Origin of the sequence: Pontibacillus salicampi (assembly GCF_042434395.1) — a bacterium.
Lineage (GTDB): Bacteria > Bacillota > Bacilli > Bacillales > BH030062 > Pontibacillus > Pontibacillus salicampi.
In genome coordinates this window covers 229,575-287,245 of the sequence record NZ_JBHLTP010000011.1, presented here as the reverse complement: position 1 = coordinate 287,245, position 57,671 = coordinate 229,575, and the positions used below count along the sequence as shown (strand labels likewise).

Genomic DNA, 57,671 nt, shown 5'->3' with positions numbered 1-57,671 from the left:
TGAGACCATGTATGGATTAGAGGAAAAACGTAAGCAAATTCTACAATTTGTCGACAGCATTTCTGATGAGACAGCAACGAGAAAGCCAGCTGAGGATAGATGGTCTGTATTGGAACTGTTAGAGCATCTTTACTTAATGGAGAAATTAGTAAATAATCAAATTATGCATACGTTAGAGCATGGTTATGAAAAAGACACAGAGGAGAAACCGATACATCTTACAACAAATCGGACATCTAAAGTAGATGCACCTGAAAGAGTTAGACCACAAGGGCAGTTTACATCCATTGAGCAAGCCAAAGATGCACTTGAGCATTCTAGAGAAGAAACGTTATTCTTAATTCATAATAAAGGTGTGGAGTTACTTCAATCTCGTGCATTTCCTCATCCTTCGTTTGGGGAGATGAATTTAGAGCAGTGGATAGAGTTTATAGGCTGGCACGAACTTCGACACTTGGAGCAAATGCAAGAGGTAGTAGAGCAAGTGAGCAGATATTAACAGAGTCTGAAAATCCAGGCTCTGCTCCTTATGACTAGTGTAGAAATGCGTGCTTAATAATAAGACGCGGAGGAAGTTGACAAGGGAAGCCATGATATCTATACTCAATATAAAACGGAATGAATATTCATTCCGATATAGGTGTAGGTAACGGAGGTCACAGTAGATGGAAACTACCACAAGCAAAAAAGAAGACATCCTACAAGCAGCACTCCTCCTGTTTGCAAAAAGAGGATTTGATGCAACAACCATTCCCATGATTGCTAAGGAAGCAAGCGTTGGTGCAGGAACCATATATCGGTATTTTGAAAACAAGGACACTTTAGTAAATGAGTTATTTCGATTTTATGTCGAGCGTTACATCATCGTGCTAAAGGAAGAATATGCTCTTAGAGAAGGTACCATCCGGCAGCGATTTCATCATTTGTTCCATGGAATGGTACGTTTTTCGAGTGAAAATGAGCACGCTTTATATTTCATTAAAACTCATAGTCATTCCCATGTCCTTTCCCAAGAAAGCAAGAATACGTTCGAGGAGCTCATTCAATTAATTAGAGAATTTATTGAACAGGGACAGGTGCAAGGAATTATACGACAGCTCCCTGTGAATGCCCTTATTGCCATCGTACTAGGGGCGTTTATGGAGCTTCATCAGCTCGTACGGGTTGGGGATATAGAATATTCTTCTGATTTGCTGGAGGGTGTAGAAAGTAGTTGTTGGGATGCAATAAGAGCGCAGTGAGCTTGCGCTTTTCTTTTTGCCTGCTGCGGAATGAATATTCATTCCGTTTTCGGAGCTTCCGATAATATTATCTTAAAAAGGATGGTAGAAGATGACTCAAACGAAAACAGTGCCATTGACGAAAGCATATGGGCCTTTAGGCAGTCTCCCATTAATGGATAAAGGTAAACCGATTCAATCCTTTATGAAGCTTGCTGAAGAACACGGACCCATCTTTCAGTTTCAGTTTCCTAAACATAAGGCTACGTTTGTTTCTGGTCACGAGTTGGTAAAGGAGCTATGTGATGAGTCTCGATTTGACAAGTATGTCCATCCTTCCCTTCAGAGAATAAGAGCATTTACTGGGGATGGTTTATTTACAGGTGAAACGCAAGAGCTCAATTGGAAGAAGGCTCACAACATACTGCTCCCTAGCTTTAGCCAAAAAGCTATGAAAGGGTACCATGAGAAAATGGTTGACATTGCTGTTCAATTAGTACAGAAATGGTCCAGATTAAATCAGAAGGAGGAAGTACACGTATCTGATGATATGACAAGACTAACCTTGGATACTATTGGTCTATGTGGGTTTCATTATCGTTTTAACAGCTTTTACCGTGAAGAAGCACATCCTTTTATCCAAAGCATGGTTCGTGCCTTAGATGAAGCGATGAATCAAAGTCAGCGCCTTGGTATCCAAAATAAACTTAGTGTGAAAGCTAAACGTCAGTTTCAACAGGATGCAGAGGATATGTTTAAGCTCGTGGATGAACTCATCAAAGAACGAAAGACAAGAGGAAATCAAGGGGAAGACGATTTACTCTCTCATATGCTAGAGGGGTTAGACCCTCAGACAGGGGAGCAATTAAGTGATGAGAATATTCGTTTTCAGATTATCACCTTTTTAATAGCTGGCCACGAAACAACGAGTGGGTTGCTATCCTTTGCCATATATTACTTACTAAAGCATTCTGACATCAGAGAGAAGGCTTATCAAGAAGTAGATGAGGTTTTAGGTGAGGGAGCACCAACCTATAAACAGGTTAAGCAATTGAAATATATTCGTCATATTCTTAATGAGACTCTACGTCTATGGCCTACTGCCCCTGTTTTTGCACTATACGCGAAGGAGGATACAACGATAGGGAGCGGAATTCGCTTTCAGAAAGGGGAAGCCGCGTCAGTACTGTTGCCTCAATTGCACAGAGATAAAGAGGCATGGGGAGATGATGCGCATGAATTTCGACCGGAGCGCTTTGAAGACGAGAAATCAATTCCACACCATGCATTTAAACCTTTTGGAAATGGTCAGCGTGCCTGCATTGGTCAGCAGTTTGCTATGCATGAAGCCACGCTAGTATTAGCGATGCTACTACAGCATTTTGAGTTTAAGGACCATCGGGATTATCAATTAGATGTTAAAGAAACGCTTACCCTCAAGCCAGAAGGTCTTACGATGCAGGTGCGTAATCGACACCAGCATATGGGTTTCGCAATAAGCTCCAGTTCTTCTCCGCAAAGAGAAACAGAGAACGACCAGGCATCTGCCACTGCTCCTAAGCATGGTACACCGCTGTTAGTATTATATGGATCTAATTTAGGAACAGCGAAAGGAGTTGCGGAGGATTTGGCGCATACAGGAGATGCGAAAGGGTTCACCACTGCGATTGGTACGCTAGATGAATATGCTGGCCTTCTTCCAAAGGAGGGTGCTGTACTCGTTGTATCTGCTTCCTATAACGGCTATCCACCAGACAATGCTGCTGATTTTATGGAATGGCTTGACCATATTCCAGATGGGGAACTTGCTGGTGTACATTATAGTGTGTTTGGGTGTGGTGATCGAAATTGGGCAGCGACCTACCAGCGTATTCCACAGCTCATTGATGAAAAAATGTCAGCAAAAGGCGCGGCCCCTATGTTTAATCGCGGGGAGGGAGATGCGAGCGATGACTTTGAAGGACAATATGAATATTGGGAGCAATCTCTGTGGAGTGAGATGGAAAATTTATTCGATATACATCTGGAAGAGGGAGAATCAGAACATAGTTTGACAGTAGATTTTGTTAGTGGTGTGACAGAGACGACACTTGCTAAAAACCATCATGCATTTACCGCTGCGATAAGGGAAAACCGTGAGCTTCAATCGACCTATAGTCCCCGAAGTACGAGACATTTAGAGTTGGAGCTTCCATATGGTGTGTCCTATCAGGAAGGGGACCATATCGGGATTATTCCAAAGAATAATGAAGCCCTTGTTTCTCGAGTGCTGTACCAATTCCAGATCCCAATGGATCAACACATTGTCATTACAGCTAACGCAGGCAAGAACGCACACCTTCCGCTGAATCAGACCATTCAGATTGCCGATATACTGAAGGATTATGTAGAGCTACAGGAGCCTGTTAGCCGTGCGCAGCTTAGGGAGTTAGCCTCCTTTACTACATGTCCTCCTCACAAAGTAGAATTGGAGCAATTGCTTGAGGAGGAGTCGTATAAGGAGGAAGTACTGAAGAAGAGGATAACCATGCTGGAGCTATTAGAGCAATATCCGGCCTGTGAACTTCCCTTTGAACGGTTTATGACGCTGCTCCCACCATTAAAGGCAAGGTACTATTCTATTTCTAGCTCCCCGAGCGTGCAAGCAAATAGAGCTAGTATTACAGTAAGTGTGGTAGAGGATACTGCCTGGAGTGGAAAAGGAGAATACCGTGGGGTAGCCTCCACTTATCTAAAGGATCTCAAAGAAGGAGATCAAGTTGCCTGCTTTATTCATCCACAGCAAGCTAGCTTCCGATTACCGGACGATCCAACAAGACCGATTGTATTAATTGGACCAGGAACAGGTGTGGCACCCCTTAGAGGCTTTCTGCAGGCAAGAAAAACGATGCAGCAGAATGGAATTGAAATAGGAGAAGCCTACTTGTACTTTGGATGTCGTCACCCGGAAGAGGATTATTTGTATAAGGAAGAATTGGCTTCCTTCGAAAAGAAAGGGATTGTCACTTTACGAACGGCATTTTCCCGCATACAGGATAAGAAGAAGTACGTTCAGCATGTTATGGAAGAGGATGGAAAACACCTCATAGAGCTGCTCGAAAAAGGTGCCTATTTATATGTTTGTGGAGATGGGAGTGCCATGGCCCCTGCAGTGGAATCAACGCTTAAAGAGCTGTATGCAGGTCATTATCAAGCATCCTTGGATGAAGCGGACAGGTGGCTGCTAGGGTTACAGAAAAAAGGGTATTATGCCAAAGATGTATGGGCGGGTTAATATAGAAGAGGATGGCTTTCTTAACGGAAGCTGTCCTTTTTCATTATTTGGATAAACTTAACATTAACGCTGATGTTTAACAGAGGTTCCCTTCCGTTGCTGTCTATTCTTCTGAGTTATGAGTAAAGTGAATAAAAACTACATAAGCTAACGGTATCCCATAAAGGAGGAATAGATATGAGTGCACCGTATTTATGTCCTGGCTGTAAAACCAATAGAACTCGTTTTAACATTATTGAGCAGGTAGCAAAATCAGTGAAGAAAAATCCTCAAACAGGTGAAGTTTTAGAGGAGTATGCAGAAGAGATTATCTCGCCCATGCATTTACAGTATAAAGGTCCAGATGTTCGGATTCAATGTGCTGCATGCGGTATTATCGAGGATGAAATATCGTTTATTAAGCGAGCTGAGTATAATAAGTCTTCATAGAAGGAAGCGTAACAAAAACACGAATGAATAATTAGTCATTCGTGTTTTTTCATGAACTATTATTTCGCTTATCTCTGAATATGCCAATGACAATACTGACGAGGACAATCACATAAATAGAAAAGGAGTATAGTGTCCAATTTTTCGCAGTGAAATCTGCATTTTCAATGACGTTCTCATGGGTTTGATTTGTAAGGGTCCATACACCAATGGAGATGGGAAGGATATAAGCATTATAGCTATGGGAGCGGCCAATATGCTGAATGCCAAGTAATATTATGATAAAAAGCGTCGTCATTTTAGCAAATAGAACAAAAATCCATACGATACCAATAATGATTTCCACTCGTTGAAATACAACCGTTGCGTGTATGTCTCTCATCAGCGCATAGGTGGGATACGTTTCTCTTTGTACCATAAATGCACCTTCTACACCTATAGCAGCAGCAACAAATATAAACAGGATAGCTCCTCCAAATAGAAGACCATTGAGGAAGAAGGCTTTTACCTTTTGTTTGTCCACCACAAATGTGAGAACTGCTGTGAGAAGGGTTAACTCTAGAAAAGGCACTCCAAGAGAGTTATAACCACCTTGAAGAACTGGCATCCAGCCTCGATATAGGGTAGGCTTATAGTTTTGAAATTCCACATTTGGAACTAATAATAGGAAGGATAAGACGAATACGAAATAAAATAAAACGCTCATCGTTTCATTCGCCTTCCCAAAGGTTTGCAATCCACTAAAGGCTGTGTACATAGCTAGAGCAATCATTAAGATTTGATAGAAATATGGTGCCGTATCCGGCTTGATAACAATCATAAAATCGTCCGTATTACCAACTACTAAAGCACATAGGTGAAAAGCATACAGTATTACAATTAGATTGACAATGGTGCCTATCCATTTACCAAACGCAAGATCGGTTACTTCAAATATGGATATATAGTCTATCTTCTTCAATAGCAACAATAGAAACAGCTGTAATACAACTCCGACTATGATGGCTAGAATCATAGAAATCCAAGCATCCTCGTACGCTACTGCACCTGTAATGAGGGGAGCTAGTAGAAGAGAACTTCCAATTGTGAAGTTGGCAGTCATAAAGAACAGCTGTACATGAGTAATGGTATGATTCATGATCCATCACCAAACATTGCAATATGGAGGGGTTCAAAAATGGTCCGTACCCAATCTGTGATAGGCAATAAGTTATGCCCCATCCAGTACCCGATAAGGTAGGTGAGTGCTAATACCCATAATACTAATAGAAGCCATTTATTGTATTTGATCTGGTTCATGGGTACTTTTCCTCCTCGTGCCAACACCAGTGATATCAATATGAACATTAGGTGTAATCGTAGTACTATCTACATAAATACTATCCCAATTTTCTTCTATCTGCCGCCAGCCGTTTGGATTGTTGCGATACAAATATTGACCAAAGCCAAAGGAATCAACTTGGTTTTCCTTCGTCTTGACTACAGCTTGTCTCATATACATTTCCATTTGCTCATTAATCGCTTTTTTTAATTTGTTTAAATAGGCGGGGTCTTCTACCTTCCCGTCACATTTCAACTCACGCAGGATTCCTCTTCCTGTTACAGAAACAGCGATATCTACCTGATTTCCTTTAATAGTGGCTTCTTTCTTTGTTTTACTATCTTTGATTAAGAAACCAAATGTTGAATTGTTGTCCACTTCTGGGCAGGGAGCAGTGATAAGTAATGTTTTTTTGACACGGTCGTTAATAAGAGACCAGCCTTTGGACTCTTTAATACTTAACCAATCCAATAAATATTCTCCCTTGTATAAGGGAATGCCAGTTAAATCAAAGGCATTTTGATTGGCATAAATATTGTCTAGCGCACCTTTGTTACCTGATTCACTTTCGGGGTTCGATCGTTCAATCCCCATCGTTACTGGGTCACGGCGCTCACCGTATGTCCATTTAATAACCTCTTCTAGAAATATTCCATTCATTAATCCCATAGGACTAAAAGTATTATTCACCCGGTCTATAATTCCAACACTGGGATTTGCCGTCAAGGAGGTGTAGCTGGATAAAATATTTTCTGCGGTATCTTCTTTTGCAGTAAATACCATAATTTCATCTCTAATTTCATTATCCCGTTCCATGTAATCCACTAGGTAAGAGAACCCTACGTCACGAGCAAAATCTTCTCCGAAAATAATAATTTGAATGTGTGGGAAAAATAGCTTCCGCGGTAGTAGGTTTCGAGCCTTATCCACTGTTTCTAGCATAGAATCTGCTGCAATGGTGTACGTATAAACCGCGTTACCTTGACCTCCTATGGGAGCGCTCCCCTGTCTAGCTGTAGATCCACCTGGATACACGATTTGAAAGTGAGTGAGAATCTGATCATCCTCTCCCTTATCAAACCCTACTGCTGTAACAATAGCCTGTATATTAAGCTCCTCCGCCCCTGTACACCCTGTGAGGAGGAACAGAAAAAGGAGGTAAAGTATTACTTTTGATTTCTTTATCATGGACCTATCCTCCTATTTCGATATTTAAGGCTTTTCATTTTTTTATATAGATTCGTTTTATCCCACCATAATGGGAAGCGGAACAGTACATCCTTTAGACGGCTAATCTTTAATGGTGCAACAGGGGATAAATAAGAGTGACCAATGCTAGTAATGTTAGATAAATGAATGATTAGAGCGATGGTGAACACAACCATTCCAAAGAAACCACCTATCGTTGCGAAAAAGATAAGTAAAAAGCGAAGCAGACGAATCGTGCCACTAAATGCATAATAGGGTGATATAAAGCTTGATATAGCCGTAAGGGATACTACGATGACCATCGCAGCAGATATCAGTCCGGCCTGCACGGCTGCCTCCCCAATGACTAATGCCCCTACAATAGAGATGGCAGAGCCGATGGGGCGCGGCATACGAATACCAGCTTCTCGTAATAATTCAAAAATCACTTCCATAAGGAAAACTTCCATAAAAGCGGGAAAGGGGACACCCTCCCGCTGTGCCGCAAGGTTAATTAATATATTGGTCGGAAGCACCTCTGCATGGAAGGTAGTTACGGCTATATACGTAGCTGGAAAGGCAAGAGAAACCCAAAATGCCAGCAAACGGATTGACCTCATAAACGTTGCGAGCTCAAATTTCTCATAATAATCCTCTGCACTATGGAAGAACGATACAAAGGTAGCGGGGGCTAATAAAGCAAAGGGACTCCCATCTACCATTATGACTACTCTCCCATCTAAGATATCTCCAGCGGCAACATCCGGCCGCTCTGTAGCCTTAATCGTTGGAAAAGGAGTGTAGTTAGGATCCTCGATTAATTCCTCGAGCATGCCACTGTCTAATATTTTGTTTTTTTCTATGCTTTGTAAACGAGCTATTATCGTATTGAGTACTTCACGGTCTACAATATCATCTAAATACGAAACAATAACTTTCGTATGTGTTTCCTTCCCAACGTTCATTGGCTGAAAGCGAAGCATCGGATTTCTTAATCGTCGACGTAACAGACTCATATTTGTATCAATATCTTCTACAAACCCTTCTCGAGGGCCGCGTACAAGAGTTTGAATTTGTGCTTCATTTACCTGCCGGAAGCTTGAAGTTGGTTCCACTGGAATATTCAGTGCCATTTCTTGATCCTGAACAAATAAAATTACCTGTCCATCTAATAATCCATCTACTACTTGTTTATAGCTCGTTATCTTTGTAATTTCGGAGGATACATTAAGGTGTTTAATTAGTGATTCAATGGAAGAGACTGACTTAGAATGCTCCTCATCAGGTTTAGGTTTTGATTGCCATTCAGCTAGCGGCTCAGTAATATTCTCATCTACTCTACCTTCATTGGCGAGAGTCCGTAAGAAAGCAAAGGAATACGGAATAGGCGCATGCTGTACTATTTTTGTCACAAGTTCTGGACTTTTGACAAAAATGGATTCAATTTGCTTAATATTAGCCTCGATATCACTATACACAGACACGTTAGGTAAATCTAACGTATCTGCATCCTGCTGTATGTCAGTATTTTGTTTACCCTTTGATCTTCTTTTTATTGGACTCATCCGCATCACCTAGTCCTATTATGAGAAGGTGATTCGTAATTATGCATGAGTTGGCAGGATTACTAATAAAGAATATCAATTCCATAATTGTCCAATCGTGGTGAGTGCTCTCAAGGCTCTATTTGATAGCCTGAGAACGAGTTAGAAGTATATAACTCGAAATGTAACCGCTTTCTCTAACTATCTCGCTTAAATGCGCATGACTTATCTGAATACTCTTGCATAATTTGGTGGGTTTGTTACGATTATGTTCATTGAGAGATAACATCACATCATAATAATCATTAGGAGAGTGAACGAATAGTGGATCAAACCATTGCCTTTTTAGGCGCCGGGTCGATGGCTGAAGCAATGATTGCTGGAATAGTGCAATCTAAAAAGCTATCTCCCCACCAGATTATAGTAAGTAATCGCAGCAACCATAACCGTTTGCAGGAACTAAAGTACACGTATGGAATACGTCCAGTTCCAAGGAACAACTTAGATTTAAACGAAGTAGATACGATTATCTTAGCGATGAAACCAAAGGATATTGAAAGGGTTATGGAAGAGTTACAACAGGATCTAAAGGATCATCATACCCTTGTATCGATATTGGCGGGCATCCCAACGTCCGTTATAGAACAATACCTCCCGGCAGGCCAGCCAGTGGTTCGCGTCATGCCAAATACTTCAAGCACACTGCAAGCATCCGCAACCGCCATATCTTCAGGCACCTACACAACAACATCACACGTAGAATCCGTCCGATACTTGATGGATAGTATTGGCGCAACATTCCTTATTCCGGAGGAGCAGATGGATATTTTTACAGGCATAGCTGGCAGTGGTCCTGCTTATTTATATCATCTGATGGAACATATGGAACTGATTGGAGAAGAACAGGGATTGGACCGAGAAACAGCTAGAGAAATCGGTGCACAAACCATGCTAGGTGCAGCCAGGATGGTATTAGAATCTGATGTCTCCCCAACCCAATTACGGGAAAACGTCACTTCCCCAAACGGAACGACTGCAGCTGGACTTGATGCCCTCTACAGGCATCGAGGTGGCGAAGCCATGGCAGAAGCAGCTAGAAGTGCTGCCAAACGTTCTGAACAATTACGTACTAAAGCAATCCAACAGGCAGTAAGGGTATAACTGCCGACACAATAAGCAAAGAGTAGGAGTGACCATTCGTTGAACGATAATAACAACAAACGTATTGCTATAAAAATAGGAAGCAGCTCTCTAACGAGCGCGCACGGAGAAATTAGCCGCAGAAAACTAGAAAAGCTGGTTGATGAAATTGTTCGTTTGAAAGATGAGGGCCATGAGGTGCTACTAGTTTCCTCAGGAGCAGTTGCAGCAGGATACCGAAAGCTCGGCTGTCTGAAGAGACCAACTGCTTTACCAGAAAAACAGGCAGCTGCTTCCATCGGTCAAGGACTCTTAATTGAATCGTATTCTGAATTATTTGCCGCTCATGGCTATATAGCATCCCAAATCCTTATCACTAGAAGTGATTTCTCTGATGAGAATCGCTATAATAATGCTAGAAATACGATTAATGTGTTACTTGATAGAGGAATCATACCGATTGTTAACGAAAATGATACAATAACGATGGACTTTTTAAAATTTGGTGATAATGATACACTGTCTGCAAAAGTTGCAGGACTAGTAGAAGCAGACCAGCTACTCATCTTATCAGATATAGACGGCCTTTATAACGAGAATCCAAACGAAAATCCTAATGCTGCATTGATTGAGAAAGTAACAGAGATTACTCCTGACATTGAAGCGATGGCTGGTGGAGCAGGTAGTTCTGTTGGCACTGGCGGCATGACATCTAAGATTGATGCATTTAAGATCGCTATGGCCTCTGGGATTACTTCCTTTATCGGTAAAGCCACAGTAGAGAATATTGTTTATGATGCAGTTCACCATACTGCACAAGGAACCTACTTTGTACCGAATGAGGAAGGGGAGAATCTCGATCGTAAACAGCAATGGATTGCTTTCCACTCAGGACCTGAAGGAGAAATCGTAGTCAATGCTAGCACAGTAGAAGCATTTGTGGAGAAGCAGCAATGTCTCCTTCCAAACGGAGTGAGTAAAGTAGAAGGTGACTTTGAGAAAGGAGCCGTCGTACGAATTCTAGATGAAGATGGAAACCATGTAGGGCTCGGCATAGTTAATTACTCATCGGAAACGTTTCGTCAGTATAATAAAGTTGAAAAAGAAGTAGAAGGGATCGAGCAAGTAGTAATGGAACGAGAACACTTTGTTGGCAATCAGGAATTCTCATTCCAAACTAGTGTTTAATCTTAAAGGAGGAGCTCATGAGTACAGTAAATCAAGCATTTACCGTGAAAGAACAAGCGATGAAGGCGCAAAAAGCATCCAAATTGTTAGCTATCTTATCTACAGAAGAAAAAAACGCAGCATTAAATACGATAGCAGACCGACTGGAGCAGGAATATGCAATTATCCTAACGGCAAACGAAGTAGATTTAGACGCAGGTAGGAAACAAAACTTTGACGATGCCTTTATGGATCGCCTTGCTCTTACAAAGGAGCGTATCTTTGAGTTTGCACAGGGACTTCGGGATGTAGCAAACTTAGAAGACCCAACAGGGATTGTACAATCTGATTGGGAGCTTGAAAACGGGATTCAAGTAGAACAAGTAACCGTCCCATTAGGTGTCATTGGTATGATTTATGAAGCACGTCCTAATGTAACAGTTGACGCAACAGGGCTGGCATTAAAATCTGGTAATGCTGTGGTGCTGAAAGGTGGTTCTTCCGCGATTGCATCCAATAAAGCAATCGTCGATATTATGAGAACAGCTTTAGAGGATACTAGAATTCCTGTAGAAGCAGTTCAATTTATCGATAGCACGGACCGTGAAGCTACAAAGCAATTATTTACCATGAAACAGCATATTGATGTATTAATTCCGCGAGGCGGTGAATCATTGATTAATACGGTTGTAGAAAATGCAACTGTGCCTGTTCTAGAAACAGGAGTGGGCAACTGTCACTTGTATATTGACAAAGAAGCTAATGTGGATCAGGCGATTAACATTTTTATTAATGCTAAAACCGATCGCCCTGCTGTATGTAATGCAGTAGAAACGCTTATCGTTCACAAGGAGTGGCTCGATGCCAATCAGGATACGCTTGTAAAAGCAATGCTGGAACACGGTATTCATGCTCATGCAGATGAATATGCGCATTCTCTAATTCCAGGAGCAGATGAAGCAACGGAAGAGGATTGGGCCAACGAATATTTAAGTCGTGATGTTGCTGTCAAAACAGTAGAGGATGTCCTTGAGGCTATTGAGCACATTGAAATTTATGGCACGAAGCATTCAGAAGCAATTATTACGGAAAACGATAAGACAGCGAACACGTTTCTAAAGCTGATTGATGCTGCAGCTCTTTATCACAACGCTTCTACTCGCTTCACAGATGGAGGAGCAATGGGCTTTGGTGCTGAAATTGGCATTTCCACTCAGAAGCTCCACGCGCGCGGACCAATGGGATTACCAGCTCTAACCACTATTAAATATATAATGAAGGGTACTGGTCAAACTAGATAATCAGTACACGAATTACACATGGATTCTCCTGAACAAAAGGAGGGTCCATGTTTTTTTGTTATTCATCAATAAAGCCCCTTATGTGGAAGATGTTATTTCGGCATAACGTGGGTTCGTTAAGCGATAGTTTATGAATTTTTAAAGACGAGTTTATTGGCTGAAATCACTCCGCTAAAAGCTCTTATATGAAGTGAATTTCTCTCTAGTCCATTCCTGTTTTATGTAGTATGATATATAGTTACAACTATAGTCATATCCAAATGGTAAAAACGTACATTTAGTATGTATTGGTATGTGCACAAAGGAGTGAGTGGGTAATGCAGGAGGAATCGAAGAGAATTGTAGTCAAAATTGGCAGCAGCTCGTTGACTAGCACACAAGGGGAGCTTAGTCGCCGGAAGCTGGAGAAGCTTATACATGAAGTGGTTCTCTTAAAGGATGAAGGATACGAAGTATTACTCGTATCATCCGGTGCAGTGGCGGCAGGCTATCGTAGGTTAGGTTTCTTGTCAAGACCAGAATCCTTGCCAGAGCGTCAGGCTGCCGCTTCCGTTGGACAAGGTTTACTCATGGAAACCTATTCAGAATTATTTGTATCCCATGGATATGTTGCTTCTCAAATATTGTTAACTCGCAGTGATTTGGCGCACGAGGAGCGATATAATAATGCTAGAAACACCATTAATGTATTGCTGGAGCGTGGTATTATCCCCATTGTGAACGAGAATGATTCTGTAACGACGGATGAATTAAAATTTGGGGATAACGACACCTTATCGGCAAAGGTAGCAGCGCTTGTGGACGCAGACCAACTAATTGTGCTGTCTGATGTCGATGGTTTATATAACGGAAATCCTGCTACAACACCAGACGCTGAGTTAATAGAAGAGGTGTACCATATAACCGAGGATATTGTTAAGGTGGCCGGCGGTTCAGGGAGCAAGGTCGGCACTGGTGGTATGAAATCTAAGATAGATGCCTTTAAGATTGCCATGGCCGCTGGTGTTTCTTCCTTCCTAGGTCGATCTACTACGGCAAATATTATCTATGATGCTGTTCATGCACGCGCAATTGGTACGTACTTCATTGCAAATACAGAGGTAGAAAACTTAGATAAAAAACAACAGTGGATTGCCTTTAATTCTGGTCCAGAGGGGAACATTGTGTTAAAAAGAGATCGCGTTCAAGATATTGTTAATGGATTAGCAGGTATTGCTCCGGATGATATTGATGAAATAAGCGGCCATTTCGAAGGAAAGGCTGTTGTCCGTGTCCTTGATCATAAGGGTGTAGAGCTCGGACTTGGTGTGGTGAATTATGCTTCAGTAATGTTAAAGCAATGGGATGCTGTGGATCCTGGTTTAAAAACAGGAGAAGAGCTTGCCATTAATGTGGATCAGTTTGTGTCCCATCACTTTCACAATATTACAGTAAAATAATAAATTAAAGATATTAAGTATAGAAATATTATGCAAAACAGGGGCCCGGCCCCTGTTTTTTTGTTAGAACTTTCCTGTAAAACTACAATGAATTAATTGAATACACTAAAAAGAAAGGAAATCCCACTTTTCAGCTTATGATAGAGTAATACGCATTTTTTTAGTAGGAGAGTGGTTGCATTGTCAGTTTGGGATTTAGCAATTGATGTAGGTTTTATTTCTATGTTGTTATTAGTGGGTGTTGTATTAAGGGCAAAAGTGAGTGGAATTCAGAAATTATTTATACCTGCGAGTATTATAGCAGGAATTGGAGGTCTTACCTTTGGACCTAATGGCTTTGATATATTGCCCTTTTCGGAAATGATGAGTCATTATCCAACCGTGCTAATCGCAGTTATTTTTGGGGCCATTCCCATTGGAGCAGCAAGAGTGAATTGGAGGAAAACGTTTGGACGTATTCGAAACATGTGGGTTTATTCCATGATACTTACACTCCTTATGTGGGGCGGTGGAGCCTTAGCGACTTTAGCAGTCCTGAATCATATTTGGGATTTGCCAAAAGGATTCGGTCTTGTGCTTGGTGCAGGATTCCTTGGAGGACACGGTACCGCTGCAGCGGTTGGGGAAGCATTCTATGGATTAGGCTGGGAAGATGCTACACCGCTTGGCTATACCTCTGCCACTATTGGATTAGTGTGTGCTATTCTTGGGGGACTTTTTCTTATTAAGAAGAATGCACGTAATCAACAAACCAGCTTCATTTCAGATTTTAAAGATCTTCCAACTGAATTGCGTACTGGTTTAGTAAGGAAGGATAGTCGGGGATCTATTGGTGAGGATACCGTATCGAGTAATACGGTAGATCCATTGTTTTTTCATATTGCTATCATTGCCTTAGTCGTAATGGGAAGCTATTATTTAAAATTAGGTCTCGAGATTGTGTTTCCGAATATAAGCGTGCCGCTATTAAGCTTATCCTTTGTTGTCGGATTGCTGGCTCAATTGGTGCTTTCTATTACAAATGGAAGGGACTATGTGGACAAGCGAATTATTGATCGAATAAGTGGAACCGCAACTGATTTAATTGTAGCTTTTGGTATCGCATCAATTAATTTGTCCGTTGTCATGGCTTATGCTTGGCCTCTAGTAGCACTTTTCGTCTTCGGCACCATTTGGGCATACTGTATCTTTCGCTTTATTGCTCCACGAGTATTCCATAATCATTGGTTCGAGAATGGAATTTTCGGTTGGGGGTGGAGTACAGGTACTGTGGCGATGGGTATTGCTTTGCTGCGGATTGTCGATCCGAAAAATGAGAGCACCACCTTGGATGATTATGCCTTAGGATATATTGGAATGGTTCCTGTGGAGGTACTTATTATTTCTATTGGTCCCATTATGATGATGAGTGGCTTCAGTGCCTTATTTCCCATTATGCTCCTTGGTGGTAGTGCAATTCTACTCCTTATTGCAGCGAAGTCTGGATGGCTCGCTCCTAAGTATGGAAATGGTGAGAAGATGACCTTACCTTCTTCCAATCTAAATGAAGAAGGATAAATGCATGATCCTTTCCTTAAAGAGAGGAAATTCTTCCATTGTATCCAGGACAAGACACATTAGATTCATCGATATGTAACTGCTCAGAACTTGTTCTGAGCAGTTTTTTTGTTTTGGTTTCTTTTTTACTGGCTATCCGACCCTTCTATCCAAGACGGTGTAAAGGAAGTACTAAGAACTCGGAATAAATATTATAATTTTTAAAATAGTTTGACATTTATTTTTGAATGAATGTATCCTGTATACAGGATACTTATGCAGAATATTGGAATGGAGGACTGTTGAAATGTATCACGTAGCATCTGAATATGGAGTATTAAAAAAAGTACTATTAGCCAGGCCAGAATACCTCGATGTGTCCAATCCTATTAATGTCATTGCCGAGAAGCATAGCAAACACACACTGAATGTAGAACAAGCGTGTAAGGAGCATGCATTATTTGTGGAAGCGCTTGAGGAGCATGATGTGGAGGTGTATTTAGCTGAAACACATCCGAGATTCCCTTATGAAGTAAACACTAGAGATTTAGGAGTTTCAACCGAAAAGGGGATTGTATTTGGACGGTTTCAAAATCCATATAGATGGGGGGAGCACCGACTAGCAGAAAGAACATTGCATGAACACAAAATCCCTATTCATTATCAATTGACTGCTGGAAATTTAGAGGGTGGAGACGTCATGTATATAGATGAGAAGACAGTTGGAGTTGGAACAGGCATAAGGACAGATGAAACAGCTGTTAAAGCGTTGGAAACCTATTTGCATGAGCTCGGAAAGAATATCATACAAATCCCTTTCTCAGAGAAGTATCTACATTTGGATATGATAATGAATGTAATTGGTGAAAAGGTAGCTATTATTTGTGAGGAAGCTTTGCCACATACGTTGGTAAAATGGCTTGAAGAAGAATCCTTTCAACTAATTCGAGTCTCAGAGGAGGATGTTTTTCTGCATAAGTGCAATCTGTTGAATATAGGTAATCAGGTTATTATTTCTCATCATCAGGCAGCAAGTGTAAATACAGAGCTTAAAGAGCTAGGCTATACCGTCGTGGAGCTTGCGCTGGAAGAAATATTAAAAAGCGGTGGCGGACCAAGATGCATGAGTTTTCCGGTGGAAAGAGAATAAGGAGGGAAATATATTGAAGCCGAACATACAGCAGCAAGAAGAAATGTATGAAGATCGTCCCATAGACAAGAAAGGTTTGTTTACGTTTTTGTTTCCATCCTTGTTTGGGGTATTTGTTTTCTTATTTCCTATCATGGGTGGACAAGCCTTTAATATTCCGTTGGGAATTATGTCAGAATATCTCATTGAATTACTTCAGAACTATCTTGCGGAAATCGTTACAACGGTAATGGTCATTTCCATGGCATTAACCTTGTTCACTGTTACCATTAAACCAAAATTCGCTACGAAGAATTCGGAATGGCGTTCTCTGTTTGATGTTTCTATATTTTGGACCCTAACACGTGTATTCGGTGCGCTTTTTGCACTGATGACTCTATTTGGAATAGGAATTCAAGCCGTTTATTCGAGTGGGACAGGACAGGTTATGTTGAACGATCTATTATCCACTCTCATTGTATGGTTTTTTGTAGCTTCCTTTCTAATGCCCTACTTAATTAATTTCGGTGCTATGGAGTTTATTGGCACATTGTTAAGGAGTATTACAAAACCGTTATTTACTTTACCAGGAAGGTCAGCGGTAGATTTATTAGCCTCTTGGATTGGAAATGTGAACGTTGGTGTTGTAATTACGAGGGAACAGTATGAGACAGGTTTTTATACGAGTAGAGAAGCTGCCACCATTGCTACTTGTTTTTCAACTGTTTCCCTTCCTTTTTGTTTAGTAATTGCCGGCATGCTTCAGGTGGATCATGTATTCCCCGTTTTTTACTTAACCATTGTGTTAGCTGGACTAGCAAGTGCCATCATTATTCCTCGCATACCACCACTTTCTAAAATGGAAGACACATATTATACAGAAAGTACAATTCATGAAGATTTACCAGAAGGAAAATCTCGGTTGCGTTGGGCAGTTGAACAGGCTGTCGGAAGAGCGAAACAAGCAGGATCTTTCCGTGATCAATTAAAGCAAAGTACACAGATTTTCATGAATATTATTTTTGTCCTATTACCCCAGGCTATGGCTATTGGGACTGTTGCTCTTATAATTGCGGAGTTCACTCCCTTTTTTGATATTATTTCTAAACCGATGATTCCATTGCTACAGCTATTGCAAATACCGAGTGCAGCCGCTGCAGCTCCTGCTACCATTGTCGGGTTTATTGATATGTTTATTCCAGCCGTTCTAGCGTCTGGTATAGAGGAGGAAATGACTCGATTTTTTGTTGGAGCTTTATCTCTTGTGCAAATTATTTACCTAACGGAAATGGGTACCCTGCTTATAGTCTCAAAAATTCCCATTAACATTGGAAGGCTATTCATAGTATTTATGCAAAGAACGCTCATCTCCATCCCAATAATTGCTGTAATGGCTCATTTACTATATTAACTTAGTGAAACTACCTGTGACGTAATCATAGGTAGTTTTTTGTCGGAAAATTCACAGAAAAAAGTGAAAGAAATTTTATAATAGTTTGACAATTAAGGTTAAATTTCGTATTCTGTATACAGGATACAAAGTGGAAGTAACACGGGGTGAGAAGAATGGATAAAATCAAATCAAAATCGTTAACCGAGTTAGCCTACGATCAAATTAGCCAAGCTATATTGCAAAATGCGTTGAAGCCTGGTGACATGATTGTAGAAGAACAAATTGCTAATCAGTTAGGAATTAGTCGGACACCAATTAGGGAAGCACTGAAAAAATTGTCATTCGAAGGCATGATTGAACTTCGCTCAGGCAGAAGAGCCAGAGTAAGTGAAATATCTGAAAAAGACGCGATGAATTATCAAATTATCAGAGAATCACTTGAGGCTTTAGGGGCAAAAACCGCTGCTGAGCACATTACTAGCTCGGAATTGCAAGAACTGGAAGAAATATGCACCAAGCAAAAGGAAGCAATTCGAGAAGATGATTTGTTGGAGTTTCTTGATCTAGACTTTATGTTTCACTCCATCATTGTACGAGTCTCCCAAAATAGTAAGCTGGAGGAAATAGTAAATAACTTGAATTCTCAAATTAAACGCTTTCTAATCTTATCGAATACTCTTCATAGCAGTGCTGAAGGAGCAGTAGAAGAGCATTATACAATAATCGAATCCCTTCGTGAAAGAAATGGGGAGAGAACAGAAGAAATGATGAGAAATCATGTTCAGAATGTGACCAACCGCATTTTGAAGATAAACCACTTTTGAGGAGGAATTTAGTTGAAAAAGACAATAGGTGTATGGTGTTTGGCCTTATTATTGCTAGGTTTAGCTGCGTGCAGCAATGATTCATCCGGGGAGGCGAAAACCTCTAAGGACAGCTATGAAATTAGAGTAGCCCACCTTGTGAATGAGAAACAATCGACTCATGTAGCTTTAGAAGATTTCAAGAAGGCTGTAGAAGAAAGAACTGATGGCAAAGTCAGTGTTACGTTATATCCGAACGGTTCCTTGTATGCGTCTGATAGAGAGGCTATAGAGGCAGTACAATTGGGAAATTTGGAAATGACAGTACCCGCTGTAGCACCATTAGCTAATTTCAACAGTAAGTTTATGGTATTTGACTTACCATTTTTATTTGATTCAAGGGATGCTGCTCACTCCGCGCTGGATGGGGAGCTTGGCCAACAACTGCTTACGGAATTAGAACAGAACGATTTGAAAGGATTAGTATTTGGCGAGAATGGATTCCGCAACATGTCTAATAATGAAGCTCCGATTGAAGAACCTTCTGATTTAGATGGGCTGAAGTTCAGAACAATGTCGAATCCAGTTCATACTGCCTCTTTTAATGCATGGGGAGCAAACGCTTCACCACTTGCTTTTGGGGAGCTTTATACTGCATTACAGCAAGGTACATATGATGCAATGGAGTCTCCAATTTCTTTATATTACACTCAAAAATTCTATGAAGTACAAGATTATTTAACAAAAACAGGTCATTTTTATGCAGCTACGGTCATGTTAACCAATAACGATTATTTCAATAATCTACCTGAGGATATCCAATCTGTTATTCAGGAAGAGGCAGAAAATTGGAGGGCCAATCAACGAGAAATTGCTGCGAAACAAGATGCAGAATGGCTTAAATCCCTGCAAGACGAAGGGATGAAGGTAAATGAATTGTCTGATGAACAAAAGCAAGTATTCATGGAAGAATCTCAATCAGTTTATGATAAGTTTTCGGATGAGATTGGCCAAAACCTGATTGATATGGCGAAAGACGCAAATTAGTAGAGTAGAGAAGGAAGTAGAAGGGCAAGCTTTCTTCTCTTCCTTTTTCATAAGGAAGAATGGATACGTTTCTTTTCCATTTCACGATTGGAGGGAGAAAGGATGAAGGGGATTAAGCTTTTGGATCGACGTTTTGAGGAGGTGTTCCTCTTTCTATCAATGGTTGCTATTGTCGGGCTTATTTTTTATCAAGTGGTTTCCCGATATGTGTTTAATGATTCCATCACCTGGTCGGAGGAATTAGCAAGATATATACATATATGGCAAGTATGGCTTGGCGCAAGCTTCGCCATTCGAATGAATCAGCATATTAAAGTAGAGGTGTTTAGAGACCTATTTAATCGTACCATTCGAAAGGTAATAGATTGTATAGCGTTATTCCTTTGGTTCTTTCTAGCGGGCGTGCTGGCCTTTTATGGCACTCAATTAGTCCTTAATTTATTAGGAACGGGACAGCTTACACCTGCAATGCGAATACCTATTTGGATTGCTTATGCAGCTATACCGGTTGGTGGTATATTAATGTGCGTTAGATTAATTCAACAAATGATTCTTCTATTTCGACCAAATACTTTAGAAGAGGGTACGAGCTGATATGACAATATTACTACTATTTGGAACACTGCTCCTTTGTATTTTACTGGGTGTGCCGATTGCGATTTCACTCGGGTTATCAGCTATCTTTACTATTTTATTTGCAACTGATTTTTCATTAACTATTGTGGCTCAACGAGCATTTACTTCTCTAGACTCCTTTCCTTTATTAGCTATTCCTTTCTTTATGCTTGCTGGCATTCTAATGGGAAAAGGGGGAGTCTCGAAGAAACTGTTAGATCTTGCTTCTTCCCTTGTAGGGTTCTTAGTTGGTGGATTAGCAATGGTAACAGTTGTCTCTTGTATGTTCTTTTCAGCCATATCTGGTTCAGGTCCAGCCACTGTGGCAGCAATAGGCTCTTTTATGATCCCAGAAATGAAAGCAAGAAACTATGGAAAAGGATTTGCAGCAGCCATCACTGCCGCTTCTGGTTCTATTGGAGTTATCATTCCGCCAAGTATTCCGTTTGTTTTATACGGAGTAGTAGGTAGTGTGTCGGTAGGGAGTATGTTCCTGGCAGGCATTATCCCGGGTATCATTTTAGGGTTATCACTCATGATCGTATCGTTCGCTATCTCCAAAAAGCATAATTATGTTGCTGCTCAAGAGAAGGTTTCATTCTTGGAAGTGTTAAGAAAGGTTTGGGATGCCAAGTGGGCTTTGTTAATCCCTATCATTATTTTGGGCGGGATTTACGGGAGTATCTTTACCCCAACAGAGGCAGCTGTTGTAGCAGTTGTCTATGCGATAATAATCGGCGTATTTGTTCATAAGGAGCTCAAGTTGAAGGATTTATATCAATGCTTTGTGGAAGCATCGATTATTAATGGTGCCACGATGATTATTATTGGTCTGTCCATCTCGTTCGCTTATTTAATGACCCTGGAACAGGTTCCAATGAAGATGGCGGATTTCTTAACCGGTGTTTCCAGTAATCAGTTAATCATTTTGCTGATTATTAACATCTTTCTTCTCATTGTTGGTGCTTTTATAGACACTATTTCTGCCTTAGTGGTATTAACGCCAATATTGCTTCCTGTTGTGACGAATGTTGGGGTAGACCCGCTTCATTTTGGTGTCATCCTCGTAACTAATCTGGCTATTGGATTTGTGACACCGCCACTCGGTGTGAATTTATTTGTTGCATCCGGTATCAGTGGGGTCAGGATTGAAACCATTGCGAAGGCAATTGTGCCAATATTCATTATGTTAGTGTTCTCTTTACTGGTCATTACGTATGTTCCATCGTTTTCTACCTTTTTACCGGAATACTTTATGGGGGGATAGAGCAGTATGATTGTATCCAGTTCAAACGAAATAACGGAGTATCACTGTAATAGTATTTATCAACAAACGGGTGAAACCGTGCATGTATTTGCGAATATGGAGGAGATTCCTCTTGCCGTAAGAAGGGAAGCTACTATTCTCTTAACCTATGGAAACGATTTGACAGCTTCTACTCTGGATACCTTTAAAAATCTGCATTGGATACAAATGCTAAGTGTTGGTTTAGACGATCTTCCTTTTGAGCGTCTGCATAAACGAGGTATCTTAGTAACCCATGCGAAAGGAATCCATGTCGTTCCAATGAGTGAATATGTTCTTGGCACAATGCTTTACTTTGAAAAGCATTTTGATCGTTTTCTACTTAATCAGCGTAAAAGACAATGGGATAGGGATACATTAGTAGGAGAATTGCATCAGAACTCGGTACTAGTGTTTGGAACTGGGGTTATTGGTAAGGAAATCGCCAAAAAGTGTAAGCTGTTCGGCATGATGGTCGATGGAGTCAATACTAGCGGCAGGGAGGTAGAGCCGTTTGATAGTGTCTTTGCTTTGGATGTAGCGCAAAGCAAATTAAAGGATTATTCCTACATCGTAATTATTTTGCCGCTAACCTCAGATACCTATCATTTATTCTCCAAGGAAATGCTGCAACAACTGCATCCGAATGCTGTTTTAATCAATGTCGGCCGTGGTGGGATCATGGATGAGGAGGAGCTTTATAGGATTTTAGCTGATAAACGGATTAGGGGAGCTGCGCTAGATGTTTATAAACAAGAGCCGCTTCCAAAAGAGCATAAATTCTGGGAGTTAGATAATGTATTACTCACCCAGCATATGTCTGCTAAATCAAATCGGTATGTCGACCGTTGTGTGGATATATTTATTGAAAACATAAAGCAATATAAACATAAGCAGGATAGAAGGTTAGTAAACCTTGTTAATTTAGAAAAACAATACTAGAAAGGTGGTTGTTGTTTTGTACCAAAACCTTAAAGATTTAACGCTAGAACAACAACTGGAACAACTAACGAAGGAGCTAGTTTCCATTCCGAGTGTGAATGGAACCACGGGAGAGGTCACGATAGCAGATTACCTGCTGCAGGTACTACAATCCTATCCATATTTTCAAAGGAACCCGTCTCATGTTTGGAGCCAGGAGCTTCCGAATGATGCATTGGGCCGTAAGAATGTGTTTGCGTATGTAGAAGGAGAAGCGGATTCAACAAAGACGATCGTGTACCATTGTCACATGGATACAGTGGGGGTAGATGACTTTGGAGCGTGGAAATTAGAAGCCAACAACCCAGATAAGCTGCTTGAGCAATTTTCTGCGTATGAGTATGACCATGAACTGCAATCAGAAGCGAAGTCTGGGGAGTGGATGTTTGGCAGGGGAGCATTGGATATGAAAAGCGGAATCGCTGTCCATTTAATGAATCTTCTCTACTTTTCCGATCATGTAAAGGAATTAGATGGAAACATTCTGCTTACTATTAATCCTGTTGAGGAAAATGAGCATACCGGCATTGTAGCTGCTGTATCAGAATTGGAAAGATTAAAGCAAGAGCGTGAGTTGGAGTACGTCGTTGCCTTTAATTCTGATTTTATCAGTCCATTATATGAGGGGGATCAAACGAGGTATGTGTACACTGGAGCTGTCGGAAAGCTGCTACCATCTTTTTATATTCGAGGGAGGGAAGCCCATGTCGGGCAAACCTTAACAGGAGTGGACCCAACGCTCATTTCAAGCGAATTGAACCGCCGCATTAATAACAACATGGAGCTGGCGGAGGATATTCCCGGGGAAATTGTCCTGCCTCCTTCCTGCCTCCTGCAAAGAGATCAAAAAGACTTCTACAATGTACAAACCGCAGGTAAGAGTTATTTGTATTTTAATTATTTTATTTATCGATCTACCCCTAAGCAGGTTATGGACCGCTTAGTACAGGTCGCGGAAGAGGCGACACGCGATATAGAAGAACGATTAAAGCAAAACTATAAACTGTATCAATCTCGCACAAAGCTCCCAATGGAGAAGTTAGACTGGCATATCTCTGTAAGCACGTACTCGGAATATATTAAGGAGCTAGAGCAGAAAGGGGTAGATACAAAGGCAATTGCAAAGGAGATAGTGGATACATATCGTCATCATGAACCGAGAGAGCTGTGCTTTAAAGTGGTTGATGCTCTGCAGCATTATGACACAGAATCTACTCCGAGAGTAATCATCTTTTATGCACCTCCTTTTTGTCCACACAATTATTTAGACCAGCAGGATGTACTGCAATCTAAAAAGCTAGATGTGTTAAACAACGTGCTGCAGCATTATAAACAGACCACGGGTGAGTCCTTTGCAGTAAAGAACTTCTTCCCTTATTTATCTGATAGCAGTTATTTATCTTTACATGATACGGATGAGGATTTACACATTTTACAAGAGAACTTTCCAGAATGGGATGATATTTATCCAGTTCCAGTGAAAAGCATAAGGGAATTGGATATACCATCTGTCAATATAGGTGTCTATGGGAAAGATGCTCATCAATGGACAGAGCGACTATATAAACCGTATTCCTTTGGTGTTTTACCATATGTGTTACGGGATATGACGCAAGAGATGCTTCAATCCTTTGCTTGTGTGAAATCAGAGTCATCTAATCTACCAAATTAGGAGGAATAATCATGTCAAAAGCAACGTCTCAATCTTTGTACGAACGAGCTCAACGTGTAATTCCACCTGTCGCAGCGAGAGCAACAGAGCTAGGCATAGTGGAAGCGGAAGGTAGTTATGTAACAGCCGAAGATGGAAGAGAATACCTCGACTTCGCAAGCGGGGTAGCCGTTACGAATATCGGTCATAATCACCCAAAGGTTATGGAGGCAGCCAAACGTCAAATTGATCAATTGATTCATGGTGGACACAATGTTGTATATTACCCAAGCTATGTGGAGCTTGCCGAAAAGCTAAACGAGCTGGCAGGTGGAGATAATATGGTCTACTTCAGTAATAGTGGGGCAGAAGTGAATGAAGGGGCAATGAAGCTAGCCAAGAAGGTGACGAACCGCCCTGCCATTATTTCCTTCAAAAGGGGATTTCATGGACGTACATTAGGAACGACTTCTATCACAGCCTCTAATGCGGCCTATCGAAGGGACTATGAAGGATTACTTCCAAGTGTTTATTATGCGGATTATCCTTACCCTTTTCATCATGGCTTAACAGAGGAAGAGGAATCCGAACGTTGTCTCCGTCAGCTTCACGAGCTTTTTCAGCTCCAGGTCGCTCCTGATCAAGTAGCAGCGATGATTCTAGAACCGATACAAGGTGAGGGAGGATATATTGTACCTCCTGTCTCCTTTATAAGAGAGCTAAGAGAGCTTTGTGACGAGCATGGAATTATGTTGATTTTCGATGAGATTCAAACTGGCTTCGGAAGGACAGGTACTATGTTTGCTTATGAGCATTTCGGAGTGAAGCCGGATATGCTGACACTTGCCAAGGGCATAGCCTCAGGATTTCCAATCAGTGCTCTCATCGCTAAAAAGGAATATATGGAACAGTGGCCAGCAGGCACCCATGGAGGGACATTTGGCGGAAACCCTGTCTCATGTGCGGCTGCTCTAGCCACCATTGATGTGTTAGAGGAATCTGCTCTCTCGAATGCAAGGGAAAAAGGGTTTTACTTCAAGGAACGCTTGCTGGAGCTTAAGCACCAACATCCTAACATTGGAGAGGTTAGAGGTGTAGGACTAATGCTTGCATTAGAATTAATTGATTTGGAAGGTCAGCCGAACCCAGCTTTGTTATCTTTCATTAGATCAAAAGCTATAGAGCAAGGCATTATTTTATTAGGATGCGGCACCGAGAAGAATGTCCTACGGTTTATTCCAGCTGCAACAGTGAAGCAAGCTGAGATTGATAGAGTTGTTACATTTTTAGATCAAATTTTGCAAGAACAATAGGAGGAATGTAAGGTGTTGTATATTAATGGGGAATGGGTAAATGCCATCTCAGGTAAGACGATGGAGGTAACAAATCCCGCAACGGGGGATGTTATACAGGCAGTGGCGTCTGGTGATGCAGAGGATACGAAAACAGCCATTCAAGCAGCAAGTCAAGCCTTTCAAACGTGGAGAAAAGTTACAGCGAAAGATAAGTCCTCCTATTTAAGATCCATCGCAGAACGGCTGAGGGCTAGGAAAGAGGATTTAGCCAGAACCGTTACTGAGGAAATGGGTAAGCCCTACAAAGAATCATTAGGAGAAGTGAACCTCGCGATTGATTACGTTGATTGGTATGCCGAGGAAGCTAAGCGTATTTATGGAGATACAATCCCAGCTTCGCATGCAGACAAACGAATCATGGTGGTAAAGGAACCTGTTGGCGTGACAGCCGCTGTAACCCCTTGGAATTTCCCTGTCGCGATGATTACTAGGAAAATCGCCCCAGCTATAGCAGCTGGCTGTCCAGTCATATTAAAGCCGGCATCAGCTACACCGTTATCGGCCATAAAAGTGTTTGAAGCCATTCATGAAGCAGAATTACCAAAAGGAGTTGCTAACCTCGTCAGCGGATCTGCCTCAAAAGTGGTAGGAGAAATGACCTCAAATGAGCTCGTACGGAAAATTACCTTTACGGGATCTACGGAAGTAGGAAAGAAGCTTATGAGAGATTCTGCTGACACAGTGAAAAAGGTATCGATGGAGTTAGGAGGACATGCTCCTTTTGTCGTATTTAATGATGCAGATATCGAGGTTGCTGCAGAGGGTGCCGTTGCGAGTAAATTTCGAAATGCTGGTCAAACGTGTATATGTACGAATCGAATTTATGTCCAGGAAGACATTGCAGAACAATTTGGTAAGGTATTCGCCAGTAAAGTGGCCGAATTGAAGATGGGGAATGGCTTAGAAGAAGGAGTAGATATAGGCCCTCTAATTAATGAGGAAGCATTAGAAAAAGTGGAAGATCACATACAAAATGCTACCAGCTATGGAGGAACTATATTATGTGGTGGTAAGCGTGGAAACAATGAAGCAGGTGTTTTTTATCAGCCAACAGTTATTCAAGGTGCTACAGAAGAGATGAAGATAGCTACCGAAGAAACATTCGGTCCGGTCGCCCCGATTTTCACCTTTCAAACGGACGAGGAAGCGGTTAGAAAAGCGAACCATGCACAATATGGTTTGGCAGCTTATTGTTATACGAAAAATGTAAACAGGGCCTTCTATATGATGGAAGAGCTAGAATATGGTATTGTAGGAATTAATGATGCAGTTCCAACAACTGCACAGGCTCCTTTTGGAGGAGTGAAAGAAAGTGGGATTGGACGCGAAGGTGGAAAATATGGCATCGAAGAGTACTTAGAGGAAAAGTTCGTGTCCTTCAACTTAGGATAGCAAAAAACTGCCAGGTACTAGAAAATAAACATATAGTACCTGGCACTTGATTAAGGAGAGGGTAGGATGAATACGTGGTTGTCTGCTTTACAAGCTCAACTGCCAAGCGAGCAAGTATTAACCGAGCTTGCTGACAGGTATAGCTATAGCTTTGATGCTTCCTTCGGTGAATATCTCCCCGAGGTTGTCGTGCAAGTAAAGAATAAAGAGGAAGTTGTTCGTGTCGTAAAAATTGCTAATACATATGAAGTACCCATCTATCCAAGGGGGCAGGGGACATGTTTAAGCGGAGGACCATTGCCGGTGCATGGTGGTATCGTTCTGGATATGTCTCAGTGGCCAGAGCAGATCGAAATGCATGCAGAGGATTTAACGGTAACGGTATCACCTAGTGTTTTAACTGCTAATATTAATAAGGCCGCAGAGGAGCACGGGTTAATGTACGCCCCAGATCCAAGCAGTGCTCACGTTGCAACTATTGGAGGAAATTTAGCTGAGAACTCTGGTGGACCACGAGGCTTAAAATACGGAGTAACAAAAGACTTCGTATTAGGGTTAGAGGTAGTGACGCCAGAAGGAGAGGTCATTAAAACAGGTGGTCAAACTATTAAAAATGTTACTGGAATCGATTTGACCAAGCTTCTAGTCGGATCAGAAGGAACGCTGGGTGTTATCACTGAAGCAACTCTCAAGCTCGTTCCAAAACCTCCTGCCGTGCAAACCATCATGGCCGTATTTGACGATGTGCGTAAAGCAGGCACAGCAATTTCGAAAACGCTCACATCCGGTATATTGCCTTCCAAAATGGAGTTTATGGATCAGGCGTGTATAAAGGCTGTTGAAAATTTCCAGCCTGCAGGCCTCCCTATCGACGCTGCTGCGATTGTCATAATTGAGCTAGACGGTCACCCGGAAACATTGGCTATAGAGAAACAGCTTGTACAAAGTATTATGGAAGACATAGGAGCTAGAGAAACTGTACTGCCTGATTCGGAAGAAGCGGCAGCAAGGATTTGGCATGCACGCAAGCAAGTCTCACCTGCTATTGCGAAAATCAAGCCTACAAAGGTTTCTGAGGACGCTACGGTACCACGGAGTAAGATACCTGATATGATGGATCGACTTCATGACATCAAAGAGAAGTATAAGGTAGAAGTTGTTGTCTTTGGACACGCTGGGGACGGAAATCTCCACCCGAATGTACTTTGTGATAAACGAGATCAGGAGGAAATGAAACGGGTGGAGGACGCAGTAGAAGAAATATTTCAGGCTGCTATTGAATTAGGAGGCACCTTATCTGGAGAGCACGGAATCGGTACCATGAAGGCACCGTTCATGGAACAGGAGCTAGGAGAAGTTGGTTTGATGATGATGAAGCGCATTAAAGATGCCTGGGATCCAAAAGGGATAATGAACCCAGGGAAAATCTTCCCTGAGAAGGGACAAAAGCTGGTGTTACGTAATGAATAATTTGAAAGCGCTGCAAGAGAAAATCAGTTATGACAAGACTTTCGATTGTGTGCAATGCGGTTATTGTCTACCTGCTTGTCCAACTTATGAAACGATGGAGCGAGAAACTCACTCTCCCAGGGGCCGTATCAACCTTGTCAAGATGGTGGCAGAGGGAAAAGCGGCAGTAGAGGATTTACAGGAGCCAATTGAGAAATGTCTCGGATGTATGGCTTGTACTACTGTATGCCCTACAGATGTCCAATATGGAGAAATATTAGAAGGAGCAAAGGAAGTTCTAGAAGATAACGCTCAGAAATCCACTCTGCAGAAACAGACGGAAGATTTCCTATTCGGTAGCTTTTTTCCATCTCGAAGGTGGATGAACACACTTGGTAATGCTACGTGGCTCTATCAACGTAGCGGTCTGCAAAGGATAGCTCACATGATGAAGCTGACTAAGGCGGCCCCATTACATCTTGATGCATTCGAACGTGTTTTACCGAATTTGCCGACCCCTAAACAAAGAAAGCGCCGTGCTAAACGATATATAAGAAAACGCCCTTCCACAGCAAAAGTTGCTTTCTTTACTGGCTGTGTAATGGATAGTATGTTTTTCCATACAAATCAGAATACAATTGAATTATTGTTAAAAAGCGGAACAGAAGTAATTGTACCAGAGCGCCAAACGTGCTGCGGGGCGCTGCATGCCCATTCCGGCAAAATAGAACAGTCTCGGGAGGTTGCAAAAGACAATATTCGAGCATTTGAGGAGGAAGAAGTAGATTATATTATTAACAATGCAGGCGGATGTGGGGCAAGATTAATAGAGTATCACCACTTATTTGAAGAAGGAACCACCTGGCATGAACGAGCTAAACGTTTCGTTTCAAAGGTGAAGGACATTACAGAGGTGCTTGCAGAATTAGACCAAATTATGTACACCATTCCTATTGAAAGAACTGTGACTTATCAGCCTTCCTGTCATATGAGTAATGTACAGGGCGTTATTGAGCCGCCTAGGCAGCTTATGAATAAGATACCTAATCTAACAGTGAAAGAACAAAAAAGACCAGACTTTTGCTGTGGCTCAGCCGGTATCTACAATATAATAAATTATGAAGAGTCAATGGATATATTGGATGTGAAGATGGCAGATGTATGTGCAACCAAGGCTGAAGAAGTGGTGACGACCAATCCAGGCTGTTTATTGCAAATGAAGCTTGGCATCGAACGAGAGCATGCCAGTGGAGAAATGGAAGCCGTGCATTTAGTAGATTTGCTAGCTCAAGCAGGTCCAGTAGGAAAGTGGGAGTAGCTACCTATTATTAGAGATAAACAGACAGCCTTTAGCTTAACTATAAACCTAAACAATAACCCCCTAGGAAACCTGCTTGGTTTCCTAGGGGGTTGTCCATTATTAGTGATATTGCATGGTTTATCCTGCTTTCGATACCTCTTGTTCTTGATGGATGGTTGGACGGATAAGCTGTTTAATAAACCAAGCTGCTACACCTAGCCATATAATTCCTCCAAGAATCATGGAAGTAGAGTATTCCATGCCGAATCCTTCTGGAGCAAGGAATATATACGTGCTGACTACTGCAGTCATTCCTAAGGCAGGGATACTGGCTATCCAATGGAACTTTCCGTTTTGTAGCAGATACATAGCTGCAGTCCATAACATCACCGTTGCAACCACTTGATTAGACCAGCCAACATAGCGCCATAAGAAGCTGTAGTCCATTTGGGTTAACAGAAATGCTGGAACCGCCACAGGAATGGCTAGCAGTAAAGGTGCCGCCTTACTTTCAAAAGGCTTCTTACGGATAGAAGATACTAACTCCGCAAGCATCATCCTAGAAGATCGTAACGCTGTGTCTCCTGTCGTAACTGGTAGGATAATTACACCTAGTATAGCAAGAACCCCGCCAAGTGTTCCTAGAGTAGAGTTCGAAATCTCATTTACAACACCGGCTGGACCACCAGAGTCCAAGGCTGCTTGTAAGCTTCCTGTACTACCAAAGAATGTCATACCCGCTGCAGCCCAGATTAGAGCAATAACTCCCTCTGCTATCATAGCTCCAAAAAACACTTTTCGCCCTTCCCGTTCATTTTTTAATGTTCTAGCAAGAATAGGACTTTGGGTGCTATGAAAACCGGAGATGGCACCGCATGAAATGGTTACCATGAGGAGCGGCCATACCGGTGCTTCTTTCGGATGAAGATTTTCAAGCGTCACATTGGGAATTGGATTATCAAAGAAGAACAAGCCAATTCCGATGGAGACAGCCATAAATATTAAAATACCGCCAAAGATAGGATAAATTTTTCCAATCACTTTATTGACCGGTAATAGTGTTGCAATGAGAAAATAAGCAAATATGATGAACAACGATGTCATAAAGGTCAGCGGTGTAACCTCTGCCATTAACTGAGCAGGCCCTGCTGTAAATGCAGCTGCTACAAGAATCATCAATCCAAGGGATAGTACATTAATGACTGAGCGAACAGGTTTGCCAAGATATTTACCAACGATGGCCGGGTATTGAGCACCATTATGACGAATGGACAGCATACCAGAGAAATAATCGTGTACAGCCCCTGCAAATATAGAGCCGACTACTATCCATATAAATGCGACAGGACCATAGATTGCCCCAAGTATTGCACCGAATATTGGACCAAGCCCGGCAATATTCAATAACTGAATTAAACTGGCTTTCCACCAGCTCATTGGCATATAATCCAGGTTGTCTTGTTTCGCATATGCTGGCGTTACTGCTTTGGAGTCAATACCAAAAATGCGTTCGACCACCTTTCCGTAAATAAAGTAACCTGCTAGTAATAACATGATGGATGCAACAAATGTGACCATCTCATAGCCCCCTTTCATTGGACGAGTTAAATGATGTGTAACGTTGAGTTTAACGTTCCTTTATGTATAAAACAATTGAAAAAAAAGAAAAAAACTAATCTTCTGACAATTGATGGTAAGAGCTAAATGTGTACTTCTTCATAATGGAAAAAAGCACTTCCCAGAGAGCTTTATCTGGAAAGTGCTTTCTACATCACACGAAAGTAAATGGATGATAGTCTTTTAGAAAAATGGAAATCCCCCGGGTCCTTGACCAAATTGCCCTGGATTCCCATATCCTCCAAATGGACCCCCGCCATAGCCAGGTCCATATCCTTGCGGAAATCCTCCATAGCCCGGACCTCCAAAGCCTGGTCCGTAACTGCCAGGGCCTCCACCATACCCAGGCCCTGGCCCAAATCCAAACCCACCGCCGAATCCGGGTCCAGGTCCGTATCCTCCTGGATTGCCACCAAAACCTGGCCCTCCAAATCCTCCTCCGAAGCCTGGTCCATAATTCTGACCAAAGCCCGGACCTCCTTGACCAAAACCACCAATGCCGCCACCATTATTATTCATAAATTTATTAATCATATATCCTCCTGCAGTTAATAACAAAGGGGAAAGAAAACGTTCATCCTCTACCGGATAGGTAGGGAGTGGTTGCGGATAGTATCTCATCGTACAAGCCTCCTTTACGTAAAACACCTTCTCCCTTTACTGTATGATATTAGCCCGATTTTGTGAGAAAGGAAGGTCCCCTGTAAATTGTAATTGAGTTTCTATTATTCTTTTGAAATAATAGAAATGTTTGGAAATGGAGGTGCTATATGAAAAACACTAGAAAACTAATCTCATTAATTACAATTATCATCGCAGCAATCGTATTACTCACAGAAGCCTATGACTGGATTCCATTAATTCTTATTGGATCAGCATTCTCAATTGGAATGTTAGGAATAGAGGAGTATAAAGGAAAAAAGTCTCCTCGTTCTATTAATTTTTTGTTAGTAGCTGGGTTAAATCTAGTAATAGCGTTTGTTGTATGGAGCAGCTAGTACCTATAAAGTAAATCAATACAATACGAATGCAGAGGAGGAGTATTATGGATCAAGCCGTATTAACCGTACATAAGCTATGCAAATCATTTAAACGGACCCCCATCATAGAGGACATATCCTTTGAGGTGAATAAAGGCGAGATTATGGCGATTTTAGGGCCTAATGGAGCAGGAAAATCCACCACTATTCGAAATATTATGGGGATCATGTATCCAGACGAAGGTGAAATTACCTTTCATCAGTATGGAAAGGCTATCCCAAAGCATCGAATAGGGTACTTACCGGAAGAAAGAGGGTTATACAAAAAAGTAACTGTAATGGATATTCTTCTTTATTTTGCAGACTTAAAAGATTATCCAATGAATAAAGCCAGAGAAAGAGCAACTTACTATTTAAATAAATTTGGTCTAGAGGGAAAGGAGAAAGTGAAGGTCGAGGAGCTTTCAAAGGGGATGGGGCAGAAAGTGCAATTTATCGCTTCCATTATCCATGAGCCTGATTTGTTAATATTAGACGAGCCTTTCTCTGGTTTAGATCCTGTAAGTCAGGATGTATTCAAACAAGAAATTTCCACATTAGCCAATAGTGGAATGGCCATATTGCTTTCCTCTCACCAAATGAACATGGTGGAGGAGCTATGTGATCGATTATTGTTAATCCATAAAGGACAGCGGGTTGTTTCAGGAACGATGGGAGAAATAAAGCAACAGTATGCAAATTATAAATGTGTGATTCGAGGTAATAATGAGCTTACTACACTTCAATACATCGATGGCGTTGTTAGGGTAGAAGGTAGTGAGCAAAGTGCTACGCTTTACTTAGAGCAAGATGTGCATATCCCATCATGGCTTCCTCTCCTTCCGAGAGAATTAGATATTCAGGAATTAGTGATCGATCGTATTTCCTTACACGAAATTTTCGTAGATATAGCCACAGATAAAAAATTAATGAAAGTAGGGGATGACGATGCGCAATAGTATGAAGGTAGCCAAATGGGAATACATGCGCAATGTCAAAAACAAGTCGTTTGTTATTTCCTTGATTCTTACGCCAGTGATATTTATCTTGTTTGCCACACTTCCCACCCTTCTTAGTGACAGTGAACAAGCTTCAGAACCCGTCACTCTATATATAAATGATGAGGTTGGAGTTTATCATGATATTGAAGAATCATTGGAGCGGCGACCAGATATGAACTGGAAACTAGTTCAACAGGAAAAAGGTTCTCTCGAAGCGAGAAAGCAGCTTCAAGGCATGGAAAATACTGCATATCTTTCCATCACATCCTCTGCCATACAATCTGGTGCAATAGATGTGTACACCTCAGAGAAAATACCGGAGAATTTCTTGTTAAATTTACATATTATTGAACAGCCTCTTCGGGCCTTACAGTTTGAACAAGCTGGTTTAACAGAAGACCAAATGAACGTTGTCAGAGGAGGGATTGAATTTGATACCGTACCGCTCCAACAACAGGAGGAAGGCCAGAGGACTACGTCTATGGAACAGAATGGCGGAGTGTCCCCTGCAATAGAGAATCTCATTCCTGGCGGTGTGGCAGCCATTATCCTCTTTTCAATCGTTATTACAGGAATGATGATATTCCAAAGCGCCTCCCAAGAGAAGAAGGAAAAGGTTGCTGAAATTGTGTTGTCTTCCCTTACCCCAGGAGAGCTTATGCAAGGGAAAATCATTGGATATTTTTTATTAGGAATTACGCAAGTTGCGGTGTGGTTAGTGTTCATCATTCCGATTGCTGTATGGCGTATAAATGAAATCCCAGTACTCGATTTCTTATTTGTACCAGAACTACTGCTGCTTGTATTCATTGCCATACTCGGCTATCTCCTTTTTGCAGCTATATTTGTAGGATTTGGTGCAACTGTCGAAGATATGGATTCCTCTAGTAATTTCCAGGGGATGGTGATGATGCTTCCGTTTATACCGATCGTTCTGATTGCTCCAATAATCGAAAACCCTGAGGGGTCATTAGCGACTATCGCATCTTTTGTTCCAATTACATCACCGGCTGTATTAATAATGAGATTATCCATGTTGGAGGAGTGGCCATGGCTTGAAATTATATTGGCACTTGTAGTATTGCTAATCTCCATTTGGTTTACAATGAAAGCAGCTGGAAAAATATTTCAAGCAGGTATTCTAATGTACGGCAAAAACGCTTCACCAAAAGAAATATGGAAATGGCTCAGAGCGTAACATAGCAAGAACGATTATCCTTTTAATGAGGATAATATGGAATGTCGACAAGGAAAGCTATTCTTTTCTTACTCGCAAAAAACAAACAGTGTCCATTAATAAAGCCCCAGTCCGTTTTCCGTAAACGGACTGGGGCTTTTACTTATAGAACTGCCTTTTGCTCATTTGTTGCTGCTAATGCCTCTTCGAAGTCGGCTTGCAGCTCCTGTACATCCTCTAATCCTACAGATAAGCGTAGCAGCCCTTTCGTGATGCCGCGTCTGTCACATTCATCGTCTGGCATGGAGCCATGAGACATATTCCTTGGGTAGGATAAAATGGATTCCACCGCTCCAAGGCTTACAGCGAACACAGGAAGCTTTAGCTGCTGAACAAATCGTTCGACTGCTTCTTCGTTTTGTAATTCAAAAGAGAGAACAGCACCGCCATTCTTCGCTTGCTTTTGCTGAGTCTGATAATATGCATTAGAGGAAAGCCCTGGATAATAAACCTTTTTGATAAGGGGATGCTCCTCTAAATAGGTAGCAAGGCGATGCGCAGATTCCACAGATTGACGAAGTCTGGCATGCAGTGTTTTCATTCCTCTCATGACAAGCCAGCAATCTTGTGGACCAAGGATTGCTCCACAAGAATTTTGTAAAAATCCAATCTGTTGAGCTAATGCTTCATCTTGAACTACTACTAAGCCAGCTACAACATCACTATGTCCTGCCAAAAATTTCGTAGCGCTATGAATAATGATATCGATACCATATGAGAAAGGCTGCTGTATTAATGGAGTTAAAAAGGTGTTGTCAATATAAGTAAGACAGTTATTTTCTTTTGCCAATTTAGTAACGGCTTCTATGTCGGTAACCTTGAGGAGCGGATTGGACGGTGTTTCCATAAACACTGCTTTGGTATTTTCCTGAAAGGCTGCATTTACTTCATCTAGCTTTGTCATATCTACGAAGGTATGCTCTATTCCAAAGCGTGATAAAACGTGGGTTACAAATCGAAACGTTCCACCATACACATCCTCGGTAATAAGGAGATGATCTCCTTTGGACAATAGCATTAAGGAAGTGGAAACAGCTGCCATGCCCGAAGCAAATGCAAATCCATGTGTTCCACCTTCAAGTTCAGCAATTGTATGTTCTAATGCTTCTCGAGTTGGGTTACCAGAACGAGCATAATCATATGCGCCAAACTCATGTATGTCATTCTGGTGAAAGGTGGATGCATGCTGGATGGGAACACTAACACCGTTACTTGACTTGTCTACAGCATATTCGTTATGCAAAAGGGATGTTTGTACGGAATAGTTAGACATGCTGGTTCACCTCGTTATACGCTATTTCTAAAGCTTGCTCCAGGTCCTGTAAGAGATCCTCTTCCTTTTCAATCCCTACCGATAATCTCAATAATCGATTACACACTCCATAGCTTGCGCGTACATCTTCAGGAATATCAGCATGTGTTTGCGTGGCAGGGTAGGTTATAAACGATTCAACTCCACCCAAGCTTTCAGCAAAGCATACAAGCTCTAATTTCTCCAGTAAGACAGGAACCATTTCCTCTTCTTTAATTCGGAAGGATAGCATCCCTCCTTTGCCTGGATACAACACATCACTGATATAAGGACTTTGTTCCAGTTGATCGGCTAAATGCTTAGCGTTTGCTTCATGCTGCTTCATACGTAAGCCTAGAGTCTTAATTCCCCTCATGACAAGCCAACAATCAAATGGTGAAAGAACAGCACCACTGGCATTTTGTTGTTCCTGAATGTTCTGGCATAATGCTTCATCATTTGCAACTACTAGACCAGCTAACACGTCATTATGCCCACCTAAATATTTCGTCGCGCTGTGGATTACAATATCAGCTCCAGATACAATAGGTTGCTGCAGGTATGGTGTGAAGAACGTATTATCAACTATTAGCAATAGATTATGCTTTTGTGCCAGGGTAGCAAACTGCTCTATATCTACTTGTGTCATGAGCGGATTCGTTGGAGTTTCAATAAATAACGCTTTGGTCTGCTCGTTTATTACTGATTCAAAATCCTGTGTATCTGTACTATTTATATAATGGAAGGTAAGACCAAATTTGCTAAAATGATTTTCAAACAAACGGTAAGAGCCACCATAAACGTCCTGGGTCACTATACACTCATCCCCTGGTGAGAAAATGGAAAAGACCGTTTGAATAGCCGCCATTCCCGAACTAAAGGCAAAGCCTGCAAGACCTTCCTCTAACGAAGCAATGGATTGCTCTAGCAAATCACGAGTAGGATTGCCAGTTCGAATATAGTCATACCCAGTAGATTTGCCTATTCCTTCATGACGATATGCCGTTGATAGGTGTAGGGGAGGGTTGACAGCACCTGTTGTTTGGTCGCTGCGATTTCCTGTTTGGGCTAGTTTGGTTTCAAGATGATGTCTGCTCATAGTTATCTTCTCCTTTTTAACAGTCTGTAGCTTTAGGACACAATGTAAGGATGGGAACGATTTCTTAGCAATAGGTTGTAAATCTTAAACGTCCTCAACTGGATGAAACAAAGGTCCTTCTAGATAATTTTGGTAATAAAAAAAGCCCTTCCGAAGAAGAGCTTGATATCTCAAGGCTAAACTTCTTCTTATCTTTCAAGTGTCCCCACTTGCTGGAAGTAGCACCTCGCCTAATTTAGGCTGGTTGCTGAAGCATCAACGGGCCAGATCCCTCCGCTTCTCTGAATAAGGAAGTTTATGAAATTGTGTTATTAGTAAAACTATTTCGTTAATTAATACCATACAGCATGAAAGGACAGTATGCAATCCCGAATTTTAATAATTAACTCAGTTAATGTTTTTTCGCATTCTCCAGACCACACCTATGCTATGTTGGAAGAAATGGGCCAGCAGTTAAGTTGATAAACAAAATCTTCCACTATATACCCATTATATGGAATAATGTAATATTAACAGTGCTATTTCTTTTTGAATAATAATGTAATGGATAGATTAGGGGGATGGAAAGTTTGTTACATTCGAGTAATAAGGGGGAGGGACCTGCTTCTTTTGAGGAAGAATCCGTTGTCGTTTTAGCTCATGTTCATCATGATGTATTACTAATCCGTCAATTTAGAGAGGCATTACAGGAAACGATTGTGCAATTACCAGGAGGTGGGGTGGAAGAAGGGGAATCACTGGAGGAAGCTGCAAGAAGAGAGCTTCAAGAGGAAACAGGCTGTCGATGCGATGATATGACTTATCTAGGTCACGTTCTTCCAGCTCCTTGGAACAGCAGGGAAAAGACTCATGTATTTTATACGAACCATATTATCACGCAACATGTACAGGAATTAGAGTCTCACGAAGACATAACATTGTTTTGGGTTAGTGTGGAAGAATGCGTGAAGCTCATACAAAGGAACCAAATTTCTGATGCAGAGGTGTGTTATGCCATATTAAAAGCCCATTTACAAGGGTTGATAGAATGGTAATACGTAAAGAGAGAAGCAGAGAGTTGTATGAACTCTCTGCTTCTTTCCTATTCATCTCTTTTTTGATAAACTCGATCAATGGTTTGAGCAAGGTCGAAGTCTCTTTCACTTAAGCCACCAACATCGTGGGAGGTTAAAGAAACGATGATCTTTCCATATTCGACTTGTAAAGATGGATGGTGGTCTTTCTCATCTGCAATGGAGCCTATTTCGTGAACGAAGCGAATACCGTCCATATACTCTGCAAACGTAAAGGTACGTTGAATGAATCGATCATTCGTTAAGTTCCACTCTTGAATCTCCCGTAAATGCTGATTGATTTGTTGCTCGGTAAGAGTTGACATGTAAAACACCTCCATAAAATATCTTCCTCTTACAATCTACCATTTTTGAAGGACTTTCAAACCAAGATAGAGTAGTTCCTGCAATAACACCACCCAAAGCGAGAGGAAGGTGCTTGAAATATTATATTGAGCTAATAATTTTAATGTTTCGAATATTTTTATGTGAAAACGCATTCACTCATCTTTGTGCTATAATTTTCTAAGTCAGCTTAAAAGAGAGAGAATAAGAGGAGGGGAAACATGTTTCTGACATTAAACGCTGCTCTCATACAAGAACCTATGGCCTTATTGGCATATTTGTCTGCTTTAGTAGGCGGAGTTTACATGCTATCTCAATGGAATCAACCGGCTGTGAAGAAGTTTTTCCATTTTGCACCACCGTTGATTTGGGCCTATTTCTTACCGATGATTTCCACCACGCTTGGAATTATACCTGATGCTTCATCATTGTATGATTTCGTTAGTACGTATATATTACCGTTTGGCCTGTTGCTGCTGTTATTATCAACAGACGTTCCTGCCACGCTAAAGCTTGGGCCAAAAGCTATATTACTATTTTTATCTGGAACATTAGGTGTCGTAATCGGTGCGCCTATTGCTCTAGCTATCTTCCAGCCTTTCTTGCCTGAAGACGCCTGGAGAGGGGTCGGGGCTCTAGCGGGAAGTTGGATTGGAGGTACAGCTAACATGGCTGCTCTGGTGGAAGCTGTCGACACTCCAAAGGATGTATTATCTCCCATCATTGTCGTCGATACAGTTGTAGCTTATTCCTGGATGGGAATTATGATTGCACTAGCAGGACATCAGGATAAGTTTAACAAATGGAACAAGGCTGATAACTCTGTTGTCGAAAAAATTAACGCCCAAATTGGGGAAATCGCCCAATCTAGATCCAAGCCGCTTCAGGTTCCTCAACTACTAGGTATTCTAGGGTTAGGATTTGGTGTTTCTTATGTCGTTAGAAAATTCTCTGAGACATTACCTGAGACCTCTGTACTTTCCGCGAGTACGTACACGATTATGATAATTGCTTTTATAGGAGTTATGCTTTCCTTTACAAAAGTTCGTCGTTTAGATGATTACGGCGCAAGTAATATCGGTTATGCAGGTATATACTTACTATTAACAACTATTGGTGCAAAGGCAGACCTTACTGCTGTAGTAGAAGCTCCAGCATATATTGCAATGGGAATTGTGTGGCTGTTGATTCACATTTTGATTATTTTCCTGTTTGCTCGTCTTTTACGTGCACCACTTTTCTTTGTCGCTGTTGGATCTCAAGGGAATATAGGTGGGACGAGCTCTGCTCCGGTAGTAGCTTCTGTATTCCAGCCAGCGCTGGCTCCAGTAGGCTTGCTCATGGGGATAGTCGGTAATGTTGTCGGTACCTATGCAGCAGTAGCCACCGCCTGGTTAGCCGAATTAGTTTCTAAAATGTAATAAGGTAAAGATAGAAAAGCGTCTAATGGCAATTTCATTAGACGCTTTTTTAAAGGTATCTTGTTTTCGTTGCATATGCTAATTCAAAATTATGTTCTGTCACAATGAAGCGGCTATTATTGTAATTCGCCTCTTAATGGGGTACTGATTAGGTCGTTTTCCTCTAAGAGATCGTTTAAGATGCTGCTTGCTTTGTCCATTTGTTCATTGTAAGCAGGGAACTCCGTGTCCACTTGAGCTGGCTTTCCTTCTTGAAGGGCTTGTGCCTTAGCTTGATAGGCCTTCTCTAAATGAGTTAGGATTTGCTGCACACGTTCTTCCTCTGATTGCAGGGAAGAAGAGACTTGTATTTGAGCAATTTTATCAGCCACAGCCGCTGCCTCTTTCTGTGCTATTTGCTGTGTTTCCTTTGTAGGATTCTTATCAAAAGTGTATATATTTGCATCCTCTTTATTAATGGTTTCAATTACCTTCATTTGAAAGTCCATTACTGCCGTAGCTAGATTCTCTGATTTTGGCTCTGTTGCTTCTGTATCTCCGCTTGCATCAGAGGAGCATCCTGCTATAACTAATACGAATACGCTAACGATTGTTAGTATGCACTTCTTCAATTCTTACACCTCTTTTGTTATTTCTGTCTACGATACCACAATTTTCAAGCAGACCTTATCTATTCTATAATGTTCTCTCGCAGAAAAAAACCCCCAATTCATTGAGGCGACTAAAAAGGTACCACAATATAATTAAGTAGTTCAGTTTTGGAGTACAAACAATAAAATTGAACTATAAAAAGAGCGTTGAATTGCATAGCAATTTGATGCTCATTTTTCATTGTTATAGCAATGTTTATTTGTATTTTGAGTAGTTATTTTCAAAGGAAAATGCACCCCAGTTTGCAAACCTACAATAATTATTGATGACCTGGAAAATCACGTGCAAAAACTAATGCAATTTTACAAAAAAAAAGCAAATTCCTTATTGGAAAATGCTCTTTTTTCTACGATATTTGGAATTAAGAAAAATAGCTAACAAACCAATGATTAAGCCAGGAACACCGTAAAGAAGATTTAGGTTAAATGCAGAAACACTGTAAGAAACGAACATTAAACTATACATAATATGAATATACGATGAATGCTTATCTTTACTTTTTAAGGCTACTATTAGTTCAATAACTGCCAATGTTGCATTTAAAAAACCTATTATCGACCACAATATCACAATATCTTAAACCTCCCTTTTAAATAAAACTGCCCCATTACCTTAATAACGTACATAATCTTATTTTACTATATAAATGTAAATATCCTAAAAATTCCTTTATCTTTCACATAAATTAAATAACAAAATATTTCCACATTTTATATTACTATTTCTTATGTAAAAAGTAGTTCAATTAAGGGTACAAATTGCAATACTGTACTCCAAACTGAACTACTTACAATATAATGCAGTACCTTTTTTTAAAAAGATTAGCTCTGTTAATTCTTATTGGTAATTTTCCTGTATAGCGCTTTTAGGAGGAAAAATTGTATTCGAGGAAATAGGGGCACGTTGTTGAAAGACGAGTTGAGTGGGCGGAAAAACACTTTTCATAAAAATACCTGTCTGGACTGAAATTATTCCAGACAGGTAGTTCCAGCATTATTAGTAGTTTTAGGAGCTTCCATCAAAAGGAGGTTCTCCCTATGGTTATGTGTCTTTAAAGAATAGGTGATAATAAACGAGAGATCGATTCTTTCATTTTAATGAGATTGGTTCTATTCTGATACACCTCTTTAGTTATTTCGTTACAGTACTTTAAGTCTTCAAGAAAGATTTGATGAAGCTTTCTGGAAGTGGTCTCGTCATACACTATGGCATTCACCTCAAAGTTTAGCTTAAAGCTTCTCACATCAATGTTAGCAGTTCCAACGGAAGCAACCTTGCCATCTACAACAAGCGTCTTCGCATGGAGAAAGCCATTTTCGTAGGTGAAACTGCGAACACCAGCATCCAGTAGCTGACCTATATGTGCATATGTCGCCCAATATACAAACATGTGATCAGGTTTATTTGGAATCATTATTCTAACATCGACTCCACTGAGAGAGGCTATTTTGATAGCATCCATCAAACTGTCATCTGGTATAAAATAGGGCGTTTGAATATAGACACTCTCTTTCGCAGATAGGATGAGCTTAATGTAGGCATTTTTAATTTGCTGCCACTCTGAATCAGGACCGCATGTAATAATTTGCATGCCGATGGTATCGCTCGTTTCCATTTCTGGGTAGTACATAGGAGATGCTGGCAATTTGTTCTTAGATGCATGATTCCAGTCCAAATAAAAGCGCGTTTCCAAGGAGTACACAGCGCTGCCACGAATTTTAAAATGAGTATCACGCCAATAACCAAATTTTTTAACCATCCCAAGATACTCATCGCCTATATTGAACCCTCCTACATACCCTATGTCTCCATCAATAACAGCAATCTTACGGTGATTTCTATAGTTAAGGCGCAAATTTAAATAAGGGATACGGGAAGGAAAGAAGGCTGCAACCATACCTCCAGCTTCTATTAAGGGCTTTAAAACTGATTTCCGTAGATTAATGGATCCCATATCATCGTACAAAAATCGAACCTCTACCCCTTCAGCAGCTTTTTGAGTTAACGCCTCTATAATTCTTCTTCCTGTACGGTCATGCCGGACTATATAATATTGAATGTGTATAAAATATTCTGCGTTCTCTATAGCTTGAATTAAATCCTCCGTTTTATCTTTCCCATCTGTGAACACTTCTACTTCATTGTCCATGGTATAAATGGAATCGTTATTCACTAGGTTCATATACATAAGTTCTTGAAACGGATAGTCTGTTTTATTATGCAAGTCGAGCTGCTCCGTTTGCTTCACCTTTAAACTAGAAAAGAACTCGGAAGCTTCACTGGACAGCTTGAAAATCTTCCTTCTGCTTAAGTTCTGTCCAAGGAAAAGATAGAGTAGGAACCCTACAATCGGAATGAAAAACAGCACCATAAGCCACGCCCACGTTGTGCTTACTTGCTTTCTTTCTAAGAAGATGATAGTAATTCCCAGTAGAATATTTACAATAGTGACGAACAAAGCAAGAATCGTAATGATAGTCATAATAGATCTCCTTACAGCATGATAAGTGGTTCAATAAAACTTTGATTGTATGATGAACTCCATACAAAGCCAATTAAATAACGCGATAAAATAATGATACCAAGGTCATCATAGCTTACATAGATAAAAAAAGAAATACATAGATGACACTTCTATCCAATAAGAAGTAAAGAAGTACGAGGTTGTCCCTCGTACTCAACAGTTACTGCTTATATAGCTTAGTTTATGGTTTACATGCAGCTTATGCAAACCAGTTGTAATTTCCATGAAGTAGTAAGGGCCCCCTCTTTTAATGGATCTCCAATGGTGTAAGGTAGCTTACAGGAGAAAGATCTGCCAAAGCTCGACTGCGGCATCGTAACCAAATTTTAGTCCAAATCCAATCAGGACCACGCTTGCGATGCCATTAATTCCTTTCATAACTATAGGACTCATCAGAAGCTTACCAAAATGAACCGTGAAGGCAAGATTCAGATTCCATAGGCCAATACCGATAAAAACGAGACTGCTTACAAAAAAGGAGTGAAGTACATCCGTTTCTTCAAGAGCTCCACTTAACACTGAACCATAAATTCCAAGCCAAAACAATAAGTTCATTGGGTTCGTCGATGCAATAATCACGCCTGTAGTAAAGGAGCGTAAATGAATCCGAGTGGAAGGGGATAGGTTACTTTGTTGAGATTCCAAGTCATGTGTTTGTGATAAGGTAACCAAGCCAGAATGTACTAAAATAAAACACCCGAGCAGCATGAGAGCAATTTTGATCCATACAATAGTGAGGAGCTGAGCCAGACCGATAAACATGCATCCCATCAGTAGAAGGTCAGACGACATTCCACCGAGACCTACACAAAAAGCAGGCCCAAATCCATATACTATGCCCCGTTTAATAATTTCAGCATTGATGGGTCCAAACGGGGCAGCGATGGAAAGACCAAGTACGATGTAACCAACCATTAACGTCAACATATCACGAACCCTTTCTGTTAGCTTGTCTCTATTAGTAGATGAAGCCAGAAAGAGGTTTAGTACAAGGAAAACATAAAAAACAAACCCAGCAAGGTAGCTGGGTTTGTTAATTTGCTTTATTATTCTTACGGCCTTTATGGAAAAGAATAAAGATACCTACGAACACTAACACAAGCGGCCATAGCTGAATAATTACTTGAAGGAAGGACTGTGCATAAAACAGAAGTGCAAGTATAGTCAAAATACCGATTGGGATAAATAGCCCTTTTTCGCGCTCTCCAAAGTACCATAGAAGAAATAGTCCAAATGCTGGAGCAAGTAAAATGGTCGGCCATGTAAATTCACTGTATTGGTAATCTGTTATAATATCGAGGTAGAAATAAAGACTCAGTACCAATAGGATTCCACCTGGAACAAGAAGGCCAGCATATTCCTTCTTCATGCCTGACAAGAAGAACCCGAGATGAAAACCAAGGGCTGGTAACAGCAATGCTATTGGCCAAGATAAAAATCCATATTCCATATCAATCCAGCCTAGGTTTTCAAGAAAAATAACGGAGCCTATAAAGATAAAAACTAGTCCAATAATAATGTTACTTATTCGTTTATTTGCCAAGTGTGTGGACCTCCCTTGTACATTGATTATTTATAGTGTACTACAACATACGGGAGAGGGAAGGAAGGGTTTCAATTTTTTTACAAAGTTAGAATTGTAAAGCCCAAAGAAAAAACCTGGTATGTGTGTACCAGGAAAGGGGGAGAGAGATAGAAAACAACCTAGGTGACCCAACCATAAGAATCATCCAGATTTGGAAGCCGAACAAGGAACAGAAGAATATCCAAATGGATCATTCATCAGGAATTCGTTTCCAGAATGGGAATAATACGTCCTCCTAATAGTGTGCCTTGCTGCTTACACATAATCTATGCAGCAGGTTTACCTTCTGAATGGTATTGCAACCATTTATACAATTAATCGATTGTCCTAGTGATAAATGGTTTTAACAGGTTGCCTTGTGTGAATCGTTTTACATGAATTTACAAACTGAGTATTACTTTCTTTCTCTGTGGTCTTCTTAAGGGCAAAAGATAACAATTTACTCCTTACACAGGAGATGTTCCCTAACATGACCACTACCGTCCGTTCAGTTTAGAAACGAACTCGAAATGGTTGAGCCAGCTAAGTTGTTTTCATGTTATTTATCTTTCTTACTTATACTATACCACCATTGTGGAAAGATGAATCCTCTTTTTGTGTCTAAAATGTTACCGTTTACAAAATGTGTCCGTAGGAGTTTTTCTGATGCTGCTTGAATAGTATATAAAAGGTGACCAGCAGTGAAGGGGGAGATTTCATGAAAAATGTGAACACGAAATCTGTAATTGCATTGACTACTGGGGTATTGTCCATTTTCATTCCAATCGTAGGCCTCGCACTAGCCATTATTGGGCTTATGTATTCCAGTAAAAGCCTCAAGGAAGTAAAAGCTTCAGAGGAGAAAGGGAAGGAAATGGCGGTAGCTGGAAAAATATGCAGTATTATTGGCCTCTGTCTTCAGCTCTTACTCTTACTGCTCATTATTCTTTCTTTCGCAGCATTTTCATCATACCAACAGTATAGTTTTCTGCTATAGCATGACTTTCCCTACTCAATAGAAAAACAACAAAAAAATCCTGACAGCCAAGAATCAGGATTTTTTTGTTTTATTTCGTGTACCTGTTGGCATAGCTTGATGCAGCATATGCATCGGGTTTGATTTTAACATCTATACCCATTTGATCAATTCGCTGTGTCATGTCTGAAATGAGGTGGCGAGTTAATCCTTTATGGCCGATATCTAGATGTATTTCAAATTGAAAGGAAGCACCTTTTTTTTCATAGGGGAGAAGGATTTCAGCGATGTCGTGTAAGTATTCAGGGGTAAAATAAAACGCAACGTCCTGGCTAAGCCATGTTTCCGTAGAGATTTTTTCTTTTAAGCTTTTAATTGGGCGTTTTACAGTGTGGTTGCGTAGACACCCCCACGCTCCTTTGCCGATTCTGTGAATATGAATAGCAGTAATGAAGCGGGTGTAGTCACGGTGAACGTGAGAGTCAGTTCCAATGGAAAGCCGATAGGATGCAGCGGGGTCGAACCGGACAAACGTGCGGATGTGGTCTTGTACATCCTCGATGGTCATGTTTTGGTAAGTTTGATTATAAAAGGTAGGATTTTCAAACATGTTTTCACCTCAATATACAATATGCCATGCTATTCCCATTCTATTCATAGGTTTTTGTATTGTGTGTTAAGACCATGTAAAAAAACAAATATGTTCACAAAACTGTCGAAGTAAACCAGCGGGATTGCTTGACTGCTATCTTAGCATGTACCTATAATAGGTACATGTGACAATTACATAGTATTAGTTCTATTATAAAGCATGTTTCGTTAATTCAACAAAAAGGGTGGTCCACAATGGCGGCAACAAACCAAAAGAGTAGCAATAAGTGGATTTTCTGGATGATTGGTATAATCGCTTTAGGTGTTGTACTAATTGTTGTTCTGGATAATCAATTCTCCCAAGGTTCAGAGGAGGAAGAGAGTGCAGCAGCTGACATAAGTTATGAAAATCAGCCTTATTTAGGGGAAGAGGATGCCCCGGTAAACATCATTGAGTTTGGTGATTATAAATGTCCTGCTTGTAAGAACTTTCAGGATGCAGCTTTCCCACAAATCAAACAAGAGTTTGTAGATACAGGTAAAGCGAAGTTTTATTTTATTAATTTTCCATTTATCAATGTAGACTCTGATCGTTCAGCTAAATTTGCTGAGGTTGTCTATCGTGAGCTTGGTAATGATATATTCTGGAAATTCCATGAAACACTATACGAAAATCAACCACCAGCAGAAGACGAGCATAAGGATATTTATAAGAAGGATTTCCTTAAAGAAACATTACAAAGCGTAGTGGAAGATGAAAGTAAGGTAGAGCAAGTAATGACTGCCTTTGAAGAAACGTCCGATGATATTATTTCTACCGACAAAGAAATAGCCCAATCTTTAAATGTTAGTGTAACTCCAACGATTGCGGTGAATGGTAAAGTATTTGAAGGTGAAACCTTTGAGGATTTAAAAAATCGCGTAGAAGAAGCATCTAAGGAAAATAGTCAAGAAGAAGAATAAGCATAAAACACTGCCTCCGTGGCAGTGTTTTTCAGTATGTAGAGGACTCTCTGTATTCTTTACGCCAGGAGAGCGAAGGCAGTTCCCTTTCCTCGGAAGAACGCCCAACACGCTCAGGATGCACCACAATACTAGAAACAGAGAAGCCGATGAAACAGCTCACATAGCATTTATAGGCGAATTTTTAAATTTATGAGCGAATTTTTAAAAATATAAGCGGATTCTCAAATTTATGGGCGAATATCGAATAATATGAGCGAATTTCAAAATTTATGAGCGCACCACCCCAAAGAAGCTCCCAATTCTATTTTTTTCCAAAACGCTCTTCGGAACGTAAAAAGCCAACCCCCATTGTGGCTCCATAGATCACCACAATGAGGATTGGCTGAAATTTTTCCTTGAAATCGTCTTGATAGAATATTTATTTGCCTATCAGGCCAAGTGTCTGACTTTTTGATTGCTTGCCAGGTTCAGAATGATTGGCATTTTGGAAACGTCCATATTGCCACCACTGACAACAACACCAATACGATTAGCATGTAAGTGTTTTCCGTGAGCAAGAAGTCCTGCGAATGCCGAGGCGCCAGCTCCTTCTACAAGACTTTTATTCCGTTCTAGCATATACAGCATAGCAGATGCTATATCTGCTTCTGATACGGTAACAATGTCATCCACGTATTGGTCAATAAGCGGCAGCGTTTCCTTGCCTGGTTGTTTCACGGCGATTCCATCCGCAATGGTTTTCACCTGTTGAAGTGGTGCACTGCTTTTATTGTAGAAACGATTATAAGTTGCGCTAGCTTCCGCTGCCTGTACTCCGATTATTTGGATGGAGGGCTTGATGGATTTTGCGGCGACAGCAATACCGCTAATTAACCCGCCGCCACCAATCGGTACTAATATCGTTTCTAGTTCTGGGTTTTCCTCGAGCATTTCCAAGGCAATGGTTCCTTGGCCAGCCATTACATCCGGATCATCAAATGGGTGAATGAAGACTCGATTGTTTTGCTGTTGGTCCTTCATGGCAGCTTCATAAGCTTCTTGAAAGGATTCACCGGTAAGGACGATAGTAGCTCCGTATGCCCGGGTAGCGTGTATTTTTGCTTCTGGTGTGTGTTCAGGCATGTAGATTTTCGCTTCTATTCCTCGCTTCGATGCAGCAAGTGCAACACCTTGGGCGTGGTTTCCTGCGGATGCAGCAATTACCCCACGTTTAGCATCCTGATTGGAAAGTTGCGAGATTTTATAGCTCGCCCCTCTCACTTTGAAGGCTCCTGTTTTTTGTTGATTCTCCATCTTAAAATGCACTTGTTTGCCAGTCATGTTATCAATAGATTCAGATGTTAATAATGGGGTACGATGAACGATTCCTTTTAAATGCTTCATCGCGTCCGTGACTTTGGTTCCCGTTAAGCAATTCCCAATGTCTTCACACTCCTACTTTGTTAGATTCATATGCATCAATTTTGTCTTGATACGTTAATGTTACGGCTATTTCATCCCAGCCATTGACGAGCATTTCTTTATGGTACTCATCGATTTCAAAAGAAACTTTAAAGTTGTCATCGTCATAGACAACTTGCTGCTGAAGGTCTATGGTCAAATGATACGTGCTTTTCTCTGCTCTTGTGATTAGCTCCTGGATACTGTTTTCTGAAAGATTAACTGGCAATATTCCATTTTTGACACAGTTATTATAGAAAATATCTGCGAAGCTCGGCGCGATAATAACGCGAAATCCATAATCCTCTAGTGCCCAAGGAGCGTGCTCTCTGGACGAGCCACAACCAAAATTCTCACCAGCGACAAGAATGGAGGCATCCTTATATTTGTCTTCGTTCAAATTGAAATTTGATTTCAGACTGCCATCTTCGTTATATCGCCAGTTATAGAAGAGAAACTGACCAAATCCCTGTCGTTCAATACGTTTTAAAAATTGCTTTGGTATGATTTGATCCGTATCAACATTGGCTCTGTTCAATGGATAAACTTTTCCAGTGTGTTGGTTTATTGGTTCCATGTAGAGTACCTCCTTAATTAGACTGGTTGTTTCGAGAAGTCACGTACATCTACAAAATGACCTTCCACGGCAGCAGCGGCAGCCATTTCTGGACTCACCAAGTGTGTACGGGCATCTGTTCCCTGTCGGCCTTCAAAGTTGCGGTTAGAAGTAGATGCACATCTTTCTCCAGGAGGGATGATGTCATCATTCATGGCTAAGCACATGCTACAGCCTGCTTCTCTCCATTCGAATCCTGCGTTTTTAAAAATGGTATCAAGCCCTTCTGCTTCAGCTGCTAGTTTCACAGACATGGAGCCTGGTACAACAATTGCCTGAATGGAAGGGTGGACGTGTTTACCTTCTACGATGCTTGCAGCTTTACGCAAATCACTTATTCTTGAATTTGTACAGGAGCCGATAAACACATGCTCTAGTTGGATAGAAGAAATCGGTTGATTTGGCTCTAAATCCATATAACCTAGTGCCCGTTCAATTTCCAGCTTTTCATTTTCTGACTTTCCTTGTTCAGGGGAAGGAACGTTGGCGCTCACAGGCAGGCACATTCCTGGATTGGTACCCCACGTAACTTGAGGCTCAACTTCCTCTGCGTCCATTTCTACAGTTGCATCATATTCCGCACCGTCATCTGTTGCGAGCTCTCTCCACTCGGCAACGGCTTGCTCAAACGCTTCACCCTTTGGTGCATGACGTTTACCTTCAATATAATCAAATGTCGTTTCATCGGGACTAATCAGGCCAGCTCGAGCACCTGCTTCAATAGACATATTACATACGGTCATTCGTTCTTCCATAGACAGGTTGCGAATAGCTTCACCAGTATATTCAAGAACATAGCCTGTGCCAAAGCGAACTCCATATTTTCCGATTATAGCAAGAATTAAATCCTTTGCCGTTACACCTGTGCCAAGCGTACCATTTACTTTTATATTAAGTGTTTTTGGTTTAGCCTGCCATAGTGTTTGAGTAGAAAGGACATGCTCCACTTCACTAGTACCAATTCCAAACGCGAGTGCACCAAAAGCTCCGTGAGTAGAAGTATGACTGTCACCGCACACAATCGTTTTACCAGGATGGGTCAGACCTAGCTCAGGACCGATGACATGCACAATTCCCTGGTCAGGATGATCGATGTCAGCAAGGTCGATGTTAAATTGCTGACAGTTCTGCTTAAGTGTTTCCATTTGGGTTTTGGAAACCTCGTCTTTAATAATATGCCGATCCTTTGTTGGAACATTGTGATCCATGGTGGCGTAGGTAAGGTCAGGCCGGCGTACGGAACGATTTTTCATGCGAAGCCCTTCAAAGGCTTGCGGTGATGTAACTTCGTGGACGAGGTGCAGGTCAATATATAATAAATCCGGCTTTCCTTGTTCTTGATGAACTAAGTGTTTATCCCAAATTTTTTCAACGATCGTTTTGGCCTTTACCATGGTTTCACTCCTTTTACCATTAAGATGATTATCAGTTATGCGTAGCACGTTTGGATGCTTTTCGTTGCATCTTGAGAAGTTACGTGTTCTATGACTTGTTTCGTTATTTCTACTGTTCCGACAAGCTGCCCACCTTTTACATCTAAATCCTTCGTATGATACCCATCCTCTAGTACTTGCTGAACGGCATCCTCTATTACTTGTGCTTCTTCTTTCATGTGAAAGGAGTGTCGAAGCATCATAGCAGTCGATAGAATCATAGCAAGAGGGTTGGCAATTCCTTGCCCTGCAATGTCAGGGGCAGAGCCGTGGACTGGTTCGTATAGCCCAACGCCATCATCTCGTATGCTGGCAGAAGGCAACATTCCTAATGAGCCAGTCAACACAGAAGCTTCATCGCTTAAAATATCACCGAACATATTCTCTGTAACCATTACGTCAAACTGGGTAGGTGCAGTGATCAATTTCATGGCAGCGGCATCCACTAGTAAATGCTCTACAGTTACATCAGGATATTCTGCTTTTTTCTCTTCTACTACTTCCCGCCATAGTTTACTAGACTCTAATACATTAGCTTTGTCTACAGATGTTACATGCTTCCTGCGCAGACGAGCACTCTTAAAGGCATTATCAATAATACGTTCCATTTCAGAGCGATCGTAGGCTAATGTATCAACGACAGATTTTCCGTCATGGCTACGTTCGCTTGGTGTACCAAAGTACAGCCCTCCAGTTAGCTCTCGAATAATGAGAAGGTCACTACCCTCCACAACTTCGTGTTTAAGGGGGGAAGCATGCAAGAGCTGCGGGAACCCTTTAATAGGGCGAAGATTTGCAAATAATCCAAGAGCCTTCCGAATACCAAGCAGCCCCTTTTCAGGACGAAGGTGAGAAGGATTTTGATCCCATTTAGGTCCTCCTACGGCTCCGAGAAGGATGGCATCCGCTTGCTCGCATGCACTAACCGTATCTTGTGGTAGGGGAGTGCCATGCTTATCAATGGCACTGCCCCCAATATCGTGCGTGTGATACGTAAACGTATGATTAAATCGTTCTGTAACTGCATCTAACACCTGACGGGCGGAATGAATTACCTCACTACCAATTCCGTCTCCAGGCAGCAATACGATTTGCTTATCCATTAGCACATCCTCCTATATGTTAGCGGTTTGTTTTGTATAAGCTTTAGGGTCCATTAGAACTCTATTAACTGCATTCAGAAAAGCATGAGCAGAAGCTTCTAAAACATCTTGGGCAGCACCACGGCCATTCACGGCAACCTCATTTACAGTTAGTCGAACATGTACTTCAGCTAAGGCATCCCGACCTTCACCAATGGAGTTCAAACGGTAATCCTCCAGGTGAATATCCTCATGAATAAGTCCCTCTAGTGTGTTGTATATGGCTTCTACACTACCTCGACCTGTACCAGCGAGCTCCTCCCGAGCTCCCTCTGGATTTGTTAAGGCAACAGTGGCAGTCGGAATGTTCTGGGATCCATATTGAACCTGAAATGTTTCTAGTTTATATTTAGGAAGTTCCTGACTATCTGTTTGTACGTCTGTCAAAATAGTAAAGAGGTCTTCATCTGTCACTTCTTTCTTCCGGTCTGTTAAACTTTTGAAGGAGGCAAAGGCTTCTTTAATTTTTTCTTCTGAAAGAGAATAGCCAAGACTATTGATTTTATCAATGAATGCGTGTTTACCTGAGTGTTTGCCTAATACAAGATTACTTTTATGAATGCCAACCATTTCTGGAGTAATAATTTCATAGGTGGATGCGTTCTTTAACATTCCGTCCTGATGAATACCAGACTCATGAGCAAATGCGTTTTCCCCGACTACCGCTTTATTTCGTGGAACCTTCATTCCAGTAAATTTACTGACCAAATCGCTTGTTCGTTTGATTTCACTCAGTACCAGGTTGGTTTGGAAGTTATAGAAATTGTTGCGAATAGTTAGTGCAACAGCAATTTCTTCTAAACTTGCATTTCCGGCACGTTCTCCAATTCCGTTAATCGTTCCTTCAATTTGCGTTGCACCATTTTCAATAGCTGCCAGGGAATTGGCAACAGCCATTCCTAGGTCATCATGACAGTGAGCAGACAGCGAAACCTGATCAATGTTTGGTACGTGTTCCCGAATGTAGCGGAACATTTCTCCGTATTCGGCAGGGGTTGTGTAGCCTACTGTGTCTGGAAGATTAATTACGGTAGCACCAGCATCTATGACTCGCTCCACAATGCTTACTAGAAAATCCAAATCCGAACGGCAGGCGTCTTCAGCTGACCACTCTACCTGAGGGAATCGTTCCCTTGCATAAGAGACCATTTCCACAGCCGTTTCAATTACTTGCTGTGGAGTTTTTTGCAGTTTATGCGTCATGTGAATAGGGGAGGTGGCAAGAAATATGTGAAGACGAGGTTCAGCAGCGTCTTTTAGTGCTTCCCATGCTGTGTCAATATCTGATTTCTTCGCTCGTGCTAATCCTGTAACAGATGCGTTCTCAATTGTTCTTGCGATAGTTTGTACAGAATGGAATTCGCTTTGGGAGGAAGCGGGGAAGCCCGCCTCCATGATATCCACTCCAAAGCGTTCAAGCTGCTTGGCAATTTCGAGCTTCTCCAATTGATTCAAGTTGACTCCCGGTGACTGTTCCCCGTCTCTTAGAGTAGTGTCAAAAACTTTAACGTGTGCCACCTTGGACCACTTCCTTCTCGGATTTGACTTTTTCAGATTCCTTCACGAAAGGCATAAGCTGGCGAAGCTCCCGTCCTACTACTTCAATCTGGTGTTGATTTTCCCGAGCATTAATAGCGTAGAATTCTGGACGATTAGCCTGATTCTCTAAAATCCAGCTTTTTGCAAATGCGCCTGTCTGGATATCATTCAGTACATCCTTCATCCTTGCTTTCGTGTCTTCATTTACGACGCGTTTACCAGAGACGAAATCTCCCCATTGTGCCGTGTCCGAAACGGAGTAACGCATATTTTCAAGGCCGCCTTCGTACATTAGGTCGACAATCAGCTTCAGCTCATGCATACATTCAAAATAGGCGACCTCTGGCTGGTATCCTGCTTCTGTCAGTGTTTCAAATCCTGCTTTTACGAGACTCGAGAGCCCTCCACAAAGCACTGCCTGTTCTCCGAAGAGATCTGTTTCTGTTTCTTCCTGGAAGGATGTTTCAAGTACACCAGCTCGACCAGAACCGATTCCTTTTGCATATGCTTTGGCAACATCTGCAGCTTGGCCGGAATAGTCCTGGAATACTCCGTATAAAGAAGGAACCCCAGCTCCCTCTTCAAATGTCCTTCTCACAAGGTGACCTGGACCTTTCGGTGCAACTAGGAAAACATCAACATCTTGTGGAGGTACTACTTGATTGAAATGAATGTTAAATCCATGTGCAAAGGCCAGTGCATTACCAGCTTGTAGATTCGGTTTAATATCGTGTTCAAAAACGGAAGGTTGATGTTCATCAGGAAGAAGAACCATTACGACATCTGCTTCTGCTACTGCATCTGCAACCCGTTTTACGTCAAGTCCATCATTTTCTGCTTTCGTCCATGATTTACCTGGGCGTAATCCTACTACAACGTTATAGCCGCTTTCTTTAAGGTTTTGTGCATGTGCATGCCCTTGAGATCCATATCCAACCACTGCGATTTTTTTAGAACGTAATACCTCGTCTTGAATGTCATTGTGATAAAGTACTTCTGCCATTTCTTATCATCCTTTCGTTTTGGTTTCCTATTTTATAAGTTCATTTCACTAGCTTCAGCTTGATATTACTGAATGAGTGAATAACTTGAAGAAAATTCCGACACTTGTGGCTGCTGCCCTCTTTGAAATGCTGTTAAGCCTGTTCTGGCTAATTCCTTGATGCCATATGGCTTAAGTAATTCAATAATGGCTTCAATTTTCTCTGATTTACCTGTAGCTTGCACCGTAATACTATCTTTACTTACATCAATAATGTCTGCACGAAATGGTTCAATAATGCCTTGTATCTCTGCCCGTTGTTGGGGGTTGCTGCCAACTTTAATGAGGGCAAGCTCTCTCGCTACGATGGCTTTATCTGTAATGTCTGATACCTTTAGGACATCAACCTGCTTATTTAATTGCTTCGTGAGCTGCTCTAGCTTGTTGAAATCCTCTATATCGACAACAAAGGTCATCTTGGAAATACCCTCTGTCTCCGAACGCCCAACTGAAATGCTTTCAATATTGAATTGTCTCCGTTGCAAAAGCCCTGTGATCCGGTTCAGTACTCCGCTCCGATTTTGCACAGTAGCGGTAATGATTCGTTTCATGGTTTCACCCCAATCATTTCGTGCAATCCTTTACCAGGTGCTATCATTGGATAGACATTTTCCTGCTGTACTACTCGGCAATCAAGTACAACTGGACCGTCATAGGAGAAAACATCTGGTAATGCTTCTTCTAATTGCTGCTGTGTTTCTAACTTCATAGCACGGACATTATAGCTTTCACATAACTTCACGAAATCTGGCTGAGTATGAAGAAGGGATTCGGAATATCGCTCATCATAAAATTTCTCCTGCCACTGTCGAACCATTCCAAGCGCCTCGTTATTCACGATAATTACCTTAACTGGCAGGCGCTTTTCCTGGAGGATGGACAGTTCCTGCATGGTCATTTGAAAGCCTCCGTCACCCACAATAGCTACTACCGGCTTGTCAGGGTTAGCGTATTGAGCACCAAGTGCAGCAGGGAAGCCAAAGCCCATAGTGCCGAGTCCACCAGAAGTAACCCAACGATTAGGCTTATTAAAGGTATAATACTGGGCTGCCCACATTTGATGCTGACCGACATCTGTTGTAACAACCGCATCTCCTTTAGTAATTTCATGGACTTTTTCCATTAACCATTGTGGTATCATTTTTTCCTGTGGGTTGTTATACCAGAGCGGATACTCCTGCTTATATTGCTCTAGGTGGCGAAGCCAGTCTCCGTGATTACTAGAGGTTACCTCTCTATTTGAAAGAGCCTTCAGTGCTTCTTTAGCATCTGCCACAATCGGTATATGAGTGGTTATATTCTTGCCAATCTCAGCAGGATCGATATCTACGTGCGCTACTGTTGCATGTGGTGCAAAATGCTCTAGCTTCCCAGTTAAGCGATCATCAAATCTGGAGCCTATATTTATTAATAAATCACATTCATATAGCGCCATATTGGCCGCATAGGTTCCATGCATGCCTGCCATCCCTAAGAAGAGCTCATCCTCTCCTGGGTATCCACCTAAACCAAGCAGTGTATTTGTTACAGGAAGTCCGTGCTTCTTGGCAAAGTACGTAAGCTCTTGGGAAGCTTTCCCATGAATGACGCCAGCTCCTGCTAACAATACAGGACGTTTTGCTTTGGCTAACGCATCCTCCAGCTTCTTAATTTGCATTGGATTTGGCTTTGTATTCGGCTGATATCCTGGCAGATAAAAGGTGGATTCGTATGCGCCTTCTGCTGGACCTGAGGAGATATCTTTAGGAATATCTACAAGGACAGGTCCCGGACGTCCAGTAGAAGCAATGTGAAATGCTTCCCGGACGATACGAGGCAAATCATTAATGGATCGAACCTGGTAATTATGCTTGGTAATTGGAGTCGTAATCCCCATAACGTCTGCTTCCTGGAATGCATCGGTGCCGATAACATTCGATGCAACCTGACCTGTGAAAATAACGAGTGGTAAAGAATCCATCATCGCATCTGTAATACCGGTAACTAAATTGGTTGCGCCTGGACCTGAGGTGGCTAGCACAACACCAGGCCTGCCTGAGACACGGGCATATCCTTCTGCAGCGTGGATAGCACCTTGCTCATGGCGTGTAAGAATATGCTCGAAACAATCCCCAGCTCTGTAGATAGCATCATAAATGGGTAAGACAGCGCCACCTGGGTACCCAAACAGTGTCTCTACTTCTTCTTGAATCAACGCTTCGACGAGTAAGTCAGCACCTGTCTTTGGTGTTGTTTGTGGCGCCTGAGCAGCGTCCGTCTTTGCTTCTACCTTCACCTGTAAACCCTCCATTTCAATCGATTGATATTTATACTATCGTTCCTCTTAGGTGGGAACGTTCCCATGCTTTTAGCTCTGAAAGATTATAATATTACGAATAGTCTTACTTTTATTCATAAAAAAGAGCCAAGACTATTTCGCCCTCATAGAAAAGTCACTCGTTTGTGACTGGTTAGGGGCGAATATAGTCTTGGCTAATCGCGGTACCACCCTAAATTATAGCATCCTCTCGAATGCTACCTTATGAGACAACCCGTTATGTTAGAGAAATGGGGAGGTCTCTTTTGATAACAGGTGAATGGTGGTCACCTGGCTAAGCCTACTAAACGAATCGTTCAGCTTGGCACTCGGGGATGATGTCGGATTAAGGTGTATTTCCGGGCTTCCAGCAACCCCGGCTCTCTGTGAATACAATCTCTTAAACCTTTATTCCCGTCGTTGATTTTTTGCTATGCAGTTAGGTGGTATCGGCGCATTGTTTAAACAACAGCGTCCTGTTTCTTAGTATCTGGGTAGCACTGTACACCGTCCGTTGTAACTAGTTTACGGAAAAGACCAAGCAGTTCATTTGTTACGGAACCTGGCTTTCCATCGCCAATCTTACGTTGGTCCACTTCCACTGCGGCAATGACCTCAGCAGCGGTGCCTGTTAAAAATACTTCATCTGCAACGTACACATCGTGGCGAGTGAACGGTTCTTGCTTTACTTCATAACCGTGCTCATTGGCTAGGTCAATAATTGCGTTTCTCGTAACTCCTTCTAAAGCTCCTAAGTAAACAGGAGGGGTATAGATGGTTCCATTTTTTACAATAAAGATATTGTCTGCTGAACCTTCCGTAACGTAGCCCTGGTCGTTTAGCATTAATG

52 protein-coding genes and 1 riboswitch (1 of these 53 only partly in view) are annotated in these 57,671 nt (G+C 41.4%); of the genes, 28 read left to right on the top strand and 24 right to left on the bottom strand.

The annotated features are described in order from the left end of the window. Positions 1 to 7: 7 nt before the first annotated feature. The 4 genes from ACFFGV_RS13580 (at position 8) to ACFFGV_RS13565 (ending at position 4,923) form a co-directional block, all read left to right on the top strand. A complete protein-coding gene (locus ACFFGV_RS13580; RefSeq protein ID WP_377348761.1) occupies positions 8 to 499 on the top strand; it encodes a DinB family protein in 492 nt (163 codons plus the stop codon). A gap of 166 nt (positions 500 to 665) precedes the next feature. Further along, entirely contained in the window at positions 666 to 1,241 is a 576-nt protein-coding gene (locus ACFFGV_RS13575) for a TetR/AcrR family transcriptional regulator (protein ID WP_377348759.1), read from the top strand. A 91-nt stretch (positions 1,242 to 1,332) separates the two neighbouring features. Next, positions 1,333 to 4,494, top strand: coding sequence for a bifunctional cytochrome P450/NADPH--P450 reductase (locus ACFFGV_RS13570; protein ID WP_377348757.1), 3,162 nt, complete (start codon positions 1,333 to 1,335; stop codon positions 4,492 to 4,494). Between the two features lie 177 nt (positions 4,495 to 4,671). Next, positions 4,672 to 4,923, top strand: a complete 252-nt coding sequence (locus ACFFGV_RS13565) for a DNA alkylation repair protein (RefSeq protein ID WP_377348755.1) — start codon at positions 4,672 to 4,674, stop codon at positions 4,921 to 4,923. A 49-nt stretch (positions 4,924 to 4,972) separates the two neighbouring features. Here the strand turns inward: ACFFGV_RS13565 and ACFFGV_RS13560 are convergent, their stop codons facing one another. Genes ACFFGV_RS13560 through ACFFGV_RS13545 form a run of 4 tightly spaced genes read right to left on the bottom strand, consistent with a single transcriptional unit; the run spans position 4,973 to position 8,997 of the window. Continuing rightward, the gene (locus ACFFGV_RS13560) at positions 4,973 to 6,061 is read right to left on the bottom strand and encodes a GerAB/ArcD/ProY family transporter (RefSeq protein ID WP_377348753.1); all 1,089 of its coding nucleotides are present in this window, start codon (positions 6,059 to 6,061) and stop codon (positions 4,973 to 4,975) included. Further along, positions 6,058 to 6,222 carry a hypothetical protein gene (locus ACFFGV_RS13555; protein WP_377348751.1) on the bottom strand — a complete coding sequence of 55 codons (165 nt, stop codon included), beginning with the start codon at positions 6,220 to 6,222 and terminating at the stop codon, positions 6,058 to 6,060. The genes ACFFGV_RS13560 and ACFFGV_RS13555 overlap by 4 nt, the downstream gene beginning before the upstream one ends. Next, positions 6,200 to 7,432: a Ger(x)C family spore germination protein gene (locus ACFFGV_RS13550; protein ID WP_377348749.1), complete on the bottom strand. Its 1,233-nt coding sequence runs from the start codon at positions 7,430 to 7,432 to the stop codon at positions 6,200 to 6,202. Before ACFFGV_RS13550 ends, ACFFGV_RS13555 begins: the two co-directional genes overlap by 23 nt. Next, on the bottom strand, positions 7,429 to 8,997 hold the full coding sequence (locus tag ACFFGV_RS13545) for a spore germination protein (RefSeq protein WP_377348747.1): 1,569 nt from the start codon (positions 8,995 to 8,997) through the stop codon (positions 7,429 to 7,431). Before ACFFGV_RS13545 ends, ACFFGV_RS13550 begins: the two co-directional genes overlap by 4 nt. 303 nt (positions 8,998 to 9,300) lie before the next feature. On the opposite strand from ACFFGV_RS13545, the gene proC reads away from it, so the two are divergent. The 17 genes from proC (at position 9,301) to ACFFGV_RS13460 (ending at position 29,977) form a co-directional block, all read left to right on the top strand. Continuing rightward, positions 9,301 to 10,137, top strand: a complete 837-nt coding sequence (gene proC / locus ACFFGV_RS13540) for a pyrroline-5-carboxylate reductase (protein WP_377348745.1) — start codon at positions 9,301 to 9,303, stop codon at positions 10,135 to 10,137. A gap of 39 nt (positions 10,138 to 10,176) precedes the next feature. Continuing rightward, a complete protein-coding gene (gene proB / locus ACFFGV_RS13535) occupies positions 10,177 to 11,304 on the top strand; it encodes a glutamate 5-kinase (protein WP_377348742.1) in 1,128 nt (375 codons plus the stop codon). Between the two features lie 17 nt (positions 11,305 to 11,321). Next, positions 11,322 to 12,584, top strand: a complete 1,263-nt coding sequence (locus ACFFGV_RS13530; protein WP_377348740.1) for a glutamate-5-semialdehyde dehydrogenase — start codon at positions 11,322 to 11,324, stop codon at positions 12,582 to 12,584. A gap of 317 nt (positions 12,585 to 12,901) precedes the next feature. Further along, the gene (gene proB, locus ACFFGV_RS13525; RefSeq protein WP_377348738.1) at positions 12,902 to 14,023 is read left to right on the top strand and encodes a glutamate 5-kinase; all 1,122 of its coding nucleotides are present in this window, start codon (positions 12,902 to 12,904) and stop codon (positions 14,021 to 14,023) included. Between the two features lie 180 nt (positions 14,024 to 14,203). Next, the gene (locus ACFFGV_RS13520) at positions 14,204 to 15,580 is read left to right on the top strand and encodes a sodium/glutamate symporter (RefSeq protein WP_377348736.1); all 1,377 of its coding nucleotides are present in this window, start codon (positions 14,204 to 14,206) and stop codon (positions 15,578 to 15,580) included. 286 nt (positions 15,581 to 15,866) lie between these two features. Next, the gene (locus ACFFGV_RS13515; protein WP_377348734.1) at positions 15,867 to 16,709 is read left to right on the top strand and encodes a dimethylarginine dimethylaminohydrolase family protein; all 843 of its coding nucleotides are present in this window, start codon (positions 15,867 to 15,869) and stop codon (positions 16,707 to 16,709) included. A gap of 13 nt (positions 16,710 to 16,722) precedes the next feature. Next, a complete protein-coding gene (locus ACFFGV_RS13510) occupies positions 16,723 to 18,099 on the top strand; it encodes a YjiH family protein (RefSeq protein ID WP_377348732.1) in 1,377 nt (458 codons plus the stop codon). A gap of 155 nt (positions 18,100 to 18,254) precedes the next feature. Next, positions 18,255 to 18,905, top strand: a complete 651-nt coding sequence (locus ACFFGV_RS13505) for a GntR family transcriptional regulator (RefSeq protein WP_377348730.1) — start codon at positions 18,255 to 18,257, stop codon at positions 18,903 to 18,905. Between the two features lie 12 nt (positions 18,906 to 18,917). Beyond that, positions 18,918 to 19,931, top strand: a complete 1,014-nt coding sequence (locus tag ACFFGV_RS13500; RefSeq protein ID WP_377348728.1) for a DctP family TRAP transporter solute-binding subunit — start codon at positions 18,918 to 18,920, stop codon at positions 19,929 to 19,931. Between the two features lie 102 nt (positions 19,932 to 20,033). After that, complete coding sequence (locus ACFFGV_RS13495; RefSeq protein WP_377348726.1) at positions 20,034 to 20,525, top strand: TRAP transporter small permease; 492 nt, start codon at positions 20,034 to 20,036, stop codon at positions 20,523 to 20,525. 1 nt (position 20,526) lies between these two features. Beyond that, positions 20,527 to 21,813, top strand: a complete 1,287-nt coding sequence (locus ACFFGV_RS13490) for a TRAP transporter large permease (protein ID WP_377348724.1) — start codon at positions 20,527 to 20,529, stop codon at positions 21,811 to 21,813. Positions 21,814 to 21,819: 6 nt separating this feature from the next. Continuing rightward, complete coding sequence (locus tag ACFFGV_RS13485; RefSeq protein ID WP_377348722.1) at positions 21,820 to 22,773, top strand: D-2-hydroxyacid dehydrogenase; 954 nt, start codon at positions 21,820 to 21,822, stop codon at positions 22,771 to 22,773. 16 nt (positions 22,774 to 22,789) lie between these two features. Beyond that, on the top strand, positions 22,790 to 24,484 hold the full coding sequence (locus ACFFGV_RS13480) for a M20/M25/M40 family metallo-hydrolase (protein WP_377348720.1): 1,695 nt from the start codon (positions 22,790 to 22,792) through the stop codon (positions 24,482 to 24,484). Positions 24,485 to 24,495: 11 nt separating this feature from the next. Next, positions 24,496 to 25,776 (top strand): aspartate aminotransferase family protein, encoded by a 1,281-nt coding sequence (locus tag ACFFGV_RS13475; RefSeq protein WP_377348718.1) that lies wholly within the window; start codon positions 24,496 to 24,498, stop codon positions 25,774 to 25,776. Between the two features lie 12 nt (positions 25,777 to 25,788). Beyond that, positions 25,789 to 27,210 (top strand): NAD-dependent succinate-semialdehyde dehydrogenase, encoded by a 1,422-nt coding sequence (locus tag ACFFGV_RS13470; RefSeq protein ID WP_377348716.1) that lies wholly within the window; start codon positions 25,789 to 25,791, stop codon positions 27,208 to 27,210. Positions 27,211 to 27,276: 66 nt separating this feature from the next. Beyond that, on the top strand, positions 27,277 to 28,680 hold the full coding sequence (locus ACFFGV_RS13465) for an FAD-binding oxidoreductase (protein ID WP_377348714.1): 1,404 nt from the start codon (positions 27,277 to 27,279) through the stop codon (positions 28,678 to 28,680). Then, a complete protein-coding gene (locus tag ACFFGV_RS13460; RefSeq protein ID WP_377348712.1) occupies positions 28,673 to 29,977 on the top strand; it encodes a (Fe-S)-binding protein in 1,305 nt (434 codons plus the stop codon). The genes ACFFGV_RS13465 and ACFFGV_RS13460 overlap by 8 nt, the downstream gene beginning before the upstream one ends. Before the next feature lie 120 nt (positions 29,978 to 30,097). Here the strand turns inward: ACFFGV_RS13460 and ACFFGV_RS13455 are convergent, their stop codons facing one another. Both ACFFGV_RS13455 and ACFFGV_RS13450 read right to left on the bottom strand, forming a co-directional pair. Continuing rightward, the gene (locus ACFFGV_RS13455; RefSeq protein WP_377348710.1) at positions 30,098 to 31,537 is read right to left on the bottom strand and encodes a carbon starvation CstA family protein; all 1,440 of its coding nucleotides are present in this window, start codon (positions 31,535 to 31,537) and stop codon (positions 30,098 to 30,100) included. 222 nt (positions 31,538 to 31,759) lie between these two features. After that, positions 31,760 to 32,197: a hypothetical protein gene (locus ACFFGV_RS13450; protein WP_377348708.1), complete on the bottom strand. Its 438-nt coding sequence runs from the start codon at positions 32,195 to 32,197 to the stop codon at positions 31,760 to 31,762. A 149-nt stretch (positions 32,198 to 32,346) separates the two neighbouring features. Here ACFFGV_RS13450 and ACFFGV_RS13445 point away from each other — a divergent pair, with 149 nt between their 5' ends. Genes ACFFGV_RS13445 through ACFFGV_RS13435 form a run of 3 tightly spaced genes read left to right on the top strand, consistent with a single transcriptional unit; the run spans position 32,347 to position 34,794 of the window. After that, complete coding sequence (locus tag ACFFGV_RS13445) at positions 32,347 to 32,574, top strand: hypothetical protein (RefSeq protein WP_377348706.1); 228 nt, start codon at positions 32,347 to 32,349, stop codon at positions 32,572 to 32,574. 47 nt (positions 32,575 to 32,621) lie between these two features. Then, positions 32,622 to 33,554 (top strand): ABC transporter ATP-binding protein, encoded by a 933-nt coding sequence (locus tag ACFFGV_RS13440; protein ID WP_377348704.1) that lies wholly within the window; start codon positions 32,622 to 32,624, stop codon positions 33,552 to 33,554. Then, positions 33,544 to 34,794 carry an ABC transporter permease gene (locus ACFFGV_RS13435; RefSeq protein WP_377348702.1) on the top strand — a complete coding sequence of 417 codons (1,251 nt, stop codon included), beginning with the start codon at positions 33,544 to 33,546 and terminating at the stop codon, positions 34,792 to 34,794. The genes ACFFGV_RS13440 and ACFFGV_RS13435 overlap by 11 nt, the downstream gene beginning before the upstream one ends. A gap of 142 nt (positions 34,795 to 34,936) precedes the next feature. Here the strand turns inward: ACFFGV_RS13435 and metC are convergent, their stop codons facing one another. Both metC and ACFFGV_RS13425 read right to left on the bottom strand, forming a co-directional pair. Further along, positions 34,937 to 36,106, bottom strand: a complete 1,170-nt coding sequence (gene metC, locus ACFFGV_RS13430; RefSeq protein ID WP_377348700.1) for a cystathionine beta-lyase — start codon at positions 36,104 to 36,106, stop codon at positions 34,937 to 34,939. Beyond that, positions 36,099 to 37,223 (bottom strand): methionine biosynthesis PLP-dependent protein, encoded by a 1,125-nt coding sequence (locus ACFFGV_RS13425; protein WP_377348698.1) that lies wholly within the window; start codon positions 37,221 to 37,223, stop codon positions 36,099 to 36,101. The genes metC and ACFFGV_RS13425 overlap by 8 nt, the downstream gene beginning before the upstream one ends. A 185-nt stretch (positions 37,224 to 37,408) precedes the next feature. After that, a riboswitch (SAM riboswitch) is annotated at positions 37,409 to 37,515 on the bottom strand. 277 nt (positions 37,516 to 37,792) lie between these two features. Between ACFFGV_RS13425 and ACFFGV_RS13420 the strand changes: the two genes are divergently transcribed. After that, positions 37,793 to 38,257, top strand: coding sequence for an NUDIX hydrolase (locus tag ACFFGV_RS13420; RefSeq protein WP_377348696.1), 465 nt, complete (start codon positions 37,793 to 37,795; stop codon positions 38,255 to 38,257). Between the two features lie 47 nt (positions 38,258 to 38,304). Here the strand turns inward: ACFFGV_RS13420 and ACFFGV_RS13415 are convergent, their stop codons facing one another. Beyond that, positions 38,305 to 38,601 (bottom strand): 4a-hydroxytetrahydrobiopterin dehydratase, encoded by a 297-nt coding sequence (locus ACFFGV_RS13415; RefSeq protein ID WP_377348694.1) that lies wholly within the window; start codon positions 38,599 to 38,601, stop codon positions 38,305 to 38,307. A gap of 240 nt (positions 38,602 to 38,841) precedes the next feature. Between ACFFGV_RS13415 and ACFFGV_RS13410 the strand changes: the two genes are divergently transcribed. Further along, entirely contained in the window at positions 38,842 to 40,041 is a 1,200-nt protein-coding gene (locus ACFFGV_RS13410) for a DUF819 family protein (protein WP_377348692.1), read from the top strand. Positions 40,042 to 40,157: 116 nt separating this feature from the next. Here ACFFGV_RS13410 and ACFFGV_RS13405 read toward each other — a convergent pair whose 3' ends face one another. The 5 genes from ACFFGV_RS13405 to ACFFGV_RS13385 form a co-directional block, all read right to left on the bottom strand. Next, entirely contained in the window at positions 40,158 to 40,652 is a 495-nt protein-coding gene (locus tag ACFFGV_RS13405; protein WP_377348690.1) for a hypothetical protein, read from the bottom strand. 364 nt (positions 40,653 to 41,016) lie between these two features. Next, positions 41,017 to 41,262 (bottom strand): hypothetical protein, encoded by a 246-nt coding sequence (locus ACFFGV_RS13400; protein ID WP_377348688.1) that lies wholly within the window; start codon positions 41,260 to 41,262, stop codon positions 41,017 to 41,019. Positions 41,263 to 41,743: 481 nt separating this feature from the next. Further along, on the bottom strand, positions 41,744 to 43,174 hold the full coding sequence (gene cls / locus ACFFGV_RS13395; RefSeq protein WP_377348686.1) for a cardiolipin synthase: 1,431 nt from the start codon (positions 43,172 to 43,174) through the stop codon (positions 41,744 to 41,746). Between the two features lie 318 nt (positions 43,175 to 43,492). Then, positions 43,493 to 44,143, bottom strand: a complete 651-nt coding sequence (locus tag ACFFGV_RS13390; RefSeq protein WP_377348684.1) for a LysE family translocator — start codon at positions 44,141 to 44,143, stop codon at positions 43,493 to 43,495. Positions 44,144 to 44,249: 106 nt separating this feature from the next. Continuing rightward, the gene (locus tag ACFFGV_RS13385) at positions 44,250 to 44,759 is read right to left on the bottom strand and encodes a LiaI-LiaF-like domain-containing protein (protein ID WP_377348682.1); all 510 of its coding nucleotides are present in this window, start codon (positions 44,757 to 44,759) and stop codon (positions 44,250 to 44,252) included. A 739-nt stretch (positions 44,760 to 45,498) separates the two neighbouring features. On the opposite strand from ACFFGV_RS13385, the gene ACFFGV_RS13380 reads away from it, so the two are divergent. Then, positions 45,499 to 45,777, top strand: coding sequence for a DUF4190 domain-containing protein (locus tag ACFFGV_RS13380; RefSeq protein WP_377348680.1), 279 nt, complete (start codon positions 45,499 to 45,501; stop codon positions 45,775 to 45,777). Positions 45,778 to 45,847: 70 nt separating this feature from the next. Here ACFFGV_RS13380 and ACFFGV_RS13375 read toward each other — a convergent pair whose 3' ends face one another. Beyond that, complete coding sequence (locus ACFFGV_RS13375) at positions 45,848 to 46,366, bottom strand: ribonuclease H-like YkuK family protein (RefSeq protein WP_377348678.1); 519 nt, start codon at positions 46,364 to 46,366, stop codon at positions 45,848 to 45,850. Positions 46,367 to 46,602: 236 nt separating this feature from the next. On the opposite strand from ACFFGV_RS13375, the gene ACFFGV_RS13370 reads away from it, so the two are divergent. Then, positions 46,603 to 47,310, top strand: a complete 708-nt coding sequence (locus tag ACFFGV_RS13370) for a DsbA family protein (protein ID WP_377348676.1) — start codon at positions 46,603 to 46,605, stop codon at positions 47,308 to 47,310. Positions 47,311 to 47,742: 432 nt separating this feature from the next. Here ACFFGV_RS13370 and ilvA read toward each other — a convergent pair whose 3' ends face one another. The 9 genes from ilvA to ilvE all read right to left on the bottom strand — a co-directional run. After that, positions 47,743 to 48,696, bottom strand: a complete 954-nt coding sequence (ilvA, locus tag ACFFGV_RS13365) for a threonine ammonia-lyase (protein WP_377348674.1) — start codon at positions 48,694 to 48,696, stop codon at positions 47,743 to 47,745. Between the two features lie 43 nt (positions 48,697 to 48,739). Next, positions 48,740 to 49,330 (bottom strand): 3-isopropylmalate dehydratase small subunit, encoded by a 591-nt coding sequence (gene leuD, locus ACFFGV_RS13360; protein ID WP_377348672.1) that lies wholly within the window; start codon positions 49,328 to 49,330, stop codon positions 48,740 to 48,742. Positions 49,331 to 49,347: 17 nt separating this feature from the next. Continuing rightward, positions 49,348 to 50,763, bottom strand: coding sequence for a 3-isopropylmalate dehydratase large subunit (gene leuC / locus ACFFGV_RS13355; protein WP_377348670.1), 1,416 nt, complete (start codon positions 50,761 to 50,763; stop codon positions 49,348 to 49,350). 35 nt (positions 50,764 to 50,798) lie between these two features. Then, the gene (gene leuB, locus ACFFGV_RS13350) at positions 50,799 to 51,905 is read right to left on the bottom strand and encodes a 3-isopropylmalate dehydrogenase (RefSeq protein WP_377348668.1); all 1,107 of its coding nucleotides are present in this window, start codon (positions 51,903 to 51,905) and stop codon (positions 50,799 to 50,801) included. A 12-nt stretch (positions 51,906 to 51,917) separates the two neighbouring features. After that, on the bottom strand, positions 51,918 to 53,462 hold the full coding sequence (locus ACFFGV_RS13345; protein ID WP_377348666.1) for a 2-isopropylmalate synthase: 1,545 nt from the start codon (positions 53,460 to 53,462) through the stop codon (positions 51,918 to 51,920). Continuing rightward, positions 53,449 to 54,486, bottom strand: coding sequence for a ketol-acid reductoisomerase (gene ilvC / locus ACFFGV_RS13340; protein ID WP_377348664.1), 1,038 nt, complete (start codon positions 54,484 to 54,486; stop codon positions 53,449 to 53,451). The genes ACFFGV_RS13345 and ilvC overlap by 14 nt, the downstream gene beginning before the upstream one ends. A gap of 65 nt (positions 54,487 to 54,551) precedes the next feature. Beyond that, the gene (gene ilvN / locus ACFFGV_RS13335) at positions 54,552 to 55,076 is read right to left on the bottom strand and encodes an acetolactate synthase small subunit (protein ID WP_377348662.1); all 525 of its coding nucleotides are present in this window, start codon (positions 55,074 to 55,076) and stop codon (positions 54,552 to 54,554) included. Further along, complete coding sequence (gene ilvB / locus ACFFGV_RS13330; RefSeq protein WP_377348660.1) at positions 55,073 to 56,815, bottom strand: acetolactate synthase large subunit; 1,743 nt, start codon at positions 56,813 to 56,815, stop codon at positions 55,073 to 55,075. Before ilvB ends, ilvN begins: the two co-directional genes overlap by 4 nt. A 467-nt stretch (positions 56,816 to 57,282) precedes the next feature. Then, positions 57,283 to 57,671 carry the 3' end of a branched-chain-amino-acid transaminase gene (ilvE, locus tag ACFFGV_RS13325; protein ID WP_377348658.1) on the bottom strand. The gene runs 520 nt beyond the window's last position, so only the last 389 of its 909 coding nucleotides appear in the window; the start codon falls outside the window, past its right edge; it ends in the stop codon at positions 57,283 to 57,285.

What these genes read in the sequence shown, in the direction of transcription:
- leuD (WP_377348672.1), bottom strand. Translation starts at nt 49,330, where the DNA reads ATGGAACCAATAAACCAACACACTGGAAAAGTTTATCCATTGAACAGA.
- ACFFGV_RS13490 (WP_377348724.1), top strand. Translation starts at nt 20,527, where the DNA reads ATGACAATATTACTACTATTTGGAACACTGCTCCTTTGTATTTTACTG.
- leuB (WP_377348668.1), bottom strand. Translation starts at nt 51,905, where the DNA reads ATGGATAAGCAAATCGTATTGCTGCCTGGAGACGGAATTGGTAGTGAG.
- ACFFGV_RS13390 (WP_377348684.1), bottom strand. Translation starts at nt 44,143, where the DNA reads ATGTTGACGTTAATGGTTGGTTACATCGTACTTGGTCTTTCCATCGCT.
- ACFFGV_RS13380 (WP_377348680.1), top strand. Translation starts at nt 45,499, where the DNA reads ATGAAAAATGTGAACACGAAATCTGTAATTGCATTGACTACTGGGGTA.
- ACFFGV_RS13565 (WP_377348755.1), top strand. Translation starts at nt 4,672, where the DNA reads ATGAGTGCACCGTATTTATGTCCTGGCTGTAAAACCAATAGAACTCGT.
- ACFFGV_RS13475 (WP_377348718.1), top strand. Translation starts at nt 24,496, where the DNA reads ATGTCAAAAGCAACGTCTCAATCTTTGTACGAACGAGCTCAACGTGTA.
- ilvN (WP_377348662.1), bottom strand. Translation starts at nt 55,076, where the DNA reads ATGAAACGAATCATTACCGCTACTGTGCAAAATCGGAGCGGAGTACTG.
- ACFFGV_RS13445 (WP_377348706.1), top strand. Translation starts at nt 32,347, where the DNA reads ATGAAAAACACTAGAAAACTAATCTCATTAATTACAATTATCATCGCA.
- ACFFGV_RS13550 (WP_377348749.1), bottom strand. Translation starts at nt 7,432, where the DNA reads ATGATAAAGAAATCAAAAGTAATACTTTACCTCCTTTTTCTGTTCCTC.
- ACFFGV_RS13485 (WP_377348722.1), top strand. Translation starts at nt 21,820, where the DNA reads ATGATTGTATCCAGTTCAAACGAAATAACGGAGTATCACTGTAATAGT.
- ilvB (WP_377348660.1), bottom strand. Translation starts at nt 56,815, where the DNA reads ATGGAGGGTTTACAGGTGAAGGTAGAAGCAAAGACGGACGCTGCTCAG.
- ACFFGV_RS13425 (WP_377348698.1), bottom strand. Translation starts at nt 37,223, where the DNA reads ATGAGCAGACATCATCTTGAAACCAAACTAGCCCAAACAGGAAATCGC.
- ACFFGV_RS13415 (WP_377348694.1), bottom strand. Translation starts at nt 38,601, where the DNA reads ATGTCAACTCTTACCGAGCAACAAATCAATCAGCATTTACGGGAGATT.
- ilvC (WP_377348664.1), bottom strand. Translation starts at nt 54,486, where the DNA reads ATGGCAGAAGTACTTTATCACAATGACATTCAAGACGAGGTATTACGT.
- ACFFGV_RS13570 (WP_377348757.1), top strand. Translation starts at nt 1,333, where the DNA reads ATGACTCAAACGAAAACAGTGCCATTGACGAAAGCATATGGGCCTTTA.
- ACFFGV_RS13555 (WP_377348751.1), bottom strand. Translation starts at nt 6,222, where the DNA reads ATGAACCAGATCAAATACAATAAATGGCTTCTATTAGTATTATGGGTA.
- ACFFGV_RS13515 (WP_377348734.1), top strand. Translation starts at nt 15,867, where the DNA reads ATGTATCACGTAGCATCTGAATATGGAGTATTAAAAAAAGTACTATTA.
- ilvA (WP_377348674.1), bottom strand. Translation starts at nt 48,696, where the DNA reads ATGAAGCATTTAAAAGGAATCGTTCATCGTACCCCATTATTAACATCT.
- ACFFGV_RS13545 (WP_377348747.1), bottom strand. Translation starts at nt 8,997, where the DNA reads ATGAGTCCAATAAAAAGAAGATCAAAGGGTAAACAAAATACTGACATA.
- ACFFGV_RS13560 (WP_377348753.1), bottom strand. Translation starts at nt 6,061, where the DNA reads ATGAATCATACCATTACTCATGTACAGCTGTTCTTTATGACTGCCAAC.
- ACFFGV_RS13495 (WP_377348726.1), top strand. Translation starts at nt 20,034, where the DNA reads ATGAAGGGGATTAAGCTTTTGGATCGACGTTTTGAGGAGGTGTTCCTC.
- ACFFGV_RS13530 (WP_377348740.1), top strand. Translation starts at nt 11,322, where the DNA reads ATGAGTACAGTAAATCAAGCATTTACCGTGAAAGAACAAGCGATGAAG.
- leuC (WP_377348670.1), bottom strand. Translation starts at nt 50,763, where the DNA reads ATGGTAAAGGCCAAAACGATCGTTGAAAAAATTTGGGATAAACACTTA.
- ACFFGV_RS13505 (WP_377348730.1), top strand. Translation starts at nt 18,255, where the DNA reads ATGGATAAAATCAAATCAAAATCGTTAACCGAGTTAGCCTACGATCAA.
- cls (WP_377348686.1), bottom strand. Translation starts at nt 43,174, where the DNA reads ATGACTATCATTACGATTCTTGCTTTGTTCGTCACTATTGTAAATATT.
- ACFFGV_RS13460 (WP_377348712.1), top strand. Translation starts at nt 28,673, where the DNA reads ATGAATAATTTGAAAGCGCTGCAAGAGAAAATCAGTTATGACAAGACT.
- ACFFGV_RS13450 (WP_377348708.1), bottom strand. Translation starts at nt 32,197, where the DNA reads ATGAGATACTATCCGCAACCACTCCCTACCTATCCGGTAGAGGATGAA.
- ACFFGV_RS13580 (WP_377348761.1), top strand. Translation starts at nt 8, where the DNA reads ATGTATGGATTAGAGGAAAAACGTAAGCAAATTCTACAATTTGTCGAC.
- metC (WP_377348700.1), bottom strand. Translation starts at nt 36,106, where the DNA reads ATGTCTAACTATTCCGTACAAACATCCCTTTTGCATAACGAATATGCT.
- ACFFGV_RS13410 (WP_377348692.1), top strand. Translation starts at nt 38,842, where the DNA reads ATGTTTCTGACATTAAACGCTGCTCTCATACAAGAACCTATGGCCTTA.
- ACFFGV_RS13465 (WP_377348714.1), top strand. Translation starts at nt 27,277, where the DNA reads ATGAATACGTGGTTGTCTGCTTTACAAGCTCAACTGCCAAGCGAGCAA.
- ACFFGV_RS13375 (WP_377348678.1), bottom strand. Translation starts at nt 46,366, where the DNA reads ATGTTTGAAAATCCTACCTTTTATAATCAAACTTACCAAAACATGACC.
- ACFFGV_RS13575 (WP_377348759.1), top strand. Translation starts at nt 666, where the DNA reads ATGGAAACTACCACAAGCAAAAAAGAAGACATCCTACAAGCAGCACTC.
- ACFFGV_RS13440 (WP_377348704.1), top strand. Translation starts at nt 32,622, where the DNA reads ATGGATCAAGCCGTATTAACCGTACATAAGCTATGCAAATCATTTAAA.
- ACFFGV_RS13455 (WP_377348710.1), bottom strand. Translation starts at nt 31,537, where the DNA reads ATGGTCACATTTGTTGCATCCATCATGTTATTACTAGCAGGTTACTTT.
- proB (WP_377348738.1), top strand. Translation starts at nt 12,902, where the DNA reads ATGCAGGAGGAATCGAAGAGAATTGTAGTCAAAATTGGCAGCAGCTCG.
- ACFFGV_RS13435 (WP_377348702.1), top strand. Translation starts at nt 33,544, where the DNA reads ATGCGCAATAGTATGAAGGTAGCCAAATGGGAATACATGCGCAATGTC.
- ACFFGV_RS13370 (WP_377348676.1), top strand. Translation starts at nt 46,603, where the DNA reads ATGGCGGCAACAAACCAAAAGAGTAGCAATAAGTGGATTTTCTGGATG.